Source organism: Kribbella sp. NPDC048915 (genome assembly GCF_040649595.1).
GTDB lineage: Bacteria > Actinomycetota > Actinomycetes > Propionibacteriales > Kribbellaceae > Kribbella.
In genome coordinates this window covers 1-51,851 of sequence record NZ_JBEZFT010000030.1, presented here as the reverse complement: position 1 = coordinate 51,851, position 51,851 = coordinate 1, and the positions used below count along the sequence as shown (strand labels likewise).

Annotated in this window: 48 protein-coding genes and 2 pseudogenes; 30 read left to right on the top strand and 20 right to left on the bottom strand. The window is 68.9% G+C overall.

Annotation, left to right across the window (positions count from 1 at the left end; translation table 11 throughout):
- The first annotated feature begins 219 nt into the window (after nt 1–219).
- From AB0B82_RS17700 to AB0B82_RS17690, 3 genes are all read left to right on the top strand, one after another.
- Complete coding sequence (locus tag AB0B82_RS17700; protein ID WP_360168901.1) at nt 220–849, top strand: TetR/AcrR family transcriptional regulator; 630 nt, start codon at nt 220–222, stop codon at nt 847–849.
- A 131-nt stretch (nt 850–980) separates the two neighbouring features.
- Nucleotides 981–1,208 carry a DUF3107 domain-containing protein gene (locus AB0B82_RS17695; RefSeq protein ID WP_360168898.1) on the top strand — a complete coding sequence of 76 codons (228 nt, stop codon included), beginning with the start codon at nt 981–983 and terminating at the stop codon, nt 1,206–1,208.
- A 203-nt stretch (nt 1,209–1,411) separates the two neighbouring features.
- On the top strand, nt 1,412–1,687 hold the full coding sequence (locus tag AB0B82_RS17690; RefSeq protein ID WP_360168895.1) for a GlsB/YeaQ/YmgE family stress response membrane protein: 276 nt from the start codon (nt 1,412–1,414) through the stop codon (nt 1,685–1,687).
- Nucleotides 1,688–1,774: 87 nt separating this feature from the next.
- Here the strand turns inward: AB0B82_RS17690 and AB0B82_RS17685 are convergent, their stop codons facing one another.
- Entirely contained in the window at nt 1,775–2,455 is a 681-nt protein-coding gene (locus AB0B82_RS17685; protein ID WP_360168892.1) for a ferritin-like fold-containing protein, read from the bottom strand.
- Nucleotides 2,456–2,708: 253 nt separating this feature from the next.
- On the opposite strand from AB0B82_RS17685, the gene AB0B82_RS17680 reads away from it, so the two are divergent.
- Nucleotides 2,709–5,171 carry a DEAD/DEAH box helicase gene (locus AB0B82_RS17680; RefSeq protein ID WP_360168889.1) on the top strand — a complete coding sequence of 821 codons (2,463 nt, stop codon included), beginning with the start codon at nt 2,709–2,711 and terminating at the stop codon, nt 5,169–5,171.
- Nucleotides 5,172–6,189: 1,018 nt separating this feature from the next.
- Complete coding sequence (locus AB0B82_RS17675) at nt 6,190–7,104, top strand: DUF4349 domain-containing protein (protein WP_360168886.1); 915 nt, start codon at nt 6,190–6,192, stop codon at nt 7,102–7,104.
- Here AB0B82_RS17675 and AB0B82_RS17670 read toward each other — a convergent pair.
- Nucleotides 7,098–7,850 carry an AAA family ATPase gene (locus tag AB0B82_RS17670; RefSeq protein ID WP_360168883.1) on the bottom strand — a complete coding sequence of 251 codons (753 nt, stop codon included), beginning with the start codon at nt 7,848–7,850 and terminating at the stop codon, nt 7,098–7,100. The two genes, AB0B82_RS17675 and AB0B82_RS17670, sit on opposite strands and share 7 nt — an antisense overlap.
- Before the next feature lie 83 nt (nt 7,851–7,933).
- Between AB0B82_RS17670 and AB0B82_RS17665 the strand changes: the two genes are divergently transcribed.
- Entirely contained in the window at nt 7,934–8,812 is an 879-nt protein-coding gene (locus AB0B82_RS17665; RefSeq protein WP_360168880.1) for an alpha/beta hydrolase, read from the top strand.
- 12 nt (nt 8,813–8,824) lie between these two features.
- Here AB0B82_RS17665 and AB0B82_RS17660 read toward each other — a convergent pair whose 3' ends face one another.
- Nucleotides 8,825–9,898: a hypothetical protein gene (locus tag AB0B82_RS17660; protein WP_360168877.1), complete on the bottom strand. Its 1,074-nt coding sequence runs from the start codon at nt 9,896–9,898 to the stop codon at nt 8,825–8,827.
- Nucleotides 9,895–10,416, bottom strand: coding sequence for a sigma-70 family RNA polymerase sigma factor (locus tag AB0B82_RS17655; protein WP_360168874.1), 522 nt, complete (start codon nt 10,414–10,416; stop codon nt 9,895–9,897). The genes AB0B82_RS17660 and AB0B82_RS17655 overlap by 4 nt, the downstream gene beginning before the upstream one ends.
- A 296-nt stretch (nt 10,417–10,712) precedes the next feature.
- Here AB0B82_RS17655 and AB0B82_RS17650 point away from each other — a divergent pair, with 296 nt between their 5' ends.
- The 5 genes from AB0B82_RS17650 to AB0B82_RS17630 are packed head-to-tail and all read left to right on the top strand — an operon-like array spanning nt 10,713 to nt 12,696.
- Nucleotides 10,713–11,426 (top strand): hypothetical protein, encoded by a 714-nt coding sequence (locus AB0B82_RS17650; protein WP_360168871.1) that lies wholly within the window; start codon nt 10,713–10,715, stop codon nt 11,424–11,426.
- Entirely contained in the window at nt 11,423–11,737 is a 315-nt protein-coding gene (locus tag AB0B82_RS17645; RefSeq protein ID WP_360168869.1) for a hypothetical protein, read from the top strand. Before AB0B82_RS17650 ends, AB0B82_RS17645 begins: the two co-directional genes overlap by 4 nt.
- Nucleotides 11,738–11,745: 8 nt before the next feature.
- Nucleotides 11,746–12,060 carry a hypothetical protein gene (locus tag AB0B82_RS17640; protein WP_360168866.1) on the top strand — a complete coding sequence of 105 codons (315 nt, stop codon included), beginning with the start codon at nt 11,746–11,748 and terminating at the stop codon, nt 12,058–12,060.
- Nucleotides 12,061–12,112: 52 nt separating this feature from the next.
- A complete protein-coding gene (locus tag AB0B82_RS17635; RefSeq protein ID WP_360168863.1) occupies nt 12,113–12,382 on the top strand; it encodes a hypothetical protein in 270 nt (89 codons plus the stop codon).
- A gap of 14 nt (nt 12,383–12,396) precedes the next feature.
- Nucleotides 12,397–12,696 carry a hypothetical protein gene (locus tag AB0B82_RS17630; RefSeq protein ID WP_360168860.1) on the top strand — a complete coding sequence of 100 codons (300 nt, stop codon included), beginning with the start codon at nt 12,397–12,399 and terminating at the stop codon, nt 12,694–12,696.
- Nucleotides 12,697–12,976: 280 nt separating this feature from the next.
- On the opposite strand, the gene AB0B82_RS17625 is transcribed toward AB0B82_RS17630, so the two are convergent.
- The 7 genes from AB0B82_RS17625 to AB0B82_RS17595 all read right to left on the bottom strand — a co-directional run bounded on the left by AB0B82_RS17625 (nt 12,977) and on the right by AB0B82_RS17595 (nt 19,185).
- Nucleotides 12,977–13,933, bottom strand: coding sequence for an ATP-binding cassette domain-containing protein (locus tag AB0B82_RS17625; protein WP_360168857.1), 957 nt, complete (start codon nt 13,931–13,933; stop codon nt 12,977–12,979).
- 1 nt (nt 13,934) lies between these two features.
- Nucleotides 13,935–14,762 (bottom strand): ABC transporter permease, encoded by an 828-nt coding sequence (locus AB0B82_RS17620; RefSeq protein ID WP_360168854.1) that lies wholly within the window; start codon nt 14,760–14,762, stop codon nt 13,935–13,937.
- The gene (locus AB0B82_RS17615) at nt 14,755–15,552 is read right to left on the bottom strand and encodes an ABC-2 family transporter protein (protein ID WP_360168851.1); all 798 of its coding nucleotides are present in this window, start codon (nt 15,550–15,552) and stop codon (nt 14,755–14,757) included. Before AB0B82_RS17615 ends, AB0B82_RS17620 begins: the two co-directional genes overlap by 8 nt.
- Nucleotides 15,553–15,790: 238 nt before the next feature.
- The gene (locus AB0B82_RS17610; RefSeq protein WP_360168848.1) at nt 15,791–16,720 is read right to left on the bottom strand and encodes an alpha/beta hydrolase; all 930 of its coding nucleotides are present in this window, start codon (nt 16,718–16,720) and stop codon (nt 15,791–15,793) included.
- 76 nt (nt 16,721–16,796) lie between these two features.
- Complete coding sequence (locus AB0B82_RS17605; protein WP_360168845.1) at nt 16,797–17,690, bottom strand: PD-(D/E)XK nuclease family protein; 894 nt, start codon at nt 17,688–17,690, stop codon at nt 16,797–16,799.
- Nucleotides 17,690–18,307 (bottom strand): MarC family protein, encoded by a 618-nt coding sequence (locus AB0B82_RS17600; RefSeq protein WP_360168842.1) that lies wholly within the window; start codon nt 18,305–18,307, stop codon nt 17,690–17,692. The genes AB0B82_RS17605 and AB0B82_RS17600 overlap by 1 nt, the downstream gene beginning before the upstream one ends.
- Nucleotides 18,304–19,185 (bottom strand): PHP domain-containing protein, encoded by an 882-nt coding sequence (locus tag AB0B82_RS17595; RefSeq protein WP_360168963.1) that lies wholly within the window; start codon nt 19,183–19,185, stop codon nt 18,304–18,306. The genes AB0B82_RS17600 and AB0B82_RS17595 overlap by 4 nt, the downstream gene beginning before the upstream one ends.
- A gap of 132 nt (nt 19,186–19,317) precedes the next feature.
- On the opposite strand from AB0B82_RS17595, the gene AB0B82_RS17590 reads away from it, so the two are divergent.
- On the top strand, nt 19,318–19,764 hold the full coding sequence (locus AB0B82_RS17590; RefSeq protein WP_360168839.1) for an NUDIX hydrolase: 447 nt from the start codon (nt 19,318–19,320) through the stop codon (nt 19,762–19,764).
- 798 nt (nt 19,765–20,562) lie between these two features.
- Nucleotides 20,563–21,306: a GNAT family N-acetyltransferase gene (locus AB0B82_RS17585; protein ID WP_360168836.1), complete on the top strand. Its 744-nt coding sequence runs from the start codon at nt 20,563–20,565 to the stop codon at nt 21,304–21,306.
- Here AB0B82_RS17585 and AB0B82_RS17580 read toward each other — a convergent pair.
- Nucleotides 21,288–21,695, bottom strand: a complete 408-nt coding sequence (locus AB0B82_RS17580) for a DUF4267 domain-containing protein (protein ID WP_360168833.1) — start codon at nt 21,693–21,695, stop codon at nt 21,288–21,290. The two genes, AB0B82_RS17585 and AB0B82_RS17580, sit on opposite strands and share 19 nt — an antisense overlap.
- Before the next feature lie 92 nt (nt 21,696–21,787).
- On the opposite strand from AB0B82_RS17580, the gene AB0B82_RS17575 reads away from it, so the two are divergent.
- A complete protein-coding gene (locus AB0B82_RS17575; RefSeq protein WP_360168830.1) occupies nt 21,788–22,408 on the top strand; it encodes a TetR/AcrR family transcriptional regulator in 621 nt (206 codons plus the stop codon).
- 286 nt (nt 22,409–22,694) lie between these two features.
- Here AB0B82_RS17575 and AB0B82_RS17570 read toward each other — a convergent pair whose 3' ends face one another.
- Nucleotides 22,695–23,270, bottom strand: a complete 576-nt coding sequence (locus AB0B82_RS17570) for a histidine phosphatase family protein (protein ID WP_360168827.1) — start codon at nt 23,268–23,270, stop codon at nt 22,695–22,697.
- A 106-nt stretch (nt 23,271–23,376) separates the two neighbouring features.
- On the opposite strand from AB0B82_RS17570, the gene AB0B82_RS17565 reads away from it, so the two are divergent.
- The 8 genes and pseudogenes from AB0B82_RS17565 (at nt 23,377) to AB0B82_RS17530 (ending at nt 32,410) form a co-directional block, all read left to right on the top strand.
- Nucleotides 23,377–24,459, top strand: a complete 1,083-nt coding sequence (locus AB0B82_RS17565) for a LacI family DNA-binding transcriptional regulator (protein WP_360168824.1) — start codon at nt 23,377–23,379, stop codon at nt 24,457–24,459.
- An 18-nt stretch (nt 24,460–24,477) separates the two neighbouring features.
- Nucleotides 24,478–25,773: a sugar ABC transporter substrate-binding protein gene (locus AB0B82_RS17560; RefSeq protein WP_360168821.1), complete on the top strand. Its 1,296-nt coding sequence runs from the start codon at nt 24,478–24,480 to the stop codon at nt 25,771–25,773.
- 5 nt (nt 25,774–25,778) lie between these two features.
- Nucleotides 25,779–26,720, top strand: a complete 942-nt coding sequence (locus AB0B82_RS17555; protein ID WP_360168818.1) for a sugar ABC transporter permease — start codon at nt 25,779–25,781, stop codon at nt 26,718–26,720.
- The gene (locus tag AB0B82_RS17550; RefSeq protein WP_360168815.1) at nt 26,720–27,532 is read left to right on the top strand and encodes a carbohydrate ABC transporter permease; all 813 of its coding nucleotides are present in this window, start codon (nt 26,720–26,722) and stop codon (nt 27,530–27,532) included. Before AB0B82_RS17555 ends, AB0B82_RS17550 begins: the two co-directional genes overlap by 1 nt.
- Nucleotides 27,533–27,555: 23 nt before the next feature.
- Complete coding sequence (locus AB0B82_RS17545) at nt 27,556–29,133, top strand: glucoamylase family protein (RefSeq protein WP_360168812.1); 1,578 nt, start codon at nt 27,556–27,558, stop codon at nt 29,131–29,133.
- Nucleotides 29,134–29,147: 14 nt separating this feature from the next.
- Nucleotides 29,148–30,176: pseudogene (locus AB0B82_RS17540) on the top strand (xylan 1,4-beta-xylosidase); the annotation flags it as partial.
- A gap of 232 nt (nt 30,177–30,408) precedes the next feature.
- Nucleotides 30,409–30,651 (top strand): annotated as a pseudogene (locus AB0B82_RS17535) (xylan 1,4-beta-xylosidase); the annotation flags it as partial.
- Between the two features lie 451 nt (nt 30,652–31,102).
- On the top strand, nt 31,103–32,410 hold the full coding sequence (locus AB0B82_RS17530) for an alpha-L-fucosidase (protein ID WP_360168809.1): 1,308 nt from the start codon (nt 31,103–31,105) through the stop codon (nt 32,408–32,410).
- A 1,336-nt stretch (nt 32,411–33,746) separates the two neighbouring features.
- Here AB0B82_RS17530 and AB0B82_RS17525 read toward each other — a convergent pair.
- Together AB0B82_RS17525 and AB0B82_RS17520 are read right to left on the bottom strand one after the other, a co-directional pair.
- Nucleotides 33,747–34,256 (bottom strand): MaoC family dehydratase, encoded by a 510-nt coding sequence (locus AB0B82_RS17525; protein WP_360168806.1) that lies wholly within the window; start codon nt 34,254–34,256, stop codon nt 33,747–33,749.
- A 168-nt stretch (nt 34,257–34,424) separates the two neighbouring features.
- Nucleotides 34,425–34,988 (bottom strand): general stress protein, encoded by a 564-nt coding sequence (locus AB0B82_RS17520; protein ID WP_360168803.1) that lies wholly within the window; start codon nt 34,986–34,988, stop codon nt 34,425–34,427.
- A gap of 124 nt (nt 34,989–35,112) precedes the next feature.
- Between AB0B82_RS17520 and AB0B82_RS17515 the strand changes: the two genes are divergently transcribed.
- Both AB0B82_RS17515 and AB0B82_RS17510 read left to right on the top strand, forming a co-directional pair.
- A complete protein-coding gene (locus tag AB0B82_RS17515) occupies nt 35,113–36,171 on the top strand; it encodes a magnesium and cobalt transport protein CorA (protein ID WP_360168800.1) in 1,059 nt (352 codons plus the stop codon).
- Between the two features lie 186 nt (nt 36,172–36,357).
- Nucleotides 36,358–37,374: a winged helix-turn-helix domain-containing protein gene (locus AB0B82_RS17510; protein WP_360168797.1), complete on the top strand. Its 1,017-nt coding sequence runs from the start codon at nt 36,358–36,360 to the stop codon at nt 37,372–37,374.
- A gap of 140 nt (nt 37,375–37,514) precedes the next feature.
- Here the strand turns inward: AB0B82_RS17510 and AB0B82_RS17505 are convergent, their stop codons facing one another.
- Nucleotides 37,515–38,705: an acyl-CoA dehydrogenase family protein gene (locus tag AB0B82_RS17505; protein ID WP_360168794.1), complete on the bottom strand. Its 1,191-nt coding sequence runs from the start codon at nt 38,703–38,705 to the stop codon at nt 37,515–37,517.
- A gap of 107 nt (nt 38,706–38,812) precedes the next feature.
- Nucleotides 38,813–40,267 (bottom strand): serine/threonine-protein kinase, encoded by a 1,455-nt coding sequence (locus tag AB0B82_RS17500; protein ID WP_360168791.1) that lies wholly within the window; start codon nt 40,265–40,267, stop codon nt 38,813–38,815.
- 142 nt (nt 40,268–40,409) lie between these two features.
- On the opposite strand from AB0B82_RS17500, the gene AB0B82_RS17495 reads away from it, so the two are divergent.
- Nucleotides 40,410–41,081 carry a peptidylprolyl isomerase gene (locus AB0B82_RS17495; protein ID WP_360168788.1) on the top strand — a complete coding sequence of 224 codons (672 nt, stop codon included), beginning with the start codon at nt 40,410–40,412 and terminating at the stop codon, nt 41,079–41,081.
- A 25-nt stretch (nt 41,082–41,106) separates the two neighbouring features.
- On the opposite strand, the gene AB0B82_RS17490 is transcribed toward AB0B82_RS17495, so the two are convergent.
- A complete protein-coding gene (locus tag AB0B82_RS17490) occupies nt 41,107–42,069 on the bottom strand; it encodes a CoA ester lyase (protein WP_360168786.1) in 963 nt (320 codons plus the stop codon).
- Nucleotides 42,070–42,196: 127 nt separating this feature from the next.
- Between AB0B82_RS17490 and AB0B82_RS17485 the strand changes: the two genes are divergently transcribed.
- Nucleotides 42,197–42,724 (top strand): hypothetical protein, encoded by a 528-nt coding sequence (locus AB0B82_RS17485; RefSeq protein WP_360168783.1) that lies wholly within the window; start codon nt 42,197–42,199, stop codon nt 42,722–42,724.
- On the opposite strand, the gene AB0B82_RS17480 is transcribed toward AB0B82_RS17485, so the two are convergent.
- Both AB0B82_RS17480 and AB0B82_RS17475 read right to left on the bottom strand, forming a co-directional pair.
- The gene (locus AB0B82_RS17480) at nt 42,721–46,431 is read right to left on the bottom strand and encodes a S8 family serine peptidase (protein WP_360168780.1); all 3,711 of its coding nucleotides are present in this window, start codon (nt 46,429–46,431) and stop codon (nt 42,721–42,723) included. The genes AB0B82_RS17485 and AB0B82_RS17480 overlap by 4 nt on opposite strands.
- Before the next feature lie 162 nt (nt 46,432–46,593).
- Nucleotides 46,594–47,562: a helix-turn-helix domain-containing protein gene (locus AB0B82_RS17475; protein ID WP_360168777.1), complete on the bottom strand. Its 969-nt coding sequence runs from the start codon at nt 47,560–47,562 to the stop codon at nt 46,594–46,596.
- Nucleotides 47,563–47,653: 91 nt separating this feature from the next.
- On the opposite strand from AB0B82_RS17475, the gene AB0B82_RS17470 reads away from it, so the two are divergent.
- The 4 genes from AB0B82_RS17470 to AB0B82_RS17455 are packed head-to-tail and all read left to right on the top strand — an operon-like array spanning nt 47,654 to nt 51,015.
- Nucleotides 47,654–48,922, top strand: a complete 1,269-nt coding sequence (locus AB0B82_RS17470) for a CBS domain-containing protein (protein ID WP_360168774.1) — start codon at nt 47,654–47,656, stop codon at nt 48,920–48,922.
- Complete coding sequence (locus AB0B82_RS17465; RefSeq protein WP_360168771.1) at nt 48,912–49,511, top strand: DUF1003 domain-containing protein; 600 nt, start codon at nt 48,912–48,914, stop codon at nt 49,509–49,511. Before AB0B82_RS17470 ends, AB0B82_RS17465 begins: the two co-directional genes overlap by 11 nt.
- A gap of 42 nt (nt 49,512–49,553) precedes the next feature.
- Entirely contained in the window at nt 49,554–50,447 is an 894-nt protein-coding gene (gene htpX, locus AB0B82_RS17460; RefSeq protein WP_360168768.1) for a zinc metalloprotease HtpX, read from the top strand.
- 4 nt (nt 50,448–50,451) lie between these two features.
- Entirely contained in the window at nt 50,452–51,015 is a 564-nt protein-coding gene (locus AB0B82_RS17455) for a hypothetical protein (protein WP_360168765.1), read from the top strand.
- Nucleotides 51,016–51,851: the final 836 nt, after the last annotated feature.

The following is a 51,851-nucleotide window of genomic DNA, read 5'->3' as shown; positions in this document are numbered from 1 at the left end:
TCGGTCGGCGGTTCGGTCGGCGGTTCGGTCGGCGGTTCGGTCGGCGGTTCGGTCGGCGGTTCGGTCGGCGGTTCGGTCGGCGGTTCGGTCGGCGGTTCGGTCGGCGGGGAAGCTACTGGCCGGAAGGACCGATGGGTAGGATTCGGGGAACGACCTGCCCGACGTGCCCGGCGCACCGGTGGCGGACGAAGCCGCTGGAGCACCACGAAGGAGCCCGACGTGTCGACGACACCGGAGACCGCACCCAAGCGGGGCAGCCGCCTGCCCCGGCTGGCTCGGCGCGCGCAACTGCTCGAGGCGGCACAGGAGGTCTTCGTCGCGAACGGGTACCACGCCGCCGCGATGGACGACATCGCCGATCGGGCCGGTGTCTCCAAGCCGGTCCTGTACCAGCACTTCCCCGGCAAGCTGGAGCTGTACCTGGCGCTGCTGGACACCTCCTGCGACGCCATCGTCGCCTCGGTGCAGGACGCGCTGAAGTCGACCGACGACAACAAGCTCCGGGTCGCGGCGACGATGCACGCCTTCTACGACTACGTGGCGAACGCGCAGGGCGCCTTCCGGCTGGTGTTCGAGTCGGACCTGACCAACGAGCCGGCCGTCCGCGAGCGCGTCGACCGGGTCACCCACGCCTGCGCCGAGGCCGTCTCCGAGGTGATCAGCGCCGACGCCGGCCTCAGCCGTGAGCAGTCGATGGTGCTGGCCGTCAGCCTCGTTGGCATGGCCCAGGTGAGCGCCCGGTACTGGCTCGGCGCGGGCGACCCGTCGTTCCCGCAGGAGCAGGCCGCCGACCTGGTCGCCTCGCTGGCCTGGCGCGGCATCCGCGGCTTCCCGCGGACGGACGGCTGACGCTCACGCCGTACGGCCCGTCGCCCGGGGTTCTGCTTTCGGCGGACGGGTGAGAGTCGGCCGGTCGCACCGGATAGGCTCGAAGAATCACCGGCGAGAGTCGCCGGTTCGGAACGTGCCCGGAGGGTTTCGTGGAGGTCAAGATCGGCGTGCAGCACGCCAATCGCGAGTTGGTTCTGGAGAGCGAGCAGACTCCGGATGAGGTCCAGGCACTGGTGGCGGAGGCGCTCAGCGGCAAGACCGGCCTGCTGCAGCTGATCGACGAGAAGGGCCGCCGGGTGCTGATTCCGGCCGACCGGCTCGCCTACGTCGAGATCGGCGAGGTCCAGGTCCGCAAGGTCGGCTTCGGCGCGATCTGAGCGTCCCACCGGCGCGATCTCAGCGTCCGACCGGCGCGATCCGGCGGACCGCCGTACATCGCGTTCCGGACACAGTCGCGCGTGTCCAGGTTGCACAGCGCCACCGAGAGGGCACGATGACGGTGATACCTGCGTCGTGATTGGTCTGGTCTGTCACGGGGCACCGGACCGACGCAGGTCACCATCCCTCACAAGGAGGAACCGTGTACTGGGTCTGGATGATCATCGTCAGCCTCATCGCGGGCATCATTTTCGGGCCGCTGGCCCGGCTGGTGCTCCCCGGCAAGCAGAACATCAGCCTCGGTTGGACCATCCTGGGCGGCGGCATCGGCGCCTTCCTCGGTGGTCTGATTGCCTACTTCCTCGGTGTCAAGGACACTTCCGGCCCGGACTGGATCCAGTACCTGATCCAGGTCATCTGCGCCGCGATCGTGATCGCGATCATCTCCGCCCGGAACAGCAAACCCAGAGCCGCCTGAACCTGGCACCACCAAACGGCCGCCACTCCCGGCCTTCCGGGAGAAAGGCGGCCGTTGCCCTGTCCGGGTCAGGCCGGGTCAGCCGGGTCAGGCCTGGAGACCGAGGGCGGTCATCCGGGCGGTGTGCGCCTCGGTCAGGCGGGTGAACATCCGGCCGATCGCGGCCAGGTCGAGGCCGGGGCGATCCACACTGCCGGCGAGCAGCGCGGCCAGTGAGTCACGGTCCGCGGCGATCCGCTGCGCCTGGCTGAGCGCCTCGCCGACCAGTCGGCGGCCCCACAGCGCCAGCCGGCCGCCCAGCTTCGGATCCTCGGCGATCGCGGCGCGTACCCGGTCGACCACGAATTCGGCCTGACCGGAATCGGCGAACACCTCGAGCACCAGCGCCCGGGTCTCCGCGTCCACGAACGACGCGATCTCCCGGTAGAAGTCGTTGGCCAGCCCGTCCCCGACGTACGCCTTGACCAGCCCCTCGAGCCAGTCCGACGGCGCGGTGTGGTCGTGGAACGCGTCCAGCGGCTCGACGAACGGCCGCATCGCTTCCATCGGGTCCACGCCCAGCTGGACGAGCCGATCCCGGAGCCGCTGGAAGTGCCCGAACTCGGTCGTCGCGAGCGCTGCCAGCTCCGCCTTGTCGTCCAGGGTCGGGGCCAGTTTGGCGTCCTCGGCCATCCGCTCGAACGCGGTCAGCTCGCCGTACGCCAGCACTCCCAGCAGGTCCACCGCCGCGGCCCGGTAGGCGGGGTCATCAAAGGCCGTCTGCTCCATGCCCGGAACCTTATCTGTCCGTGCCCGGGAGTGGCGCATGCCACACGAAGCGGCGTTGACAGCCGCTGCGGTTACACTGGTGGACGATTCGCCGGTGACGCGCCCACATGGGCAAGCTGGTGCGAGGTGCTTGCACAGTGTCCCCGCGCCTCACGATCGGGGCTTCACAGCCCCAGGCGCCCGGCCACCTGAGCATCTGTCCGCACCAAGCATGTGAGAGGCGATCAGCCTGACCACCTTCCGAGAGCTCGGCGTGCTGTCCGAGATCTGCGACGCGCTCGACCGCGTCGGCATCGTCGAACCCTTCCCGATTCAGGAAATGACCCTCCCGGTGGCCCTGATGGGCACCGATCTGATCGGGCAGGCCCGTACCGGCACCGGCAAGACGCTCGGCTTCGGCATCCCGCTGCTGCAGCGCACCATCTCCCCCGGCGAAGCCGACTACGAGGAGCTCGCCGCCCCGGGCAAGCCGCAGGCGCTGGTCGTCACCCCGACCCGCGAGCTGACCATCCAGGTCGCCCGCGACCTCGAGACCGCCTCCACCGTCCGCACCGTGCGCATCCTGACCGTGTACGGCGGTGTCGCCTACGAACCGCAACTCGACGCGCTGAAGAGCGGCGTCGACGTCGTCGTCGGTACGCCGGGACGCCTGCTCGACCTGGCGAACCGCGGCGTCCTCGACCTCGGCCACATCAAGGTCCTGGTGCTGGACGAGGCCGACGAGATGCTCGACCTGGGCTTCCTGCCCGACGTCGAGCGGATCCTGCGCAAGACCCCCGAGCTGCGCCAGACCATGTTGTTCTCGGCAACCATGCCGTCGGCCGTGATCGCGCTGGCCCGCACCCACATGCGGCACCCGCTGAACATCCGGGCCGAGTCGCACGAGGACACCCAGATGGTGCCGACCACGGCACAGTTCGTCTACCGGGCACACGATCTGGACAAGCCCGAGGTGGTGGCCCGCATCCTGCAGGCCGAGGACCGCGGCCGGGTGATGATCTTCTGCCGGACCAAGCGCGAGGCGTCCCGGCTCACCGACGACCTGCAGGACCGCGGGTTCAAGGCGGCCGCGATCCACGGTGACCTGAATCAGCAGGCGCGTGAGCGGGCGCTGACCCGGTTCCGTGGTGACAAGATCGACGTCCTGGTGTGCACCGACGTCGCCGCCCGCGGCATCGATGTCGAGGGTGTCACCCACGTCATCAACAACACCTGCCCCGAGGACGAGAAGACCTACATCCACCGGATCGGCCGGACCGGGCGCGCGGGGGCGAGCGGTATCGCCGTCACGTTCGTCGACTGGCCGGACGTGACCCGGTGGAAGGTCATCAACAAGGCCCTCGACCTGCCGTACGACGAGCCGCAGGAGATCTACTCCACCTCACCGGAGCTGTACCACGACCTCGGCATCCCGTCCGACGCGAAGGGTCGGATCCGCCCGGCGCGCGCGCCGGAGGACGTCCGCGAGGCACGCGAGAGCCGCCCGCGCGGCCGTCGCGACGAAGGCCGCGCCGACGGCGAGCGCCCCGGACGCCGGCGCAACCGCACCCGCAAGCGCACCCGCGCCGGTCAGCCGCTCGAGGACCGCGCCGACGTCACCACGAAGACCGACGTACCGCCGTCGACCGAGGCTGTTGCTTCCGGCCCGGCGTCCGGTGCAGCGTCCGGTGCAGCGTCCGGTGCAGCGTCCGGTGGCGCGACTGTCACCGAGGACGCGCCGCGCAAGGCCCGCAAGCGGACCCGGACCCGGAAGTCCGGCGAAGCCCGGGCCACCGAGGCGAGCCCGGAGGTTTCGGCGCCGACTGCCGACACGGCTGCTGACACTGTGGTTGAGGCAGTGACTGAGGCAGTGGCTGAGGGAGTGGCTGAGGGAGTGGCTGAGGGAGTGACCGAGGTGGCTGCCGCACCGGTCGTGGAAGCGCCGGCGGAGAAGCCGACCAAGCGCACCCGCACCCGGAAGACCGCGGCTGCCAAGGCGAGCGCCCCCGAGGCTGACACTGCCAAGGCGGACGGTGCTAAGGGTGACGCTGCTAAGGCTGGCGCTGCTGGGGCCGGCGCTCCTGAGGTCGAGGCAACAGTCGACGCGTCGACGACGGCCGAGGACAAGCCGGCCAAGCGGACACGGACCCGCAAGACCGCCGCGAAGGCCACGGCTCCGGAGGCCGCCACGGCAACCTCCGAGGCACCCGAGGCCACTGCGACGGTGGCAGCAGATGCCCCGGCCGCCGAGGCGAAGCCAGCCAAGCGGACGCGGACTCGCAAGGCCGCTGCTCCCGAGGCCGAGGTGCCGTCGGCAACCGCCGACGCACCGACCACCGCCGAGGACAAGCCCGCCAAGCGCACCCGGACCCGCAAGACCGCTGCCAAGGCAACAGCCGCCGCGGCGCCCGAGGCGACTGCGACGGTGGCAACAGATGCCCCGGCCGCCGAGGCCACTGCGACGCTGGCAACAGATGCCCCGGCCGCCGAGGCGAAGCCGGCCAAGCGGACCCGCACTCGGAAGGCTGCCGAGCCGGCCGCCGACGACGCTCCTGCCGAGAAGCCGGTGAAGCGGACGCGCAGCCGGAAGGCTGCCGAGCCGGCCGCGGATGCGTCCGCAGCGGATGCGTCGGCCGAGCAGGCTGACAAGCCGGCGAAGAAGCCGGTCAAGCGGGCGCGGAAGGCGGCGGCGAGCAGTGCGCCGGCGACCACGCCGATCTTCAGCGCCCCGGAGTAACCGGCTCTTGCGATTGATCCGTGGGTGGGGTCTTGAGTGACCGAGCCGGCGCCCGCGCCGTGCCACCGCGCTGTCCGACCGCGCGCGTCCCCGCGACCGAGGCCCCTTGAGCCCCGGCCGGGGACTGCGAACCCATCCGGAACCGCGCACCCCATCCTGGGACCTCGCACACCCACCCGCGACCTCGCACACCCACCCGCGACCTCGCACACCCAGCCGCGACCTCGCACACCCAGCCGCGACCTCGCACACCCAGCCGGGACCTTGCACACCCAGCCGGGACCTTGCACGAGCAATAACCAGTCCACACCCACCACAACCTGTGCAAGCTTCCGTCTTCGGCCAGTACGACGCCCGGCGCAGCCGAGCTCGTGCCCCCTGGATCAGCCGGCCGTGATTTGGTCGGCGGTGGCTGGTCGGCGGTGATGTGGTCCGCGGTGATCTGGTCCGCGGTGATCTGGTCGGCGATGTTCGGCACGCGGTGATGGTGCGGCATGGTGCCGCGTGACGGCGTGGCGTGGAGGCATGGCGTGGAGGCGTCGCGTGGTGTGGCGTGGAGGCGGCGCGTGGTGTGGCGTGGAGGCGGCGCGTGGTGTGGCGTGGAGGCGGCGCGTGGTGTGGCGTGGAGGCGGCGCGTGGTGTGGCGTGGTGGCGCGGTGTGGTCGTAGGAGTTCGCGGGTTTCCCGCCCCACGGTGGGTTCACCCACGGTGTTGTGGGTTCCGCACCCTTCACACGGGTCAGGAACCCACAACACGATGGGTAAACCCACCGCGCGGGAACGCGCGCGGTCGTACAGCGCGGCCGTACAGCCGGCCGTACAGCGCGGCCGTACAGCGCGGGCGCCGACTCGGGCACCCGGATCCAACTACGGATCGGCCACACGAGCCGAGTAACTGTTTCCGAATGGTGATCTGAGGCCGCAACGCCCAGCCCCCTGTGGCCCGTCCAAGGACGTATCCACGAGAGAGGGGCTGGGTGATGAGGCGGATCAGAGCGGTAACAGCCGTGGCGGTTGCGGTGGGGGTCGTGGCCCTGGCGGGTTGTAGTGCCGATGGCAACGAAAGCGCATCCCGCGACGGCGGCTCGGCGCAGTCCTCCGGCGAGGCGGCGGGCGTCGCGAAACCACAACAACCAGGCGCCGCCAAGTCGGACTCCGCAAGCAGTGCGGGCGGTTCCGGCGGAGACAGCAAGGAGCAGCCGACGGTCGCTCGCGCGATCGTCAAGACGGGTTCGCTGACCGTCGAAGGCGAGAACGTCTCCGACCTGCGGCAAAAGGCGGTCAGCACGGTCACCGGTCTCGGCGGTCAGGTGGCGGCCGAGGACACCGTCAGCGACGCTGACGGCACCATCGACCGCTCGAACCTGACACTCAAGGTGCCGACGAAGTCGTTCGAGACCGCGATCCAGCGACTGTCGGAGCTCGGCAAACGCCTGCAGATCCACCAGGAATCGACCGACGTCACCGAACAGGTTGTCGATGTCGGCAGCCGGATCCAGTCCCAGCGCGCCAGCCTGGAGCGGACCCGCGCGCTGATGACCAAGGCGAACACGATCGCCGAGATCGTCTCGGTCGAGAGCGAACTCACCCGCCGCGAGTCCGACCTGGAATCGCTGCTCGCGAAGCAGAAGAACCTCTCGCTCCAAACCGAGCTCGCGACGCTCAACCTGACGATCACCCAGAAGGGCAAGCCCGCACCGCCCGCCGACGAACCGGACAAGGGATTCGTCGCCGGCCTGAAGAACGGCTGGAACGCGTTCACCGCGACCTTCACCGTGATTGCGACCGTGGCCGGCGCGCTGCTGCCGTTCCTGATCCTGCTCGGCATCATCGCCGTACCGCTGTGGATCTTCCGCGGCAAACTGCGCCGGCAGCCGGCGATCGCGACCACCGGTCCGACCGGACCGCCAGCTCCGCCGAACAGCGGTCAGTGAAGCAACGCGCCGGCCAGCGCCCGGTACGCCTTGGCGCCGGGCGAGGCCGGCGCCGTGCTGAGCACGGTCGCACCGATCGCGGGCGCTTCGGCGAACCGGATCGACTTCGGGATCGGCGGCTGCAGTACGTCGAGCGAGTACGTGTCCGCGATCGTCTCCAGCACGGTACGGGCGTGCGTCGTCCGGCCGTCGTACAAGGTCGGGAGCACACCGAGCACCTGCAGACTCGGGTTCGTGAGCCGTTGGACGTCGTCGACCGTGTCAAGTAGTTGCCCTACGCCACGATGCGCCAACGTCTCACACTGCAAGGGAATCAGCAGCTCCGAGGCGGCGGTCAGTCCGTTGACCGTGAGCAGTCCGAGCGTCGGCGGGCAGTCGATGACGATCCAGTCGTACGACGTTCGCAGCGGGCGCAATGCGGTCCGCAGTACCTGCTCCGGACCGCTGTCCCGCGCCAGTTGTACGTCGGCGCTCGCCAGCGCGATCGTCGCGGGGAGGAGATCGGGCGCGTCGTCGAACTCGATCACCACGTCGCGGGAACGCACTCCGCCGAGCAGGACGTGGTGGATCGACTTGTCCAGGTCCTCGGGGTCGATGCCGACCGAGAACGTCAGGCAGGCCTGCGGATCGAGGTCGACCAGCAGCACCCGCTGGCCGAGCTCGACCAAGGCTGCGCCGAGGGTGGCGACAGTGGTCGTCTTGGCCACGCCGCCCTTCTGATTGGCGACCGCGAGAGTGCGAGGCACCCGGCCATTGTGCCGCACCGAGGAAGCCGCCCTGACCACGGCGGACGTGGCTCGGCCGAGGTGAGCCGTTACGCTGTCTACTTGTGAGTACGCCGCGTACGCTGACGCTGCCCGACGGGGTGCACCCCGATACGCTCGAGACCGAGCGTGGCTCGTTCGCCACGCTCACCGCCGTACCGGACATCGGTACGCCGCTCGGCACGGTGCTGCTCGTTCCGGGGTGGACCGGCAGCAAGGAGGATTTCACTCCGCTCGTCGACCACCTGTGCCGGTACGGCTGGCGTACCGTGGCCGTCGACCTGCGTGGTCAGTACGAGACGCCGGGGCCGGACGACGCATCGGCGTACACGCTGGCCGAGCTGGGCGCGGACGTGGTCGCGATCAGTAAGGCCCTCGGCGGGTACAGCCAGCTGGTCGGGCACTCGTTCGGCGGGCTGGTGGCGCGCGAGGCCGTACTGATCGACCCGTCGGTGTTCTCGACGATCACACTGCTCTGCTCGGGGCCGGGCGCATTCACAGACGAGGAGACGCTGCAGAGCCTGCAGATGCTCGCGTTCGGGCTGGAGAACCTGCCGATCGAGCAGGTTTACGAGCTGAAACTCCAGCACGACCGTCAGGCCCCGGGGTACGTACTGCCGCCGGACGACATTGTGGAGTTCCTGCGGAAGCGGTTCACGGGCAACGTGCCGACCAGCCTCGCCCAGATCACCCGCCGGCTGACCGACGCCGAGGACAAGACCGACCAGCTCGCCAAGACCGGCGTGCGCACCCAGGTGCTGTACGGCGAGACGGACGACGGCTGGCCGATCCCGGTCCAGCAGGAGATGGCCGGACGCCTCGGGGTCGAGGCGACGGTCATCCCCGGCGCCGGTCATTCACCGGCCATCGAGCAGCCGGCCGCGACCGCCCGCCTGCTCGTCGACTTCTTCCACGACTACCCGAACCTGACGACGACCAGCTGACCTGTCTGACGTCTAGCTGACCGGCCTGACTGCGGGCTCGACCCTCAGCAGGTCGAGGCCGATCGGGGTCAGCGCTTCCTTCACCTGCGGCGTGTACGCCACGAGGCCGACGTACGGCGTACCGGCGGAGATCCCGGGACCGCCGCCCAGATAGATGCCAAGCGACTTGTTCTGGCTCATCAGGTTGCCGATCGCGGCTGTGATCCGCTCCTCGTCCGACCTGCTGACCGCGACCGGAACCAGGCAGTAGTTGCCCTGGTACACCTTTTCGAACGCCGTCCGGAACGCGGTCCGGTCGCCGCGAGCGATACCGATCAGGATCACGACCGGCGCGTTGCGACCGGTGCCGTTCGGGTAGCGGAAGATCGGGCCGCGGACCTGATCCGCGTGCGCGTCGAGGAACTTGGTCACCACGGGCGAGGTGATGTTGCTCGGCTTGGGCTTCCAGCCGCCCGGTGGGACAGGGCACTGCAACTCGGGCTGATCGAAGTCGGTGACCGGTTTCGGCGCCGACTGCTGCTGCACGTCGATCGCGCCGCCGCGCCAGATCCCGGTGACAGCGGCCCGGCCGGTGCGGACGCCCTTGATCGTGGTCAGCCCCGTGATCCGGTCGACGTCCAGACCGTCGAGCCGGACCGCAAAGTTCGCGTCACAGCTCGGCGCCGGCTCCTTGCCCGGCGGGTAGCCGATGGCGTTCCTCGGCACCGGCGCGCAGAACACGGGCGGTTTCCCCGGGGCGGCAATGATCTCGCCACTCACCTCGACCTTGTCGCCCGGCTTCAGCAACCACTTGTCGTTGCTCTGAGCAAACGTTTTGGGTGCGCCGGCCGTGGCTGTGCCTGTAGTGGCGGGTCCGGTCGCGGGTGCTGCGTCGGGAGCGGGCTTGGGGTCCGGGAGGACGGTGAGGAGGCCGGCTCCGATCACCGCGACGCTGGCGGCCGCCAGAGCGGGGACCCAGCGGCGGCGGGGTTTGCGGCCGCCGCTCAGGATGTACTCCAGATCGGGCTCCGGCGGCGCCGCTTGATCGGCCCGCCACCGCGCGCCGGCACGGGTCAACAGGTCGTCGACTTCGTCGGTTTGCTTCATTCGGTCACCTCCAGGAGGATGCGGAGCCGATTGCGTGCGTCGGAGAGCGTGGACTTGACGGTGCCCTCGGAGCAGCCCATGACTGCCGCGGTGTCCGCTACCGACAGGTCCGCGAAGTAGAAACAGTCGACCGCGAGCCGCTGCCGCTCCGACAGCGACATGATCGCCTGGTCGACATCCATCCGCGCGTCCAGATCGGGCCGCGACACTGGCGTGACCGCTTCGTCGACCAGCGCCAAGGACGCTCCGCCGGCGCGCATCCGCCGTACCGCCTTCCGCGCCTGATCCGCGGTGATCGCGAGCAGCCAGGCCGAGGCAGTACCGCGCGTCGCGTCGTACTGCGACCGCTTGGCCCACGCCCGCGCCAGCGCCTCCTGCACCACGTCGTCCCGATCCGCCCCCACTGCCAACCGCCCCGCCAACCGAGCCATCGCCGGCAGATGCGGCCGCACCCACTCCACGAACCCCGCCCCGTCCCCCGGCAGCCCCACCACCGCTGCCACGGGCTCCCCTGTCATCGTCGGCATACCTTCTCTACCCCCGATCAGCCCGTCCGGTTGGCTCCCCACCCGCATTTCAACGAACCCGCCACCCCAACGTCACCATCCCATCCCATTCCGTAACCCACCCGACTTATCCACAGATCCCCGAAACCACCCCACAGCCCCTCCCAACTTCCCTACGGTCGAAGTACAGACCAACCGACCAGGGGGATCAGATGCCACCCTCCCCGGGCCACCTACCAGACCTCGCGGCCCTCCATCGAACGTTCGAGACGACCTACCCGCTCAACTGGAGTGATACCTACCTGTCCGTGCCTGAGATCAGTCAGCAGTACGGCGAGGCCGCTGCCCGGCGGAGCCTGGAACTGCTGGAGCAGGCGTCGGCGGCGGAAGCGGCTGTCACCGGCCAGTTTCTCGACTCGCTGCCGCCAGGCACCAGGGCGTACCAACTTGAGCATCGGGTGAAGTCGCCGGAGTCCCTGGCTCGAAAGCTGGTCGACTGGCAGGACACCAACGACCGCTTCCCGATCGACGACATCTTGCGGTACACGGTGCTGACCGACACCTCCGACGACCTCGTCGCCACGACCCGCCGTACCGCGGATTCGTTGTGTGAGCGCGGCTGGCAGGTCCGGCATGCGATGCACTCGTACTCCGACGGATCGCGGTACAAGGGCATCCACGCGCACTTCGTCGTCTCGGGCGCCCCGCGCATCGAGGTTCAGATCCATTCGGTGGCGTCTGCGCAGGTCAAGGACCTGACCACACCGTGGTACCGGATCGAACGCAGCGCCGACGCCACACCGGACGAACGCGGGGCGGCACGGCAACGGTGCGTGGAGGCATCAGCGACGCTCAGGACACCCCAGGGGATCGACGAACTGACGACGTTGGGTGGCAAGCGCGTCGCCGTCACGAACTACAGTGACTCTCGCAAAATGGTCGAAGAGCGTGCACAACGGAACGCAGCACAGGCGTCGCCACACATCACATCACTCGAGAAGAACGGCGGGATCGCGCGATGAAGCTGTATCTGGTGAAGGATGAAGAGGGTCAGCCTCTTTGGGTGGCCGCACTGGCGCACGAGACGATGTACGCGTACGTGGCGAACACCGGGAAGTTTCACGACAACAATGCCCTGCGCAACGACTACTACATGGTCCGCCGCTTCACGTACGAGCCCATCGGACCGGCCGACGCACGACGGTGGATCTCCGAAGGCCTCGGCACCCTGAACGACGACGACAACCCCGCCGCCCTCGACAAATGGCGCTCCGATCCCAATCCCCTCAACCCGGCCGACGTACTCTCCATGGCCGCCGGCTCGAACGGGTAGGCCGACGGATGACGCGGTTGTTTCTGGTGAGTCAGGGTGAGCGGCGGATCTGGGTGGCGGCGTTGGTGGACGAGGATGTGTGGACGTACGTCGCCAACACCGGGAAGTTCCATCGCAACGAGGGGGTGCGCGAGGACTACTTCTCCACCAACGACGCGACGTACACCGATATCGGGATCGCCGAGGCGAAGCGTCTGATCGCCGACGGCGTCGGCCAGATCGACCCCGAGAAGAATCCGGACGCCCTGCGCGACTGGCAGGCTGACGGCAAGGCGATGGACCCCGAGATCGTCTTCGCCTCCATGGCCGCAGACCTCGCCTGAGGCCACGATGACACGGTTGTTCTTGGTCAAGGACGGGGACAGGCAGTTGTGGGTGGCTACATTGATCGAGGAGGACATCTGGACGTACGTCGGGAACACCGGGAAGTTCCACTACAACGACGGCGCCCGGCACGACTACTACTTCCGCAATGAGCTCCAGTACGACGAGATTGGCATCGCCGAGGCGCAGCGGCTGATCCATGCCGGCGTCGGAACTGTTGACGAGGAAGAGTTCCCCGACTCCGTACGCCGCTGGCGTGAGGACGACAAGGGCATGGCCCCGGAGATCGTCTTCGCTTCCCTCGCCGCGGATCGCTCATGATGAGGTTGTATCTGGTGAAGGATGAAGCGGGTCGGCCTCTGTGGGTGGCAGCGCTCGCGCACGAGACGGTGTACTCCTACGTTGCCAACACGGGGAACTTTCACGACAACAATGCCCTGCGCAACGACTACTACATGGTCCGCCGTTTCACGTACGAACCCATCGGCCCGGCCGACGCACGACGATGGATCTCGGAAGGTCTCGGCACCCTGAACGACGACGACAGCCCCTCCGCGCTCGCCAGGTGGCGCTCCGACCCCAACTCCCTCATCCCGGCCGACGTACTCTCCATGGCCGCCGGTTCCAACGAGTAGGCCGACCGGTGTCGCGGGGGCAGCTCTGGTGTCGGCGAAACATGGAGGGGTTCTGGTGGATATCGAGGGAAAAGCCCTCCACTGTCGCTCGGAAACTCTCCAGGAGAGCTTTCCGCGCCACGCCACGCGACCTCGGGCCGCACCTCCGTACCTCGCGCCGCACCGCACCACCTCGGGCCCGCACCCCACCACCTCGGGCCCGCGCCACACCACCCCGCGCCGCACCACCTGACTCGGGCCGCGGGCGACGAGGTTGGCGCTGGTGGGCTGTGCTGAGCGGTCAGTGCACGGGATTGTGGGTGTAGAGCTGGGTGATGACGGATTCGATGGTGGGTTCGGAGACGGAGAGGTCCACCAGGGGGTAGTTGGCGGCGATTTGGGCGAGTAACGGCGCCGCGCTGGTGGTGGTGGGGAAGGTGAGGTGCTGGCGGGGGCCGTTGACCTTCACCACGGTGGCGCCGGGGACCTCGATCGGCGGGAGGGTGGCGGCGAGGTCCACGACCAGGGTTCGGGGCGCGGATTGGCTGGATTTGAGGCGTTCGAGGGTGCCGTCGAAGATTTGGTGGCCGTGGTCGATGACCATGACGCGGGTGCAGAGGGCTTCGATGTCGTCGAGGTCGTGGGTGGTAAGGATGATCGTGGTACGGCGTTCCGCGTTGATCTGGGCGAGGAACTCGCGCAGTCGCGCCTTGCTGATCACGTCGAGGCCGATGGTCGGCTCGTCGAGGTAGACGATCTCGGGGTCGTGCAACAGCGCCGCGGCGATGTCGCCGCGCATCCGCTGGCCGAGCGACAGTTGCCGCACCGGTACGTCGAGCAGGTCGCCCAGGTCGAGCAGTTCGACGAAGGTGGCCAGGTTCTCACGGTGCCGGGCGAGCGGTACGCCGTACATTTTCTGCAGGACAGCGAACGAGTCCTTCAACGGCAGGTCCCACCACAGCGTCGTACGCTGCCCGAAGACCACGCCGATCCGGCGCGCCAGTTTCAGCCGATGCCGGGACGGGTCGACGCCCGCGACGCGGATCGAGCCGCCGGACGGCACCAGGATCCCGGTCAGCATCTTGATCGTGGTGGATTTGCCGGCACCGTTCGGCCCGATGTACCCCATCACCTCCCCCGGCTCGACGCTGAACGTCATCCCGTCCACCGCCCGCACTTCCCGCTTGGTACGGCGTAACCCCGATCGCGACCATACGGTGAAGGCGCGCGACACGTCCTGCAATTCGATGACAGCCATTTCAGCTCCCTGTACTGCGATAACGACGAAGGCCGGCCCGCCACGCGAGCGACGCCAGCCCGACCATCACCACCGCGACCAGCGGTGACAGCAACCCGATCCAGGACGGCAACCCCAACGGCGCGGGCTTTCCGAGCACGAACAGCACCGGGTAATAGTTGACGAAAGCAAGCGGTACGACGAAGGTGACGGCGCGGACGATCTGCTTGCCGAAGACCGTCAACGGGTACTGCGTCATCGTCTGGCCGCCGTACGTGAACGAGTTCGCCAGTTCGGCGGAGTCGACCGCGATGAACTGGAACGCCGCGCCGAGCACGAAGATCGCCGCGAAGATGACCGACCCGGCGATCATCGACACCACGAGCATGATGCCGCGGGCAACGGTCCAGTCGACGTCGAGCCGGCCGAGCGCGAACACCAGCACGATCGATGCCTGCAGCGGCCGCCCGATCCGGCGCAGCGCGAACCCGTCCGCCGCGGCTTGCACGAACGCGGGTACCGGCCGGATCAGATACGCGTCGAACACCCCGGTCCGGACCCGCTCACCGACCCGCTCGATCGACCCGGTGAACAGATCGGCGATGCCCAGCGTCATCGAAGCCGTTGCGTACAGCAACGCCATCTCCGCGAGCGAGAACCCGCCGAACGACGAGATATGGCTGAACATCAGCACCACCGCGACGAAGTCCATCACGGTCACGAGCATCGAGCCGCACACCATCAGCGCGAACGACGCCGGGTACGCCATCGACGACCGCACCCACATCATGATCAGCATCCAGTACTGCGCCGGCGCCCGGAGCACCCGTTCCACCCGGAAATCAGCCACCCTGGATCACCACCTTCCGCGTCGCGACCGACGTGACCAGTTGACCGGCGAGCAGCAGCACCACGACCCAGCCCAGCTGAAACATCAGCGCCGACGCGATCCCGCCGGGATTCCGGCCGAGCCAGATGTCGATCGGTACCTGCATCGTCGCGGCCCACGGCGTCGCGCGGGCGAACTCGCCGATCCAGCCCGGGAACACCACCAGCGGCAGGATCGTCCCGGAGAAGAAGCACGACAGCACCAGCGCGATCTGCTCGGTGCCGCGGGTGTCCGTGATCCAGAACCCGGACAGCGCAACCAGATACCGGATCCCGAAGCTCACCACGATCGCCAGCACGAGACCGCACGCGACGGCGACCCAGACCAGCGGATCCGATGGGAACCTGAGGTCGAACACCAGCGCCCCGACCAGCAACGGCGCCCCGCCGCGCACCAGCAGCTGGAACATCGCGCGCCCGAGATCCATCGAGAGCCACCAGAGCAGCAGTCGCGTCGGCCGGTAGAGGTCGACCGCGATCTCACCGCTGCGGACCCGCGCCCCGAGCTCGATCGTCGTGGTCGCGCCGAAGATCCCGATCGGCATCAGCAGCCCCTGCTGCAGCCACACGAACGTGAGCGCATCCTCGACGTCGTACCCGCCGAGGCCCGGGCGTTCATGCCACAGCGTCAGGTAGATGCCGCAGAGAATGAACCCGAAGACCGTGTTGGTGAACGCGCCGGACGCGGTGGCGATGCGGTACGTCGAGAAACGCCGGAAGGACCGTACGGCGATCGCCCAGTACACGCCCACTGCACCCTCCTGTCAGAATTCCAGGTGGTGTCCGAGAGCACAGCGGCACGCAGAACCGCCCCGAATCCTGAAAGACCCGGGGGTTCGGACACCACTGTGACGGCATGGCCGGACCACGCCGATTGTCAAAGGCAGAAGACGGACGGTACGCCGGTGCGCGGCGAGACGTCAACAGAAATAACCGGTCCGGGCGCGGGACCCCTCAGACCCGCGCCCGGACCGGTGCCGGGGAAGCGCCCTACAGCGTGTCGGTTTTCAGCAGGTGCGCGAGATGCGTCGCGAACGCCGCCGGATGGCTCGCGTACCCACCGTGCCCGCCCGGGAACATCACCACCGGCCAGCCGATGTGCTCGGCGATGACCTCGACCGGCCGGCCGGGCAGGTGTCCGTACGACTCCAGTCCGGCCGCCGGTACGACCCGATCGCTGAAGCGCTTCAATGCGTCGAGATCCGGCACGTAGCGGGTGTACGGCAACAGCTTGTACTCGTAGAAGACGGCCGCGTTCGCCTGCATCCGCTCCGCGAGCTCGCGGTACTCGGGCAGCAGGTCCTCCATCGGCGGCATCGCCTCGTCGTCCAGGCCGGTGCCCATCGTGTACACCACGTCGGCCGCGGTCAGCCCGTCGGTGCGGTACGTCTCGTACACGTCGGCGAAGAACGCGCGGACGTCCTCCGCGTCCGGCAGCACCTCGGTGCACGGCGGCTCGTGCGCCACCAGCATCCGCACCCGGTCCGGATGCCGCCTGATCAGCTCGAGCCCGGTGATCGCCCCCGTACCGGTCCCGAAAACGTACGCCGGCTCCACCTCGGCGGCCACCACCTCGGAACCAAGCGCATCGGCCCCGGTCACAGCGTCGGGCCGAGTCACAGCGTCGGGCCCGGTCACAGCGTCGAGCCGAGTCGCCGCGTCGAGCACGGCCAGCGCGTCGGCGGCCGCCTGCGCGACCGCGTCGTCGGTGGCGTCACCGTCGTACCGGCTACGCGAGTTGCCGCGCGGGTCGTACGTCGCCACCGTGTACTCCGCGGCCAGCTGACCGACCATCCCGGAGAACACCCCGGCGTCGGCCGCCCCGCCCGCGATGAGCAACAGCACCGGCCCCGCCCCGGCCACCTCGTAGTGCAACGTCGCCCCTGGCACCACGAGCTTGTTCACAGTCTTCGCACCCATCAAGCGAACCCCTTTCGTTCACCGTCAGAGTCCGCCAGCCCGCTGGCACGCCACGCACACGCCACTGGCACGAAGCTCAGCCGGCGTCCTCCAGGGCGGGTGAGGAGAGTTCTTCGAGGCCGGACCAGGGGTCGCGTGGGGGTGCTTCGCGGCGGCCTTGAGGGCAGATCTTGGCGAAGTCGCACCAGCCGCACAGGGGTGACGGTTCGGGTGGGAAGACGGCGTCGGCTTCGGCGGGGGTGAGGCCTTCGGCCCAGCGCGCCTCCGCGGCCGCGGCGTCGTCGGCCATCGCCTCGGCGCGTTTCTGGTGGCGCTGGAGCGAGTCCTCGTCGTGGTCGGCCGCGGCGACCGAGTTCGTCGGGAGGTGGTGCAACTCGACGCGGGTGCACGGTTTGCGCAGCACCCGCCGCGCACCGAGCACGTAGAGCGCCATCGCCAGCGACGAGCGCGCGTCGACCGAGGTCAGTTGCCGGCGGCCGGTCTTGTAGTCGACGATCGCCAACTCGGTCCCACCGCTGCCGTCGCGGGCCGGGCGCTCGTCGATCCGGTCGACACGTCCGCGCAACGAGGCCCGCGCGGTGGTGAACGCGACGGTACGTTCGACTCCGCGCGGCTCGTAGTACGGGTCGGTGTCGCGCAGGTACCCGATCACCATCTCGGTCGAGCGATCCCGCCAGTCGAGCGACTGCCGCTCGTCGCGGAACCCTTCGCTGCGCCAGCTCGAGCGCATCTTCGCGACCACTTCGTCCGGCGTACGGCGGGACGCGGGCCAGCGGCCGAAGAAGTCGGCGAGCACCTCGTGCACGATCGCACCGACCGTGTTGTGCGCCCACGGCGGACCCTTCGGCGGGCGCGGCGTCTCGAGGTAGGTGTAGCGGTACTTTCGCTTGCAGTCCGCGAACGTCAGCAGCTTGGTCGGCGTGGCCACGAACAGCCGCGTCGGCATCCCGGGCAGCAGGTCCTCGGCCATCAGCCCGCCTTGATGAAGTCGGTGACGGCGTCCGCGACCAGCTGGACGGCGATCGCGCTCAGCAGCAGACCGGCGATCCGGGTGACGAGGAGGACCCCGTTCTCCCCCAGGATCCGCATGATGATGCCGGAGAAGCGCAGCGTCAGCCACATCACCAGGTGGATCAGCACGATGCCGACCGAGATCGCCACCACATCCGGCAACGAGCCCTCGGCGCGCTGCACGAACACCATCGTCGCGACGATCGCACCCGGGCCGGCGAGCAACGGCGTACCGAGCGGAACGAACGCGATGTTGACGTTCTTGGTCTGCACAGGATCCTCGGCGGTGTCGGTCAGCAGCTGCAGCGCGATCAGCAAAAGCAGCAGACCGCCGGCCGCCTGCAGCGCGGGCAGCGTGATGCCGAGGTGGTGCAGGATCTGCTGGCCGAACGCCGCGAACACGACGATCACGCCGAACGCGACCAGCACCGCCTGCCACGCCGCCTTCTTCCGGACGGCGCGGGACTGGCCGGCGGTCAGCGAGATGAAGACCGGCACCGTCCCCGGCGGATCCATGATCACGAACAACGTCACCACAACCTCACTGAGCAGCCCGAAGTTGATGATGCTGCTCACGGCAGGTACGCCTCGGGGACCTGCGCGCCGGACGCGGCGGCGTTGCCCTTGGCGATCTCCAGCAGCCGCTCGAGCTGCTCGGGCTCGGTGGAGTTCACCCCCAGCTCGTGGTCGATCTTGCCGGCGCCGTGATGGTCGCTGGAGCCGGTGTAGACGATGCCGAGGTTGCGGGCGATCGCCCGCAGTGCCTCCCGCGCCTCCGGCGGATGGTCCTGGTGATCGACCTCGATCCCGGCCAGTCCGTGGTCCGTGACCAGGCGGGCGATCGTCTCCGCCGTCATCACCCGCGCGCTGGACCGGCCCCACGGGTGTGCGATCACCGGCACGCCGCCGGCCTCGCGGACCAGGTCGATCGCCCGCCCCGGCTCCATCGCGTAATGCGGCACGTGCCCGGCGCGGCCGTCGGCGAGGAACCGATCGAACGCCTCGCTCCGGTTCGCGACCGTACCGTTCGCCACGAGGGCGTCCGCGACGTGCGGGCGGCCGACCGACGGCGTACCGGTCGCCTGGGCCAGCACCTCGTCGACGGTGAGCGGTACGCCGATACTGTTCAGCCGGGCCACGATCGCGGGGATCCGGTCGGTGCGGCCCTCGCGGATCACCTGCAACTCCGCGGCGAGCGCCGGATACGCGGGGTCGGGCAGGTACCCGAGCAGGTGCACACTGATCCCGTTCAGCTTGCAGGAGATCTCCAGCCCGGGGACGAACCCGATCCGGAGCTCCTCCGCGGCGCGGCGTCCGTCCACCCACCCGTCGGCGGTGTCGTGGTCGGTGAGGGCGATCACATCGAGCCCGGCCTGTTGCGCATGCCTCATCAGGACGTCCACCGTGTCGGTGCCGTCCGAGCGGTTCGAGTGGGTGTGCAGGTCGATGCGCACGATGCGGTCCGCGTCCTTCCGGTCAGCTGTCACCGCTGATGCTATCCGCGTTCGCCGACGAGACCCGGCACTTGTACACAAGCGGGACGGTGGCGCTCCCGGCACCTATCCTTGCGGTGCATGGAGCGGGGCATGAAGCGGGGCATGAAGCGGGGCATGAAGCGGGGTCTGGAGAGGGGCATGGAGCGGATCGACTGTGTGGGCGCCCTCGTGTACGACGAGCAGCACCGGCTCCTCGTCGTCCGCCGGGCCAACGAACCGGGCCGCGGCCTCTGGTCGATCCCGGGCGGCCGGGTCGAACCCGGCGAGGACGATCCCACCGCCGTGGCGCGTGAGGTCGCCGAGGAAACCGGTCTGGTCGTCGAGGTCGGCCCACTGGTCGGCGAGGTCGAGCGCCCCGCTGCCGAGGGCCGGCCGTACGTGATCCGCGACTACGAGGCCACACCGGTCGGCGGCACGCTGACACCCGGCGACGACGCCACCGACGCCCGGTTCGTCACCCGCTCCGACCTCGCCGCCCTCCCCACCACGACCCTGCTGGTCTCCACCCTCGACCAATGGAACGCCCTCCCCGGCTGACGAAACCCGTCGTCCCACGCTCAACCAGCCAAACACCCTGCCGCTGGCGCACACCCTCATCCCCACACTCACCAGCCGAACACCCTCCCCGGCCAACGAATACCCTCGTCCGTCTCCACGCTCGACCCCGTGGAACCCCTGCTCGACTGGCGAAAACTCTCCTGGCTGATTGATGCACGGCCTGGTCTGGATTCGGTGGTCGTGGTGATGGAGCCGGGGACGCTCGGGCGTGTGGCGTGGGTGGCGTGGGTGGCGTGTGTCAGGTCGACAGGACGTGTCCCGTGCCAGGGGCCACAGCTGAGCGTGAACCAGACACCGAACACACCCGCCCCGCACCACACGACCTGTCGAGCGTGCACACCTTCGGGCCGCGCATCAATCATCTAGGAGAGTTTTCCCAGGTTCTGTGGAGGGTTTTACGCCATATCCGGGGGCAGAACCCTCCTAAAATCCGAATGCACCAGCCCGGAGCAGTGCGGCGCGAGGCATCTCGGGTAGGCCTGCGGCGACGCGCTCTGTACGGCGCAGTGGCGCGGTGGTGTGCGACGGCGCCGCCTCACGACGTACAGGCGGTGCCGCGGTCTGCAGCGACGCGAACACAACGCCGCGACACGACCCACAGGCAGTGCGGTGATCTGCGGCGCAGTGGTCTGCGAGGGCGGCGCCAAGTCGCGGCGTGCGAGCGCGGTGGGTGCGGCGGGGTGGGTTGTGGTTGTCCGTAGGCGGTCGGGTGTCGCGGGGTTTCGGCGGGGCCAAAACGGTTCGCCGAGGTAGGCGGCGTACGGCGAGACTGGGGTGATGGACGTCGTACGGGCAATCGAGGACAACGCGGCCGGGCTGTTGATGGCGATGGGGGCCGCGGGTGGTGGATCGCAGCGCGACGACGAGCGTGCGACGTGGACGATCGGTGGGTCGCCCATCGATTATCACAACGCGATCGTCCGCGCGACGGACGTCACGGTCGTCGCGGAATCCCTTGCAGAGTTGAAGAAACACGGCGTACCGGGCACTTGGCACGTCGGCCCGTCGATGCCGGTTCGCGGCCCGGACCTCACCGCGGCGGGCTTCGTCGCTGCCGGTGCCGAGCCGGGGATGGCGGCCCGCATCGCCGACCTGCAAGTGCCACAGCCTGTCCCCGGATTGTCCTTGACGCGCATCGGCAACGACAAGGATCTCGCGGCCTGGGAGGCGACCCTCGGCCAGGGCTTCGGCGAGGGCCCACGCGAGGCGCGCTGGGTCGCGTCCGTCTATCAGCAACTCGGGTACGGCGACCCGTGGCAGCACTACATCGGATGGCTCGAAGGGACGCCCGTGGCCACGGCAACCGTGTTCCTCGGCGCGGGTGTAGCGGGGTTGTACTTCGTGATGACAGTGCCCGAAGTACGCCGGCGTGGGGTCGGCGCGGCCATCACGTACGCCGCCTTGCAGCACGCCGATGTGGAGTACGCCGTCCTCGGATCGTCCGCGGCCGGACAGCCGGTGTACGAGGGGCTCGGGTTCCGCGAGCACTGCCAGATCGAGATCTACGAGTGGGCGGGCTGAAGCGCTTCAACCACACGGGGTTCGCGCAGCAGCAGGACCGCATTGACCAGAATCACCAGCGCCGTCATCCCGTGGATGCCGAGCGCGACAGCGGCTGATCCGCTGTGGGTGAGGACAACGATCATGTCCGTGGTGGGAATGATCGCGAGAATCGCCAGCACGACACCGGTCGCCCGGCGCTGACCGAGCGCGAACAGGGCGAGAACGACGAGCCCGAGCGCGATGTCGCGGATCCCCTTCACCGGGAAGTACGCCGCAGCGGCACCGATCGGACCGGGATCGACGCCGAACCCGGCCGCGGCGGCGGCACCGTCGATCAGGAAACGGGTGCCGAACGTGAGCGGAAAGATCCCGATCAGAACGGTCAGGACGGAGGTGAATCGGCGCATGGCGGGGACTCCTCGAATCTAGCATTGCTAAGTTTTCTAGCAATGCTAGACCTGTCATCGCTAGATTGCCTAGCGGTGCTAGGATCCAAGGCATGCCGACGCCGCAGTCACGCCGCGAACGGGCCCGCGAGGAGCGCCGCGAACTGATCCTGCGCACCGCCCGCGAGCTCGCCGAGTCCGACGGCTGGCAGGCCGTCACCACTCGCCGGCTCGCCGATTCCGTCGACTACAGCCAGCCCGTCCTGTACGGCCATTTCAAGAACATGGACGCCATCGCCGACGCCGTCGCCCTGCAAGGCGTCGAGGAACTGGTGACCGTCCTGCGCGACGCCCGCACGAGCACCCCCGATCCCGCGGGCGGCCTGCACGCGCTCGCAACGGCGTACCTCGAATACGCGGCCGAGCATCCGGCGGTCTACGAGGCAATGTTCGTCCGGCCCACCGCGCTGACCTTCGCGAGTGCCGACACCCCCGCGCTACTGAAGACCGCGTTCGCCGAGATCCAGGCCGCGATCGAGCCGTTCGCCGCCGGCGACGACCCCGAAACCCTCACCGAGGTCCTCTGGAGCGCCCTCCACGGCCAAGCCACCCTCACCCAAGCCACCCGCCTCCGCCCGGCCAACCACACCGAGCGCGTCGCGCTCCTCATCACCCGCCTCTCCGGAAACAGTGATCACCAAGGCGGTCTGGGGCGGGGGCACACGAGGGGGTAACCCCGCAAGCCGGAGGTTCTCCGATGGCACCCGGACGAAACCCCCAACACGACGAGATACCCGGCTGTTCGTTGTGCAAGGTCCCTGGCGGATGTGCAAGGGTCGTCCTGACAGGCGGCTTCCCCCACAGATGGGCCACGGTACCCAAACGCGCGCGACCTCCCACAAGCACGCGGGACCTTCCACAGCCATGCGGGACCTTCCACAAGCTATTCCCTGTGCAAGGTCCCCGGTGAATGTGCAAGGTTCCTCGTGGCAGGCGCCATCTTCACAGGTGGAGGCGCGGTCAGGCGTTCCAGCGGAGGATTGCGGGTGAGCCGCGTTCCCAGCCGAGGGTGGAGACGGTGGCGGTGTTGAGGACGAAGTGGCGGCCTTCGGTGACGTCGAGTTCGAGCCAGCGAGCGGTCAGGCCACGGAGGGCGTGGGAGTGACCGAAGACGAGGACGTCGCCGGGGACCGCGGCCAGGCGGGCGTTGACGCGGTCGAGGCGGGCGGCGACCTCGGCGGGCGTTTCGCCGTTGGGTACCGGGAAGTCCCAGACCGTCCACCCAGGGACGGTCTCGCGGATCTGCGCGGTGGTGATGCCCTCGTAGTCGCCGTAGTTCCATTCGACCAGGTCGTCGTCGATCTCCGCATCCGGGAAGCCGGCCAGTTCGGCCGTTCGCCGGGCGCGTCGCCGGGGTGACGTCAGCACCAGGTCGAAGGACTCTGCCGCCAGCCGTTCCCGCAGACTCGCGGCGACTTTTTCGCCCTCGGGGGTCAGCGGGAGGTCGGTGACGGAGGTGTGCCGACCCGATTTGCTCCACTCGGTTTCGCCGTGCCGGACGAGGAAGACCCGGTCCTTGCGTTCCTGCGCTGTCATCCCCGCATCGTCTCAAACAAGTGCCGAGGGGTTGACCGTTCGAACGATCCACGGCAAGGTATCGAAACTGTAAGCGCTTCCACTCCCCTCCCCAGGAGCGATCCTCATGGCCCCCGGCCCCACCGGCAGGCCCGCGACCATCTACGACGTCGCGGCCCGCGCGAACCTGTCGATCGCGACGGTCTCGCGCGTCCTGCAAGGGACCGGGCCGGTGTCGGCGAAGGCCCGGGCGAAGGTGGACGAGGCGGCGCGCGAGCTCAACTACGTTCCGCTGCGTGCCGCGCGGAGTCTCGCGGTGCAGCGGCACGAGGCGCACGGACTGGTGCTGCCCGACCTCGCCGGTCCGTTCTACGGCGACCTACTGATGGGATACGAGCGCTGGGCCGGCGAACACGGCCAGAGCGTGGTCATCACGGTCACCCACAGCAACCCCGATCCGCGACGCACCGTGATGGACCTGGCCGGCCGCGTCGACGGAATCGTTGTCCACGGCAACGCCCTCGACCTGCCCACGGTGCAGAGCCTGCGCAAGGCCGGCGTACCGCTCGTGCTGATCGCGCATCCGCCGGTCCGCGGCTGCGACTCGATCCGCAGCGAGAGCGCCGCGAGCGCAGAGAAACTGACCACGCGACTGCTCGAGCACGGACGGACGAACCTGCACTTCATCGGTGACCCGGCCAGCTCGTACGACGTCTCCGAGCGGTACGCCGGATTCGGGGCGGCGCACGAGCGACGTGGACTGCTGGTACCGAAACCGGTGCGCGTGCCGCTCACCGAGGAAGCCGGCCGCGAGGTCGCCGAGAAGGTGCTCACGGCAACCAGTGGCCGCGCGAGCGTCGGGCGGAAACGCCCGGACGGACTGGTCTGCGCCAACGACGAGTTGGCGCTGGCGGCGTTGACCACCCTGACCGCGAACGGTGTCGAGGTTCCCGGCGACATCGTGGTCACCGGGTGGGACGACGTGATGGCGGCGCGGTACGTGTCGCCGGGACTGACGACCGTACGGCAGCCGATGGCCGATCTCGGCCGGGTGGCCGCGGAGCGGTTGCACGAACGCGTGACCGGGGCTCGGACCCGGGCCCGCAACGACGTACTGCCAACAGAACTGGTGCTGCGGAACAGCTGTGGCACCAGGCCGCCTGACGGGGCGGTGGGGTGGGCACGTGACGAGCAGATGCAGGAACTCTGAGGTAAGAGGAGAGAAACGATGTTCACCCACAGCATCCGCCGCCGGCTGGTGATCGGCAGCGCTGCACTGACCGCGACAGCGCTCGCGCTGGCCGGTTGCGGACGGTCCGAGGAGACGCCGAGCGGCGGCTCCGAACCGACCACCACCGTCAGCGAGGGGCCCGCGACCGGGAACCTCACGGTCTGGGCGATGGGCACCGAGGGCGAGAACCTGCCCAAGCTGCTCGAGCAGTTCAAGCAGGCCAACCCCGACGTCAAGGTGACCGTGACGCCGATCCCGTGGGACGCGGCGCACGACAAGTTCACCACCGCGATCGCCGCGAACACCCCGCCGGACGCTGCCATGGTCGGCACCACCTGGATGGGTGAGTTCGCCGACCTCGGCGCGCTCGACCCGACCCCGGAGGGCATCGACAACGCCGGATTCTTCCCGGGCGCGCTCGACACCACCAAGGTGAAGGGCACGCAGTACGGCGTCCCGTGGTACGTCGAGACGCGGCTGGTGTACTACCGCAAGGACCTCGCCGCGAAGGCCGGTTTCAGCACTCCCCCGACCGACTGGGACGGGCTGAAGGCGATGGCCAAGGCGATGAAGGAGAAGGCCGGCGCGAAGTACGGCATCAACCTGCAGCCCGGCGGTGACGGATCCTGGCAGACCGTGATGCCGTTCGCCTGGTCGGCCGGAGCGAACATCACCGACGACGGTCAGCAGGAGTTCACCTTCGACACGCCGGAGATGCAGGAGGGGCTGAAGTACTACCAGAGCTTCTTCACCGAAAAGCTGGCCGGCACCGACCTGCCGCCGAACCAGACCGAGGCGCAGTTCGTCAACGGCCAGGTGCCGATGTTCATCTCCGGCCCGTGGATGGCGGGCTCGGTGGCCAAGGTGGGCGGCGACAAGATCAAGCCGAACATCGGCGTCTTCCAGATCCCGAAGAACAAGACCTCGACGTCGTTCGTCGGCGGTTCGGACTTCGTCGTGTTCAAGTCGTCGAAGAACAAGGACAGCGCCTGGAAGCTGGTCAAGTTCCTGTCCGACCCGAAGACCCAGGCGGCCTGGTTCAAGCTGTCGTCCGACCTGCCCGCGGTGAAGAGCGCGTGGGAGGACCCGAGCATCGCCTCCGACCCGCTGCTGCCGGTGTTCGGCAAGCAGCTCGAGGACGCCAAGGCGCCGCCCGCGATCGTGAGCTGGGAGCAGGTCGCGAAGGCGTTCGACACCGAGGTCGAGAAGATGGCGAAGGCGGGCCAGTCGCCCGCCGACACGGCCAAGGCCATCCAGACCAAGGCGGCCCAGATCGGCACCGGCGGTAGCTGATTCCGATGACGGTCGTCACCGAGACGAAGCCCCGGGCGGCGGAACCCACGCCGCCGCCCGGGCGACCCCGACGTACGATCAGCCGCGAGGCAGTGGCCGCGTGGGTGCTCGCGCTGCCGTTCGTGGTGCTGTTCCTGGCGTTTACGGCCGGGCCGGTGCTCGGCTCGCTGGGGATGAGTTTCACCGACATCAAGCAGCGCGACCTGCGGACGCCGTTCGCGGTCGACGGGGTCGGATTCGCGAACTACGCCAAGGCCCTGAGCGACGAGACGTTCCGCAAGGCCGCCTTCAACACGGCGTACTTCGTCGTGGTCGGCGTACCGCTGACGCTGCTCGTGGCGCTCGCCGCGGCCGTCCTGCTCGACCGGGGCATCAAGCGGTTCCAGGCTCTGTTCAAGGTCGGGTACTACCTCCCGGTCGTGACGTCGATCGTCGCGATCGCGGTGATCTGGCGGTTCGTACTGTCGCCGGACAACGGCCTGGTCAACACCGTGCTCAGCTGGGTCGGCATCGACGGGCCGAACTGGCTGGCGTCGAAGACCTGGGCGATGCCGTCGCTGATCGCGATGGCGGTCTGGCGGAACTTCGGCTCCGCGATGATCATCTTCCTGGCCGGGCTGCAGGGCATCCCGCACTCGGTCGAGGAAGCCGGCCAGATCGACGGTGCGAGCGCGTGGCAGCGGTTCCGGTACCTGATCCTGCCGTTGCTGCGGCCGACGATCCTGTTCACCAGCGTCACCACCGGCATCGGCTACCTGCAGTTCTTCGAGGAGCCGTTCGTGATGACCCAAGGCGGTCCGCTGGACAGCACGCTGTCGGTCTCGATGTACACCTACAACCAGTTCGGCTTCGGCAACTACGGGCTGGCCACGTCGATGGCCTACATCCTGTTCGTCGTCATCGCGGTGGTCACGTTCATCCAGTTCCGGCTGCTGAGGGAGAAGTGATGCGCCGTACCTGGTGGATCTACCTGATCGGGGTGCTCGGCCTGGTCGCCGTCGCGGCGCCGTTCCTGTGGATGGTGCTCGGCAGCTTCAAGACCCAGGGCGAACTGCTCCGCGTGCCGCCGACCTGGTGGCCGAACGAGCCGACCACGGGCAACTACTCCGACCTGTTCAGCAAAGCGAACTTCCCGCGGTACTTCGTCAACTCGACACTGGTCGCACTGGTCGTCACGGCCGGCAACCTGACCTTCTGCTCGATGATCGGGTACGCGCTGGCGAAGTTGCGGTTCAAGGGCCGCAACGCGCTGTTCGTGCTGGTGATGGCCACGCTGATGATTCCCGGCATGGTCACGTTCGTCCCGCTGTTCGTGCTGGTCACCAACGCCGGGCTGGCGAACACCTACCCCGGCCTGATCCTGCCGTTCCTGGTCTCGCCGTTCGGCGTGTTCCTGATGCGGCAGTTCTTCCTCGGGCTGCCGGACGACCTGATGGACGCCGGCCGCGTCGACGGCACCAGCGAGCTGGGAATCTTCGGACGGATCATGCTGCCGCTGACCCGGCCCGCGCTGGCCACGCTGGGCATCCTCACGTTCCTCGGCTCCTGGAACAACTTCCTCTGGCCGCTGGTGATCGCCCAAACCGAAGACAAGTACACCCTTCCGGTCGCGCTGGCGCTCTACTCGACCGGGCAGAACGCGCAGAACTACGGCCTGCTGATGGCCGGCGCGGTCGTGGTCGTCGTCCCCGTCCTGGTCATCTTCCTGGCCTTCCAGCGCCACGTCACCAAGGGCATCGCCATTACCGGACTCAAATAGCAACGGACTCAAGGAGACTTCAGATGACCGCCTTCATCAGTCGCCGTACCGTCCTCGCCGCCGGCGGCGCACTCGCCGTCGCCGGCGCCGCCTCCAGCCCCGCATACGGCGGGACGCCGTCCCCCGCCGACCTGCTCAAGGGCAAGTGGAAGCCCAGCCCGGCCGACCGCGCGCTGGTCGGCCGCTGGGCCCGCGACACCTGGCGCAGCCTGGTCGCGATGACCGACGAGAACACCGGTCTGCCCGCCGACAACATCGGCGAATCCGTGACCGACCCGGTGCGCAGCAAGTACACCTCCCCCACCAACATCGGCGGCTACCTGTGGAGCACGGTGGTCGCGAAGCAGCTCGGCATCATCTCGCCGCAGGAGTCGCTGCGGCGGATCACGCAGACGCTGACGACGATGCGGAACGTCGAGCATCACCAGCCCAGCGGCATGTACTTCAACTGGTACGACGAGGCGACAGGTGAGGTACTGCGCGTCGACCCGGACGGTACCCGCGAGATCACGCCGTTCGTGTCGAGTGTCGACAACGGCTGGTTCGCCTGCGCGCTGATGGTGGTGCGCAACGCCGAGCCACGGGCCCGCGCGCTCGCGGACTCCCTGCTGACCAAGATGAACTTCGCGTTCTACTACAACCCCGCGGTGCGGCCGGGCGGCCTGATGCGAGGCGGGTTCTTCGAAACCCAGCCGCCGGACGAGGAGACCGACAAGGGCAACCACGCCGGCGTCGGCCCGGACGTGTACTACCGCAAGTTCCACTACGACACCCTGAACACCGAGGCCCGGATCGCCGGGTACGTCGGGTTCGCGCTCGGCCAGGTGCCGCACACGCAGTACTTCGCGACGTACCGGACGTTCCCGGACGGTTGCGACTGGTCGTGGCCGGAGCAGCGACCGAAGGGCGTGCACCGCACGTACCTCGGGCTGGACGTCTTCGAGGGCACGTACACGTACCGCGGGATGCGGATCGTGCCGTCCTGGGGCGGCGACATGTTCGAGTCGCTGATGCCGGACCTGTTCGTGCCCGAGGCGACCTGGGGACCGCACAGCTGGGCCATCAACCATCCGCTGACCGTGCGCGCGCAGATCGAGCACGGCCTGGCGGAAGCGAAGTACGGCTACTGGGGCTTCTCCCCCGCCTCGAACCCGAAGGGCGGGTACTCGGTCTACGGTGTCGAGCCGCTCGGCATGGACCCGACCGGCTACCCGTCCGACCTCGAGGGCACCAACCACGACGGCGGTTTCGAGGGCTGCCGCGAGGGCACCAACCCGAACCCGGCGTACGGCGACGGCGTGGTGACCCCGCACGCCGCGTTCCTGGCGATGGCGTACGCGCCGCGGCAGGCGATCGACAACCTGCGCAAGATCGAGAACGAGCTGCACGCCTACGGCGGCGGCGGGTTCTACGACTCGGTTGCGGTGAAGTCGGGAACCATCGCGAAGCGGTACCTGTCGCTCGATCAGGCGATGGTGATGGGTGCCATTGGCAACGTGTTCGGCAACGACGTGATCCGGCGGAACTTCGCCAGCCGGACCGTGGAGCAGCGGATCCGGCCGGTGATCGCGATGGAGCGGTTCTCCTCCGGCCTCGAGTGACAGGAGACGTATCGATGGAGTTCGCTTCGGACGCGCGGTCCGACTGGGACGAGCGGATCGCGCTCCGCAGCGACGAGGAGCGCACGTTCACCTTCCCCGACCTCGACCCGCCGAAACAGGTGCGGGCGGTCGGTGGCGTCGGCCAGGTCACGATCGACTGGTCGCCGGTGGACGGCGCGGTCGGCTACCTGATCCTCCGCGGCGACGGCGAGGACGGCCCGCTGGAGCCGGTCGACCATCACAGCGGCGACGTCCTCTCGGTCCCGGCCCCGCCGTACGTCGACACCACGTGCACGCCGGGGCAGCCGTACCGCTACGCGGTGGCGAGCGTGCCCGAGGTAACCGCTTCCGGACGGCCGAGTGCCGCCGTCGGCGCCGTACCGTTGGTTGCCGATGGCAGCGTTCCGCGGGTCTCCGTGACCGTCGATGTCCTTGCCGAGGGCACCGAATTGCCGAAGCCGTGGCAACTGATGGTCGGCAGCGAGCGCCTCAGCCAACTGCTCTGCACGGACCGCACCGGCGGGCACGAGATCGGCCGCGAGCTCGAGGACGCGCTGCGCCGGATGCACGACGAGCTCGGCGTCCGGGCGGTGCGCGCGCACGCGATCTTCCACGACGACACCCACGTGATCGACGGGACGTCGTACGACTTCTCCGTGGTCGACGCGATCTACGACAAGCTGCTCGCGATCGGGTTGCGGCCGGTGGTCGAGCTCGGGTTCATGCCGCGGGAGCTCGCCCAGGGCGCATCGAAGACGGTCTTCGAGTACGGCGCGATCATCTCGCCGCCGGCGTCGTACCAGGCCTGGCACGACCTCGTCCGCGCACTGGTGCAGCACCTCATCGCGCGGTACGGCCGCGACGAGGTGCTGACCTGGGATTTCGAGGTGTGGAACGAGGCCAACCTCGAGGTCTTCTGGGCCGGCACCAAGGCCGAATGGCTGCAACTGTACGACGTGTCCGCTGCCGCCGTGAAGTCCGTGGACCCGCGGCTCGCGGTCGGCGGTCCGTCGTCCGCGGCAGCGGGATGGGTCGACGACCTGCTCGCGCACGCCAAGGCGCACGGCACACCGGTCGACTTCGTGTCGACGCACACCTACGGTTCGCCGCCGCTCGACGTCCGGGCGTCGCTCGAAAGGCACGGCTTTCCCCACGCGCGGGTGCTGTGGACCGAGTGGGGCGTGACGCCGCGACACTTCAACCCGATCAACGACTCGGTGTTCTCGGGCGTCTTCCTGCTCCGCGGCGGGCCGGATCGACGCACTCTCGTACTGGGTGGCCTCCGACCACTTCGAGGAGCTCGGCCGGCCGCCGCGGCTGTTGCACGGCGGCTTCGGGCTGCAGACCGTCGGCGGTCTGGCGAAACCGCGGTACCACGCGCTGACGCTGCTCAGCCGACTCGGGCCGGTCGAGCTGCCGGTGACGTACGCCGGGGACGGCGGCGGGAGCCTGGTGGAGGCGTGGGCCGCGCGGGATCGCGAGCGCATCTGCGTGCTGCTGTGGAATCTCACCCTCGACCAGACGAAGGCGTCGGGGGTACCAGAACTGTCCAGGACGGTCCAGGTCCAGCTGCCCGGTCTGGATCCGTCCTGGCAGGCCACCACGACGACGCTGGCGATCGGCGTCGGCGACCTGATGGCCGCGACCGAAGGGCCCGACGACTGGCCGACGACCGACGAGTTGGCTGCATTGGCGGAGCGGAGCCGGATGGCGGTGACACCGGTCGAGTGGGACGGCTCCGCGATTGAGCTGACGCTGCCGATGCGCTCCGCCGTACTGCTCGAGGTGCAGCCCGGCTGACACACCTCCGATGTCTGACCGCGCCGTCGCTCAGGACACGCGCCGTTGGCGGAGGACAGATGTGGTCAATTCTTGATGGAATATGAGGGCTGGGCGGTTGACCGCTGCCTACTGGGTCGCGTAGAGATCGGACGTCTCGCCGCCTTCCTCGGTCCAAAGGAGAAATGACATGACTGACGCGCCTCCCGCGGCTTCGGTGCAGAAGTTCCGCGACTGGCGGTTCGGCCTGTTCGTCCACTGGGGTCTGTACTCGCTCCCGGCCCGCCACGAGTGGGTGAAGAACTACGAGCGGCTGACCGACGAGGACTACCAGCCGTACTTCGACCACTTCGAACCGGATCTCTACGACCCGCGCGCGTGGGCCCGCGCCGCACGCGACGCCGGCATGCGGTACGCCGTACTCACGACCAAGCACCACGAAGGCTTCTGCCTGTGGGACTCGGCCGTCTCCGACTACACGGTCGCGAAGACGCCGTGGGGACGCGAGAGCGGCACCACGGACCTGGTCGGCCAGTTCGTCGAGGCGTGCCGCGCGGAGGGCCTCGGCGTCGGGTTCTACCACTCGCTGATCGACTGGCACCACCCCGAGTTCCCGATCGACGCCGTACACCCGCAGCGCGACGACGCGGAAGCCAAGGCGAAGGCGGCCGGGCGGGACATCCAGGTGTACGCCGAGTACCTGCACGCCCAGACCCGTGAGCTGCTGACGAACTACGGGCCGATCGACATCATGTGGTTCGACTTCTCGTACCCGGACTTCAAGTACGCCGACGGCTCGCCCGGCAACGGCAAGGGCCGCGACGACTGGCGCTCCGAGGAACTGATGGCGATGGTCCGCGAACTGCAGCCGGACATCTTGATCAACGACCGGCTGGACATCCCCGGCGACTTCGTCACGCCGGAGCAGTACCAGCCGGACGCGCCGATGCAGCGCGACGGCGTACCCGTGCTGTGGGAGGCCTGCCAGACGCTCAACGGGAGCTGGGGCTACGACCGCGACAACCTCGACTGGAAGTCACCCGAACTCCTGGTCAAGATGCTCATCGACTCCGTCTCCAAGGACGGCAACCTGCTGCTGAACGTCGGCCCGACCGGCCGCGGCGAGTTCGACCCCCGCGCACTCGCCACGCTCGCGTCCATCGGCGAGTGGATGCGTCTGCACGAGCGCTCGATCCGCGGCGCCCGTCCGGCCGAGTACGCCGCTCCGCCCGACTGCCGGTTCACGCAGAAGGGGAACCGGCTCTACCTGCACCTCTTCTCCTGGCCGATGGGCCACATCCACCTGCCCGGACTGGCCGGCAAGGTCAAGTACGCCCAACTCCTGAACGACGCCTCCGAGATCAAGCGCACGGTCCGCAAACCCGACCAGCAAGCCCAGAACACCACCCCCGGCGGAGCCGCCGCCGACACGCTGACTCTCAAACTCCCCATCCAAAAACCCAACACCCTGGTCCCAGTCATCGAACTCTTCCTCTGACCCCACTCCCCCTCGCCCATCCACCCCTCGCCCTCTCCACCCCTCGCCCTCTCCACCCCTCCACCCCTCGCCCCCTCCACCCCTCGCCCTCTCCACCCCTCCACCCCTCGCCCCCTCCACCCCTCGCCCCCTCCACCCCTCGACACCTCGACCGCCAGCCCGAACACCCCATCCCACTCCCCACCCCGACCACGACCGCCGCCGAGCTGCCCAAGCCGCCCACCCGGACCGACCTCGTGACCGACCCCGCGGGGTGGGTTCACCCACGCCGTTGCGGGTTCCCAACCCTTCTGACGGGTCGGGAACCCACAACACGATGGGTGAACCCACGGTCGGTGGACCCGTCGACGCGCGGCGCCGCCCGAAGCCTGCCGCCTGCCCCGCCGCCCGCCGCCGCCCGCCGGCCGCCTGCCGCCTGCCGCCTGCCGCCTGCCGCACGCTCCCGCCGAGTCGTGGATTTTGGTCGGCGCGAACCGCCAAAACTCACGACTCGGCGAACACCCTCACGACCATTCGCCACGACTCGACGCCCAACGCCGAACAATGACGCCCCCTGCTCATGTGAGTCACCGCCTTCCAGCGCCCGGGGACGGCCGCCCAACTTCGCGCGGTGGGGCCGGCGCCCGTCGAGACCGGTCGGGCGAGTGGACCAGGTAGACGGAGATCCGGGCGCGGCAGAACGCCGCACGAGGCGGTGAAGATGCCGCGGAAGATGCGGGGAAGATGCGGGGAAGATGCGCCGACGGTGGGGCCACCGACCGTGGGTTCACCCACGCCGTTGTGGGTTCCCGACCCGTCAGGAGGGTCAGGAACCCACCACACGGTGGGTGAACCCACCGTGTGGGGATCGGTCAGGCGAGTTGGACAACGGAGGTCAGGCGACCGACCAGGAAGGGACCGGAGAGGCAGAAGGGAACCCCAGAGGGGCACGAGGGGAGCCCGGGGAGATGGAGCCGGCCGGGGTGGGGCTTGAATCAGGGTGGGGCCGGCCGAGCTGGGGCGGGGAGGTCAGGTGGGGTCGGGCGGGGAGATCAGACGGGACCGACCGCGGTGGAGCGCGGAGGACCAGGCGGAGCCGGCCGCGGTGAAGGGCGGAGGACCAGGCGGAGCCGGCCGCGGTGAAGGGCGGAGGACCAGGCGGAGCCGGCCGCGGTGAAGGGCGGAGGACCAGACGGAGCCGGCCGCGGTGAAGCGCGAAAGACCAGACGGAGCCGACCGCGGTGAAGCGCGAAAGACCAGACGGAGCCGACCGCGGTGAAGCGCGGAAGACCAGACGGAGCCGACCGCGGTGAAGCGCGGAAGACCAGACGGGGCCGGCCGAGGTGGAGCTTGGAGGTCAGGTGGGGTTGAGGGGGGTGGGGCGAGCGGGTTGGTCGCCGCCGCGGGCTTCCAGGTAGGTGTCCTTCGGGACCATGACTTTGCGGCGGAAGAGGCAGACGACGGTGCCGTCTTGTTTGTAGCCCTTGGTTTCGACGTGGACGACGCCGCGGTCGTCCTTGGACTTGGATTCCCATTTGTCGAGGACGACAGTCTCGCCGTAGATGGTGTCGCCGTGGAACGTGGGGGCGATGTGGCGCAGCGACTCGATCTCCAGGTTGGCGATCGCCTTGCCGCTCACGTCGGGGACGGACATGCCGAGCAGGATCGAGTAGATGTAATTGCCGACCACAACGTTCTTGCCGAACTGGGTGGTTTCTTCGGCGTAGTGCGCGTCGAGGTGCAGCGGATGGTGGTTCATGGTGAGCAGGCAGAACAGGTGGTCGTCGGCCTCGGTCACCGTCTTGCCGGGCCAGTGCTTGTAGACCGCACCGACCTCGAACTCCTCGTAGCTGCGCCCGAACTGCATCTCGGTTCCTCCTCGGTTCTGGATTCCCCATGCTGCCGGGTCCGGGCGCATCCGGTCCGTGGTCTGGCTCTCACCCACGGGAGAGATAGGTCACCACCCAAGCCGGCCACAGCACGCCACAGCGTGACACTGCGTGCCACTACCTGCCGCTGCACGTCTCAGCGCGGCTCAGCTCAGGTCGGTGGGCCGCTGCGTCGTCCCCGGCACCGGCTGGTCGGGCACCACCGGCTGGTTCGGCACCAGCGGGTGTACCTCGCCCTTGAGCGCCAGCTTGGCCAGGTGGTTGCGGGCCTCCTCGGCGTACTTGTAGTCGCAGAGCACGTCGTACGTCGTCGCGACGACCGCTGTCCGCGAGGTGAAGTCGCGCCGGCCGGCCGACTGCGCATAGCCGAGACCGCCGAACACCATCCCGAAGAAGGCGCCCAGCACGACGCCGGTGAGCACGGCGGCGAGCCAGTTGCCGGTGGTGAACAGTCCCAGCAGCAGGCCGACGAACAGACCGAACCAGGCGCCGCTGGCGAGGCCGGCGGTCAGCGCCCGTCCCCAGGTCAGGCGGCCGGTGATCTTCTCGACCTGACGGAGGTTGTTACCGACGATGGTCGTGTGCTCGACCGGGAACTTCTCGTCCGAGAGGTAGTCGACGGCTCGCTGCGCCTCCCGGTAGGTGTCGTACGTCCCGATCGTGAGGCCGGTCGGCCTCGGGTCCATCGAGGGCATGCCCTGCGTGGTCATGGTCGTTCCTCTCCACGTGCTTCCACCCCCATCATTGCCGACAGCTGGTGACGGCGTCTTGATAGCCTCGCCGGTGATGGCCGGCCGAGGATGGGACAGGGGCGCGACACGCCGGGTCGGACGCGTGTTCGCCCGCCGTGGCGGCGGTTCCGGCCGTCCCCCGGACGATGTCGTCACCGGCAAGCTCGAGGGCGCCCTGGTCGACTGGGGGCTGTACCGCAACGGCGTCCGCGACGACCGCGTCAGCTCTTACACCGAGGCGCTGGACCGGGCGCAGCGCGGGGAGGGCTTCGTGTGGATCGGCCTGTTCCAGCCGAGCGAGCAGCAGCTCGCGATCGTCGGAGCGGAATTCGGTCTGCACCCGTTGGCGCTCGAGGACGCGCGCAAGGCGCATCAGCGCCCCAAGCTGGAGCGGTACGGCGAGACGCTGTTCGCAGTGTTCAAAACGGTCACCTACGTCCCGCACGACGATCTGACCGCGAGCAGTGAGGTGGTCGGGACCGGCGAGGTGATGGTGTTCTGCGGCCCCGGCTTCGTGGTGACGGTCCGGCATGGTGAGCACAACGAGCTGACCGGGCTGCGACACGTTCTGGACCAGGAGCCGGAGCGGCTGGCGACCGGTCCGGGCGCAGTCCTGCACGCCATCGCGGACCAGACCGTCGACCGGTACCTCGAAGTGGCGGACGCCGTCCAGGCCGACATCGACCAGATCGAGACGTTGATGTTCACGCCGCGCGGCTGGCGCAACCTCGACCACGTGTACCAGTTGAAGCGCGAGGTGCTGGAGCTCAAGCGGGCGGTGGCACCGCTGACCGGTCCGATGCGCGCCTTGGCCACGTTGCGGCATCCGTTGATCGCGGACGAGACCAAGAACTACTTCCGCGACGTCGACGACCATCTGCAGCGGGTGAAGGAACAGGTCATCTCGTTCGACGAGCTGCTGAGCTCGATCCTGCAGGCCGGCCTCGCCCAGGTGCAGGTCGCCGAGAACGACGACATGCGGCGGATCTCGGCCTGGGTGGCGATTCTCGCGGTGCCGACGGTGATCGCCGGAATCTACGGGATGAACTTCGACTACATGCCCGAGCTCGGGCTGCGGTACGCGTACTTTGTCGTGCTCGGCGTGATGTTCACGATCTGTTTCGTGCTGTACCGGCTGTTCAAGCGCAACCACTGGCTCTGACCCGGCAAACGGCTTCCGGAACGGGGTGACCTGGCAACCTTTTGCCATGGCCGGGAATACTCCCGGATTGGAATGTTCAAACGGTTGTCCGCCCTCACCTCCCTTGATTGAATTCCGGAATCGCATTCGGTCAGGAAATGATTACTTTCCGCGACCAGGAGCGACCGTCAGGACGGGAGGGATCGCGTGCTCCGTATTCACTTCACACCACGCGACCTGACCCGGATCACGGTGGCCACCACCCCGGCACCGTTGTGGGAGGTCCTGCTCAGCCTGCACATGCTGCAGCACTCGGAGGGCCGGCTGATCTTCGACGACTGGCGGCGGCACGTCCGCGCCACCGTCGCGCCCGACCAGATGCGGCTGTTGCTCGAGCTGACACCGTCCAAGGGCTACTCCCCCGATTTCCTGACGCCGGCGGAGGCCGCGCCGGACTTCGACAGTGCGCTGGAGCAGACGCTGGCGACACCGCAGCAGCAGCTCCGCAGTCAGCTCGCGCTGCTCGCGCAGTACCGTCCACCCTCACCGTGGACGCGTGAACTGGCCCAGGGCGGCCGGGCGTCGCTGCACAAGCTCGGCCACGCCATCCGGACGTACCACGACGCGGCGATCGCGCCGTACTGGAAATCGATCGGGACGCACGTGTCCGCCGACCACGCCCATCGCGGGGAGGCGCTGGCCCGGCACGGTGTGGACCGATTGCTGTCGTCGTTGCATCCGCGGGTCCGGTGGGTTCCCCCGGTCCTGCAGGTGCTGGACATGAACGACCGAGATCTGTATCTCGATGGCAGGGGAATCGAGCTACAGCCGTCGGCGTTCTGCTGGCAGGTCCCGACCAAGCTGCGAGACCCGGATCTCAAACCGATCCTGGTTTACCCGATCCAGCATGCGCCCGGGATCCTGCGGCAGACGCCGCCGGAGCACCTGCCGCCGAGTGACCCGCTGGCCAAGTTGCTGGGCTCGACCCGGTACGCCGCCCTCGAGGCGACGGTCAGCGGCTGCACGACCACCGAACTGGCGCAGCGCTGCCGGATCTCCCCGGCCGCCGCCAGCCACCAGGCCACCGTCCTGCGGGAGGCCGGATTGATCAGCACCCGCCGGGTGGGCGCATCGGTGCGCCACGAGATCACCCAGCTGGGCATCTGGCTGCTCTCCGGCCACGGGTCCGGCCGTCCCCGGCCCGAATCCCGCACGCCTGCCTAGCCCCTTCGACCCTGCCCCGTCGCGCGCTGGGCCGACCGGCTCCGCCCCGCCTGTCGACCCAGCGCGCAAGGCGGGCAGCGCACGGCCGCGGCCCGGCCCGAGCCGGACCAGCGCGCGGCCGGAGCTTGCCTAGCGCACGGCTAGAGCTTGTAGTCCTCGAGCAGCCGGCGGCCGATGATCATCCGCTGGATGTCGGCGGTGCCTTCGCCGATCAGCAGCATCGGCGCCTCGCGGTACAGCCGCTCGATCTCGTACTCCTTGGAGAACCCGTACCCGCCGTGGATGCGGAAGGAGTCCTCGACGACCTGGGCGCAGTACTCGCTGGCCAGGTACTTCGCGACGCCGGCCTCGAAGTCGTTGCGCGAACCGCTGTCCTTCTTGCGGGCGGCCTTCACCATCAACTCGTGCGCGGCCTCGACCTTGACCGCCATGTCGGCCAGCCGGAACAGCACCGCCTGGTGGTCGGCGATCTTCTTGCCGAACGTCTCGCGCTGCTGCGCGTACGAGATCCCGAGCTCGAACGCGCGCCGCGCGACGCCGCAACCGCGGGCGGCGACGTTCACGCGGCCGACCTCGACGCCGTCCATCATCTGGTAGAAGCCCTTGCCGGGCACGCCGCCGAGGATCTGCTCCGCGCCGATCCGGTAGCCGTCGAAGACCAGCTCGGTGGTGTCGACACCCTTGTAGCCCATCTTCTCGATCTTGCCGGGCACCGTCAGCCCCGGCTCGACCTCACCGAAGCCGGGCTGCTTCTCGACCAGGAACGTGGTCATGTTCTTGTAGACCGAGTCCTGCCCTTCGTCGGTCTTGACCAGGACGGCGACCAGGTTCGCCGAGCCGCCGTTGGTCAGCCACATCTTCTGGCCGTTGATGGTGTAGCTGTCACCGTCGCGGGCGGCCTTGGTCGTGATCGCGGACACGTCCGAACCGCAGCCCGGCTCCGACATCGAGAAGGCGCCACGGACCTCGCCGGTCGCCATCCGCGGCAGGTACTTCTGTTTCTGCTCGTCGGTGCCGTGCTGGAGCAGCATGTACGCGACGATGAAGTGGGTGTTGATGATGCCGGACACGCTCATCCAGCCGCGGGCGATCTCCTCGACGCACAGCGCGTAGGTGAGCAGCGATTCGCCGAGGCCGCCGTACTCCTCGGGGATCATCAGCCCGAACAGGCCGAGTTCCTTGAGGCCCTCGACGATCTCGGTCGGGTACTCGTCGCGATGCTCGAGCTCGGTGGCGACCGGGAGGATCTCCGCCTCGACGAAGGCCCGGACCGTCTTCAGGATCTCTTCCTGGATGTCGGTCAGCCCGTCGGTCTGCTGCAACCTGCTCATCGTGCGTCTCCTTCGGCCGGCTTACCCGCGAGTATCGCGGTTACCAGCATCGGGGCGCGACAGTGACGCTCGCTGTGACACCGACCACCTGGCGGAGGTCGCGTGGCTCACTCGCCCCGGTCGTCGGGGCGTGGGAGCGTTTGCCCGAGGCTCGAGAACAGCGCGGCGATCTCCGGCGTCGCCTGCCAGCGATGCCGCTGCTGCGCCTGGAACAGCGTGCGCCGTGCGTCGTAGAAGTGCTTCGACGCGGACTCCAGGTCACCGTGGTCGATCGCCTGGGCAGCCTGGTCCAGGTCGCGCGCCGCCTCGCGTGGCGCCCTGCTGCGGCTGTTGTCCTGGGTCGCGCGGACCTTGGCGGCCAGCGTGCGCAGTTGGTTGACCAGAATCGCCTGCGGGTTCTGCGTCTGCTTCGGCTTGGGTTTCGGCGTCTTTTTCGGCGGCGTCGTCTTGGTGGGCGTCGGAGTCGGCTTGGGCGTCGCCGTGGTCTTCGGGGCGGTCGTGGCCTTCTGCACCGGCGCCGACGGCGTACCACCGGCCTGTGCGGCCGGCGGGTCGTTGGTCACACCCTCGCGCAGCAGCAGGAGACCGCTGATCGCGGCGAGCGTCACCGCGGCGCCGATACCGACCTTGGCGAGCGGGAACGGCCGCTTGGGCGCACGGTGCGAGCTGGCCTGCTCGTCGTCCTCCTCCCAATGGCCGATGCCCAGCGGCTCCGTAGCGAGCACCTGTGTGCTGGCAGCGCTGCTGCGACCGCCCGGGAGTGTGGGGTTGTTCAGCAGCGCGTCCACGTCAGCCGCGGACGATGGACGGTCAGCCGGGTTTTTCGCCAGCAGCTGCGTCACAAGACCAGCCAGCTCGGCCGGTACGTCGGTACGCGTCACCAGCGGCGGCGGTACGTCGAGGTGCTGCCGCATGACCGCGTCCGCGGTCGGCCCGGTGAAGGGCGGCGTACCGGTCAGAAGCTCGTGCAGCACGCAGCCGAACGCGTACCAGTCGCTCGCCGGGGTCGCCTGACCGCCGCGGATCTGCTCCGGCGACACGTACGACGCCGTACCGAGCAGGACGCCCAGACCGGTCGTCTCGCTGCCGGTGCGCTTCGCGATGCCGAAGTCGGTCATCTTGAGCGTGCCGTCCGGCGCCATCAGCAGGTTGGCGGGTTTCACGTCGCGGTGCACGATGCCGGCGCCGTGCGCGGCGTCCAGGGCACGAGCGCCCTGTCGCGCGATGTTCTCGACCATCGATGCGGTCGGCAGCCCCGACGTCCGCATCAGCTTCGCCAGATCGGGTCCCTCGACGAGCTCCATCACCAGGAACACGTGATCGCCCTCGGTGCCGACGTCGTACGTCGCGACCACGTTCGGATGCATCAATCGAGCGGCTGATTGAGCCTCGGCCCGGAACCGCTCGACCGCGTCCATCGGATCACCGTCGAGGCTGCGCAGCAGTTTCACCGCCACGTGGCGCGCGAGGACCGTGTCCTCCGCCTGCCACACCTCACCCGCACCGCCCCTGCCCAGCAGGGTCAGCAACCGGTACCGACCTGCCAGTACCTCGCCGTTCAACACATACACCTTCCGCAGCGGACCGGATCACCTTAGGCGGGATGGGCGCGCGGATCGAGTCCGGGACGTAAAGCTTGGGAAAGGCTCCGGAATGTGAGCAAAGAGCTCTGCGGAGCGCTACCGGAGTACTACCGTGTGTCGCATGAAGCGATCGATTACCGCCCTGATCGCGGCCGCGCTGGTCGCGACGACGCTGACCACGACCGCATCCACCACCGCTTGGGCCGCACCCGCCGCACCGTCGAAGCCGCGCCCGGTGGTGAAGTGCGAGTTCACCCCTACCCCGGAGAACCCGGCCGCCAAGCCGGTCCGGATCCCGTCGCCGGTCGGCCGGGCGAAGGGCACGGTCGACGTGTACTTCGTGACGAACTACGGACCGTTCGTGGTCCGGATGGACCGCGCGAACGCACCGTGCGGCGTGCACAACTTCGTGCACCTGGTGCGTAGCCGGTTCTACGACGCGACGCAGTGCTTCCGGCTGACGAACTCCGCCCGGCTCGGTGTCCTGCAGTGCGGCGACATCTACCGCCAGGAGGAGGGCGGTCCCGGGTACAAGTTCCCCGACGAGGTGACCGGTCAGGAGACCTATCCGCGCGGCACCGTTGCCTACGGCAACCAGGGCCCGGGGACCAACGGGTCGGAGTTCTTCGTCGTGCACTCGTTCGCGAACATCGCCCCGAACTACACCGTCCTCGGCCACGTGATCGCCGGCATGTCCGCCTTCGACCGGATGGTCGCGGCCGGCATCGCCGACCCCGACCAGGACGGCCCGCCGGTCAAGCCGATCCGCATTTACAAGGTCTGGGCAATCTGACCTGCCAGGCCGTTCGGCTCCGGAGTCAGTCGGCAGGCGGGACCCAGACGTCGGTGCGGGTGAGGCCGGCGGCGCGGCCCTTGGCGGAGATGACGAGCGCCATCTTGCGGCTCGCCTCGTCGATCATCTCGTCGCCGAGCATCACCGCGCCGCGGGCGCCGCCGGCGGCCGACGTGTAGTGGTCGTAGGCATCGAGGATGTTCTCGGCGTGGTCGTAGTCCTCCTGCCGCGGCGAGTAGACCTCGTTCGCGGCGGCGATCTGGTCCGGGTGCAGCACCCACTTGCCGTCGAACCCGAGCGCGGCCGAGCGGCCCGCGACGCGGCGGAAGCCGTCGACGTCCTTGATTTGCAGGTACGGCCCGTCGATCGCCTGCTTGCCGTGCGCGCGGGCGGCCATCAGGATCTGCATCAGGATGTAGTGGTAGGCGTCGCCGACGTCGTACCCGGGCGGCTGCTCGCCGACCACCAGCGACTTCATGTTGATCGACGCCATGAAATCGGCCGGGCCGAAGATGATCGTCTCGACCCGTGGTGATGCGGTCGCGATCGCATGGACGTTGGTCAGGCCGAGGGCGTTCTCGATCTGCGCCTCGATCCCGATCCGGCCCGGTTCGTACCCGTGCACCTTCTCCAACTGGGTGAGCAGCAGATCGAGCGCGACCACCTGCTCGGCGGTCTGCACCTTCGGCAGCATGATGCAGTCCAGGTTCGCGCCGGCGCCGCCGACGACCTCGATCACGTCGGCGTAGGTCCACTCGGTGGTCCAGTCGTTCACGCGGACGACGCGGAGCTTGCTGCCCCAGCCGCCCTCGTTCAGCGCGGCGACGATGTTCTTGCGGGCGTCCGGCTTGGCGATCGGTGCCACCGAGTCCTCGAGGTCCAGGAACACCTGGTCGGCGTCCAGCCCCTTTGCCTTGGTCAGGAACCGCGGGTTCGATCCCGGGGTGGCCAGGCAGGACCGCCTGCTGCGTAGCACCTGTTCCGTCATCGCTCGGACCTCCAGTCGGGTTACCCACCGGTCACCGGCAGCGTACGGCGTCCCGCGCCGCGGCTCCGGTGACCCGGCTCACTTCCCTTCCGAGTGTGTCCCGATTCACCGTGTGAGACTTGGACCTGTGAGCATCGACGAGGCTGTCGCGGAAATCGCCGGCGTGATGAAGAAGGCCGGGCTGGTCTGGCTGGCCTGGGACGGGCGCCGTCCGGTACCGGCGTGGTTCGCCACCGTCGACGGGCAGTACGTCGTCCTCGCGGACGCCGACGATGGCGCGGAGCAGCCCCTGCCCGGCCTCGCCACGGCCGGTTCGGTGGAGGTCGTCGTACCGGCCAAACCGGCGACCAACCGCCTGGCGAGCTGGAAGGCGACCGTACGGCGTCTCGAGCCCGGGTCGGACGAGTGGACGGCAGCGGCCCAGGTACTGCGGACCGAGCGACTCAACGCCTCCGACCTGGCCACGCAGCTCGACCGTTGGCGCACACAGGCGGACATTCTCGTCCTGGAGCCGACCGGCGAGATCACCGAGTCGGCCGGACGGTACGACGCCACGCCGCGGGCCGAGGCCCCGGTACCGACCGGAGCCACGACCCGCGGGAAGGCGCCGAGGACACTGCACCGTCCAGTGCGCCGACGCCCCAAGCTGAGCTAGCGGATCCCGAACGCGCGCTGGACCGTCTGCGTGACGCTGTTCCCGGCCGTGTCGCGCGCCGTCGCGCGGATGGTCGCGTACTGCGCCGACGCCGGAGCATCCAGCTTCGTGGTCCAGCCGGCACCGGACCGCTTCAGCTGGGCTTTCCGCCAGGTGACGCCGTCGTCGTACGAGACCTCCAGCGTCGCCGTACTGACCTTGCCGGTGTCGATCGCGCCTGGCAGGTGCGACGCCGTCACCGTGAGGTCAGCGTGGCGCTTCGCCCGACCGGGCAGGTCCGTCTGGATGCCGTAGTCCAACTGAAGCAGCGGAAGCGTCAGCAGCTTCGTCGGCTCCACCTGACCCGAGCTGAAGCTCCACTCGGTGTGCGTGCTCGGTGAGTACGGCCGGTTGGGCAGGGTGCGCTTCGTGTCGACGACGAGGCGGTACGGCAGCCGTTCCGGCGCGACCTCGACCGACAGCGAGTCGGTGCCCTCGCTGAGCAGCGTGGAGCCTTGGTAGAACGCCGCGGTGACAGGTGCGTTCGCCACGTCGTACACAACGCCCTGATGCGGTCCCCCGTCGCCGAAGCCGGGGAGACCGAAGACGCTGATGAGGTCGCCGACACGCGACGGCGGCGTCGACCCCGCACTGTCACTCAGCAGCCGGGGACGCTGGACCCCGCTGAACCAGGTCTCCTTGGTCGTACTGCCCGCGCGATACGACTGCGACGAGCCCTGCAGCGCCAGGTCCGGTACTGCGGCCAGGCTGATCCACTGCACCTTGGGCGACGCGGTCACGTAGACGGTGTGCTCGCCCTGCGCGGGCACCGTCGTCGACGTGCCACCTACCGCCCAGGACAGATCGGCAGACAGATCGAAGCGGATGTCCAGCGCGTCGCCCGGCTTGGTGTCGCGGAACGACTCGTCGATCCGCGCCAACTCGCGGGTGGTCGGCCGGTACGCCGGATCCTTCGGGATCGCGCCGTCGTGGTGCTGGACGAGGTCGTACAGGTAGTCCGGGTACGGGTGCGAGACGAGCTTCAGGGACTTCGGCTTCTGCGCCAGCAACTGCCGGCCCTGGTCCGTGGTGAGCGACGCCACCGGGAGGGTCGGCGCCTCCTCCTGTGGCAGGTCGGCCCACGCGTCCAGTACGCCGTACCCGTCGTTCAGGATCAGCAGCAGCTTCGCCCCGCCCTTCGCCGCGGCCGCTGCCTGTGTCGTCGGCGGTACGGCGTCGTTGCGTTGGGCAACGGCGATCTTGCCGCGCACGTTGTACTTCGCCGGGTCGGACCCGACGTACACGACCGGGAGGTTCGCCACGCCGGCGGGCAGCCTCGGCGAGAGGCTCTGGACGTCGCTGTGGAACGAACCGACCGTCAGCGCGGGCTGCTCCTGCCGCCAGCGGGTGGCGAACGTGTAGGACCCCTGCGTCACCTTGGGCGTCGGCGAGGCCCACACCGAGTCGTAGATCCACCACTCGAGCTGATACGTGTCGAAGAACCGCATCAGGTCGCCGTAGCTGCGGTACTGGTCCACCCGAAGCAGCGTGTTGTCCGAGGGCATTGGTGTGACCGCGGCGACCTTGCGGAGGCCCTTGGCGTCGAAGCTGACCGTGGTGTCCTGGGCGGCCTCGATCTCGGGCCGGCTGATCACGGCACGCCCCAACGAGTGCGTACCGTCCAGGCCGCGTACGTCGGCGTACATCCAAGCGGCGTACGTGCTCGGTCGGACGTTGATGTCCAGGCTGCCGTCGACGAGGTACACCTCGGGTACCAGGTCCCGCTTGATGTCCTTGACGACGACCACCCCGGACAACGGCGCACCGTGCTGGTCCTGCGCGCGCAGCGACAGCTTGATCCGCTGGCTCTGCTTGCTGACGCCCACTGACGTGTGAGCACGGACCACGCCGTCAGCATCCGTTGCGGTCAGCATCGAACTGTAACCGCCGTCATCGGCCGCCAGATCGAGGTGACTCACCACGCCGACGGTTGCGGTGCCCTGGGCCGGGACGGTGACCTGCGGAGTCGTCAGCGTGAACAGTCCGTCCGGAATGCCTTGGTTCTTCAGTGTCAGGTCGAGTGTCACCGGCTGAGCGCCGTTGTTGGTGTACGTGACGTCCTTCTGCACCACTCCGCTCGCCGGGTAGGGCCACTTCACCGCAGTGAAGGCAGACCCGGAGGCGTAGAGCGTGTTGCCGACAGCGGCGGCCACGTCGAGCCGGCCGGTACCTGCGGCGAACGGGCTGTACTGCACGGTGGCTTTGGTCGAGCTGACGAGCGCATCCTTCAGCTGCTGACCGGTCCAGTCCGGGTGCGCAGCAGCCAGCAGTGCAGCCGCCCCAGCCACGTGCGGCGTCGCCATCGACGTACCGTCCATCGCGACGTACGACCCCTCACCCTCCGGCGCGTACTGCGACCGCGCGGCGAGAATGCCGACGCCCGGCGCGGTCAGGTCGGGCTTGAGGCCGCTGTCCTCGATCCGCGGGCCGCGGCTGGAAAACGGGGCGAGCCGGTCGGATGCGTCCACCGCGCCGACAGTCAGCGCCGCGTCCGCCGTACCGGGCGCCGAGACGCTGAACGGCCCGGGACCGGAGTTGCCCGCGGCGATCACGAACAGCGCACCCGTCTCGGCGCTCAACGCGTTGACGGCCTGGCTGAGCGGGTCCGTCCCGTCGGTCGGGCCGGAGCCGAGGCTCATGCTGATCACCTTGGCGTGCTGGTCACGGGCGGCCCACTCCATACCGGCGAGAATCCACGAGTCCTGGCCGCTGCCGTCGTCGTTCAGCACCTTACCGATGTGCAGACCGGCTCCCGGAGCGACGCCCCGCTCCTTGCCGCCGGACGCGGCGCCAGTGCCGGCGATCGTCGACGCGACGTGCGTCCCGTGACCGTTGCGGTCGGTGACCTCCTGGCCGGGGACGAAGCTCTGCGACGCGACAATGCGGCCGCCGAAGTCCGGGTGCGCTGCGTCGATGCCGGTGTCGAGGACGGCGACGTCGACGCCTTGGCCGGTGTTGCCGCCCTGCCAGACCTGCGGCGCACCGATCTGGGATGTGGAGTCCGCCAGGGTCGCCTTGGCCTTGCCGTCCAGCCAGATCTTCACGATCCCGCTGTGCGTGGCGGTGGTGCGGCCGGTGGTGCTGCCGGTGAACGACGACCAGAACGAGGCTGCCTGGTCATGATCCGCGGCCATCGCGGCGCCCTTGACGCTGGTCAGGGCCCGCGTCTGGCGAGCACCCGCGGGCGGGACCTGCTTGCGTCCCGGGGCGTAAGACACGATCAGGGGCGTGCTGTCGCTGTGCTCGTCGTCGTACCCGTCGGCGATCAGCCCGGTGACGTTGAACAGACGCTTGTCGAGGACGCCGGACGCGATGTAGGGCAGGGCGGCGTCCGGGTACACGTACAGGTCGTTGCCGACCGCCATGATGTGCGCACCGGCCGGGCGACCGTTGGGCTTGCGCACGGTGGCGGCCGGGCGGCCGGCGACTGCGGTCACGCTGACCTTGTCGCCGGTGATCAGCGTGACAGTGCGCGGCGCCGTACCGGGCCGGACCGCCGGCGCAGACACACCAAGCTGGGCGGACGCACCAAGCTGGGCGGACGCACCAAGCGGGCCGGACGCGCCGGGCTGCGCGGACGCACCGGCCTGCGGTGCTGTCGCCGCGGCCAGCGCCAGCGCGGCCGCTCCGAGAGCGGTCAGCCCACGGCGAAGGAAGGGGAAGGACACGGAAGCTCCAAGTTCAGGGGAGGTCCAACGATGTCCGCATTACATGCGGCTCCCCTGCCCCGCTGCCACGGATCTGCCTGGCGCAAAGCGGTCACGGCCAATCCGGCCATGTCAACCGGCCAGTCAACCAAAGGACCGCGCCAGGGACCCGACACGCAGCCGTCAGAGCCAGCCGCGGTCGCGGGCGTGCCAGCCGAGCTGGAGGCGGGATCGGGAGTGGGTCTGTTCCATCAGCTGCTGCACACGCCGCGCCACCGTGCGGCGACTGATGCCGAGGCGGGCGCCGGCCGCGTCATCGGTCAGTCCGGCGACCAGCAGCGACAGGAGGTGCCGGTCCTCGGCCGACATCGCCTCGTCCGGCTGTAGTTCGTCCGACTCGGTGACCGACAGCGGACTGGCCCGGTTCCACACCGTCTCGAACAGCGCGACGAGTGCGTCCAGGAGGCTGCACGGATGCACCAGCAGCGCGGCGTCCTGTGCGGGCGTCGCCCAATCGAGCGGTAGTAGTGCCAGCTCGCGATCCGCAATCGCCAGCTTCGTCGGGAGCTCGTCTGCGATCCGGGCCTGCTCCCCCGCCCGTACATGGCTGACCGCGCTGGCCGCCAGCACCGCATCGCCCAGTGCGGAGCTGTCGTACACGACGCGGTAGGTCACACCGTCCCCCTGCCGCGCCAGCTGCGTACTGTTCACTTCGGCCGAGGCGACGTACGGCGGGGCGACCAGCTCACGCATCTCGCTCCGGGCCGTCCGCTGGACCAGGTCGAACGCCATGGCCACCGCTGTCTGACCGGTGACGATCTCGACGAGCTCCTCGGTCCGCCGCGCACCACTCTGCCTGGTTGCCTCGGCCGCGAGCCGGTACGCCGCTTTGCGGATCCGGTCGACCTCCTGCTCGTGCCGGTGGATCAGCTGCTCGACCGCGAGCTCCGGTGGCACCGGGACGATCAGGTCGGCCGGCGGCGGCGTACGGTGCACGAAACCCTCACCGAGGAGCACGTCCACCGAACGCTGGACCTCCGGCAGCGGACGGCCCAGACGGGCGGCCAGATCCGCCGCCGATCCGGCGCCCCGGCGGATCAGCTCCAGGTACGTCGCCTCCTCGTCGGCCCCGAGCCCGGCTGATCCCAGCATGCCCACCCCCACGTCGAATGTCGCCCCGCGCGGAAGCAGTCTACGAAGCGTCCTCAGCCGGGACGCCTGCTCGGCGGGTTAGCCTTCGACCATGAGCGGATCACCGTCGCGGGTCTACGTCGCTCGTTTGGCGGGCCTGCCGGTGTACGACCCCAACGGGGACCAGGTCGGCAAGGTCCGGGACGTGGTGGCCATGATGCGTCCTGGCGACCAGCCGCCGCGCGTGCTCGGGCTGGTCGTCGAGGTGTTCACCCGGCGCCGGATCTTCCTGCCGATGACCCGGGTGACCTCGGTCGACGTCGGCCACGTCACCACCACCGGACTGCTCAACATGCGCCGGTTCGAACAGCGGCCGACCGAGGTCCTGGTGCTGGGCGAGCTGCTCGACCGGACCGTCACGATCGCGGACACCGGCGCCACCGCCGTGGTGTTCGACATGGCGATGGAGAAGTGGCGGACCCGGGACTGGCTGCTGACCAAGGTGGCGGTCCGTGAGGGGTCGAAACGCTTCCGGCGGCGCGGACAGACCCATGTACTCGACTGGGGCGACGTCAGCGGCTTCACGCAGGTCGAAGAGGGACAGGGCGCCACCCACATCCTGGCCGCGTTCGAGTCGATGCGGGCCGCGGACCTGGCCGGCGTACTGCACGACCTGTCGGCCAAGCGACGCAAGGAGATCGCGACCGCGCTGGACGACGAGCGGCTGGCCGACGTGCTGGAGGAGCTGCCCGAGGACATCCAGGTCGAGATCCTCGACGGCCTGGGCACCGAGCGCGCCGCCGACGTCCTGGAGGAGATGTCCCCGGACGACGCGGCCGACCTGATTGCCGAGCTGCCGACCGAGACCGCCGAGCACCTGCTGACGCTGATGGAGCCGGAAGAGGCCGAGGACGTACGGCGCCTGCTCACCTACGAGGAGCGCACCGCGGGCGGTCTGATGACGTCGGAGCCGGTCATCCTGCCGGTGGACGCCACAGTGGCCGATGCGCTCGCCCAGGTCCGGCAGGCCGAGCTGAGCCCTGCCCTGGCGGCGATGGTGTACGTGTGCCGGCCACCGCTCGAGACGCCGACCGGGCGGTTCATCGGCATCGCCCACATCCAGCGGCTGCTGCGCGAGCCGCCGTCCGAGCTGGTGTCAGCCGCGCTGGACACCGACCTGGACGGACTGCGTCCGGACGACAGCCTGCACACCGTCAGCAAGTACCTGGCCACCTACAACCTGGTGGCCGCGCCTGTCCTCGACGACGAGGGCCGGCTGCTCGGCGCGGTGACGGTGGACGACGTGCTCGACCACCTGCTGCCGGACGACTGGCGTGAACAGGATTCCGATCGGCAGGAGGTGGACCACGATGCCCCGTGACGACCGCACCATCGACGACCGTCGCCCGCGCGGAAGTATCACCGAGGAACGCCGGCGGACCACCGAGGAACGCCGCCGGACGTCGGACGAGCGCCGGGTGTACCGCGGCAGCGCGCGGCTCGACGTACCGCGGGACTGGCGGCGGACGTTCGTGCCGCGGCCGGTGTACGACGCGGACGCGTTCGGGCGGCTGTCCGAGCGGATCGCGCGGTTCCTCGGCACCGGGCAGTTCCTGGTCTACATGACCGCGACGATTCTGTTCTGGGTCGGCTGGAACATCTTCGCGCCGCAGCAGCTGCGCTTCGACGAGTACCCGTTCATCTTCCTCACGCTGGCGCTCAGCCTGCAGGCGTCGTACGCCGCACCGCTCATCCTGCTCGCCCAGAACCGCCAGGAGGCCCGCGACCGGGTGCAGTACGAGCGCGACCGCGACGTGGATGCCCGGACCCGCGCGGACATGGAGTTCCTGGCCCGCGAGATGGCGTCGCTGCGGATGGCCGTCGGCGAGGTCGCTACCCGGGACTTCCTGCGCTCCGAGCTCCGCTCCCTGCTCGCCGACCTGGACACACGCACCGACGACCGGGTTTGACCGCGAGCTACGCTCAAAGTCAGGTGAGAGAAGGACGTGGGGATGAAGACTCGATTCGCTCCTGACCGCGGGCTGTCCAGCCGGATGCTGATCACCAGCTTCCTGCTCGGGCTGCTGTACGTCGGATTCGTGGCGTTGCTGATCGCGTTGACCAAGAGCGCCGTGCTGGCCGTGGTGATCGCGGGCGGTGCGCTCTTCGTGCAGTACTGGTTCTCCGACCGGATCGCTCTGTACGCGATGCACGGCCGGATCGTCACACCCGAAGAGGCGCCGCAACTGCACGGCGCGATCGACCGGCTGTGTGCGCTCGCTGACATGCCGAAGCCGCGGGTGGCGATCGCCGACGTCGACATGCCGAACGCGTTCGCCACCGGCCGCAACCCGAAGAACGCGGTCGTCTGCGTGACCACCGGCATCATGCGGCGCCTGGACGACGACGAGCTCGAGGGCGTGCTGTCGCACGAGCTGTCGCACGTCGCGCACCGGGACGTCGCGGTGATGACGATCGCGTCGTTCCTCGGCGTACTGGCCGGTCTGATCACCCGCTTCGGGCTGTACGGCGGCCTCAGCCGCAACCGCGACCAGAACGCCGCCCTCGTCGTCCTGACCGTTGTCGCGGTGTCGATCATCGTTTACGCGATCTCGTTCCTGCTGACCCGCGCGCTGTCGCGCTACCGCGAACTGGCCGCCGACCGGGCCGGGGCGATGCTCACCGGCAGACCGTCCACCCTGGCGTCGGCGTTGACCAAGATCAGCGGGGACATCGCGCGGATCCCGTCGCGCGACCTGCGCGAGGCGCAGGCGTTCAACGCCTTCTTCTTCGCACCGGCGCTGTCCGGCCAGAGCGTGGCGTCGCTGTTCTCGACCCACCCCTCGCTCGAGACACGCCTGGACCGCCTCGGCGCGCTGTCCCGCCAGCTGGGCGAGCAAGCTTAGACCTATGGGCCTTCTCGACATCCTGCTCGGGCGCAGCAAGGCTGTGCCGCCGAACCTCGACCAGCTGTTCTCCCTTCCGTCGGCCGCGATCACCTTGGAGACCGCGGCCGGCTTCCGCCCGACGGGCAGCGGGTCGGTCTGCTTCAAGACGGCCGAGGGCGGCGGCTTCACCGCGCTGCGCGAGGAGGTCGACAAGCTGCTCGCGCTGGACAACGGCAAGTTCACCAGTACGACGGACTCGTACGGCTTCACCTGGCTGGTCCGGGAAACCGCACCGGACGACCTGGAGACCCTGGTCACCGACCTGCACGCTGTCAACACCTCGCTGGTCGACGCCGGCTTCGGCGGCGCGCTGCTGTGCACGCTGGTCGCCTTCACCAACGGCAGCCAGTCCTTGGGGCTGGTGTACCTGTACAAGCGCGGCTCCTGGTACCCGTTCGTCCCCGCCGGCCCGAACCGCCGCGACAACGCCCGCGAACTCCAGATCAAGTCGATCGTCGGCGCCGACCTGAACTTCGAGTCCGACCTCTCCCGCTGGTTCCCGATCTACGGCGCCCCCGGCCTGTAACCACAGAGCGGCCCGCCAGCCCCGCGCCCACGCCAACCCAGCACCCGGTCCCGCGGATGCCCACCCCAAAACGAGGCATCGTCGGGTCTTCTGGCTGACGCGCGGGTTGGGCCCTGCCGGAGCTGCGGTGATCGGTAGCCGGGGTGAGGCATAGCCGGGTCGATGTCGCATGGCCGGGTCGATGTGGTTTGGCCGGGGTGATGAGGCGCGCGGGCAATGAGGGCGCACGGGCGATGGGGCGAAGGTGGTGCGCGGGTGACGGTGGCGCGGCAACGACGGGTCGCGGGGTTGTTGGAGCGGCATCTGTGGAGGGTTTTCTCCGCATCGCGGGCAGAAATCCTCCATCGTCGCGCGGAAAACTCTCCTAGATGATTGATGCACGGCCCGAAGGTGTGCACGCTCGACAGTTCGTGTGGTGCGGGGCGGGTGTGTACGGTGCCTGGTTCACGCTCGGCTGTGGCCTCTGGCACGGGAGACGTCCTGTCGACCTGACACGCGCCACACGCCACACGCCCGAGCCTCCCGAGTCGCGGTGGGTCGGCTGCATGACTTCTACGCAAGGGGGGGACATCCCCTCGCGTTGAGGGTTGTCTGCCGGTATACGAGCCGACAACCCCCAACACGAGAGGTCATCCGGCTCTTGTGACCGATCCGTGGGTGGGTCTGGGTGACCGAGTCAGCGCCCGGACTGGCCGACCGCGCGCGTCCCCGCACGCCCGCGTCCCCGCACGCCCGCTCCCCGCACGGTGGGTTCACCCACGGTGTTGTGGGTTCCTGACCCGTGTGAAGGGTACGGAACCCACAACACGATGGGTGAACCCACCGTGTTGTGGAAA

What these genes read in the sequence shown, in the direction of transcription:
- AB0B82_RS17640 (WP_360168866.1), top strand. Translation starts at nt 11,746, where the DNA reads ATGACGCGGTTGTTTCTGGTGAGTCAGGGTGAGCGGCGGATCTGGGTG.
- AB0B82_RS17555 (WP_360168818.1), top strand. Translation starts at nt 25,779, where the DNA reads ATGACGGTCGTCACCGAGACGAAGCCCCGGGCGGCGGAACCCACGCCG.
- AB0B82_RS17465 (WP_360168771.1), top strand. Translation starts at nt 48,912, where the DNA reads ATGCCCCGTGACGACCGCACCATCGACGACCGTCGCCCGCGCGGAAGT.
- AB0B82_RS17570 (WP_360168827.1), bottom strand. Translation starts at nt 23,270, where the DNA reads ATGACAGCGCAGGAACGCAAGGACCGGGTCTTCCTCGTCCGGCACGGC.
- AB0B82_RS17490 (WP_360168786.1), bottom strand. Translation starts at nt 42,069, where the DNA reads ATGACGGAACAGGTGCTACGCAGCAGGCGGTCCTGCCTGGCCACCCCG.
- AB0B82_RS17655 (WP_360168874.1), bottom strand. Translation starts at nt 10,416, where the DNA reads ATGACAGGGGAGCCCGTGGCAGCGGTGGTGGGGCTGCCGGGGGACGGG.
- AB0B82_RS17585 (WP_360168836.1), top strand. Translation starts at nt 20,563, where the DNA reads ATGGACGTCGTACGGGCAATCGAGGACAACGCGGCCGGGCTGTTGATG.
- AB0B82_RS17685 (WP_360168892.1), bottom strand. Translation starts at nt 2,455, where the DNA reads ATGGAGCAGACGGCCTTTGATGACCCCGCCTACCGGGCCGCGGCGGTG.
- AB0B82_RS17580 (WP_360168833.1), bottom strand. Translation starts at nt 21,695, where the DNA reads ATGCGCCGATTCACCTCCGTCCTGACCGTTCTGATCGGGATCTTTCCG.
- htpX (WP_360168768.1), top strand. Translation starts at nt 49,554, where the DNA reads ATGAAGACTCGATTCGCTCCTGACCGCGGGCTGTCCAGCCGGATGCTG.
- AB0B82_RS17610 (WP_360168848.1), bottom strand. Translation starts at nt 16,720, where the DNA reads ATGGGTGCGAAGACTGTGAACAAGCTCGTGGTGCCAGGGGCGACGTTG.
- AB0B82_RS17470 (WP_360168774.1), top strand. Translation starts at nt 47,654, where the DNA reads ATGAGCGGATCACCGTCGCGGGTCTACGTCGCTCGTTTGGCGGGCCTG.
- AB0B82_RS17520 (WP_360168803.1), bottom strand. Translation starts at nt 34,988, where the DNA reads ATGACCACGCAGGGCATGCCCTCGATGGACCCGAGGCCGACCGGCCTC.
- AB0B82_RS17590 (WP_360168839.1), top strand. Translation starts at nt 19,318, where the DNA reads ATGAAGCGGGGCATGAAGCGGGGCATGAAGCGGGGTCTGGAGAGGGGC.
- AB0B82_RS17605 (WP_360168845.1), bottom strand. Translation starts at nt 17,690, where the DNA reads ATGGCCGAGGACCTGCTGCCCGGGATGCCGACGCGGCTGTTCGTGGCC.
- AB0B82_RS17575 (WP_360168830.1), top strand. Translation starts at nt 21,788, where the DNA reads ATGCCGACGCCGCAGTCACGCCGCGAACGGGCCCGCGAGGAGCGCCGC.
- AB0B82_RS17660 (WP_360168877.1), bottom strand. Translation starts at nt 9,898, where the DNA reads ATGAAGCAAACCGACGAAGTCGACGACCTGTTGACCCGTGCCGGCGCG.
- AB0B82_RS17495 (WP_360168788.1), top strand. Translation starts at nt 40,410, where the DNA reads ATGAAGCGATCGATTACCGCCCTGATCGCGGCCGCGCTGGTCGCGACG.
- AB0B82_RS17475 (WP_360168777.1), bottom strand. Translation starts at nt 47,562, where the DNA reads ATGCTGGGATCAGCCGGGCTCGGGGCCGACGAGGAGGCGACGTACCTG.
- AB0B82_RS17565 (WP_360168824.1), top strand. Translation starts at nt 23,377, where the DNA reads ATGGCCCCCGGCCCCACCGGCAGGCCCGCGACCATCTACGACGTCGCG.
- AB0B82_RS17560 (WP_360168821.1), top strand. Translation starts at nt 24,478, where the DNA reads ATGTTCACCCACAGCATCCGCCGCCGGCTGGTGATCGGCAGCGCTGCA.
- AB0B82_RS17505 (WP_360168794.1), bottom strand. Translation starts at nt 38,705, where the DNA reads ATGAGCAGGTTGCAGCAGACCGACGGGCTGACCGACATCCAGGAAGAG.
- AB0B82_RS17625 (WP_360168857.1), bottom strand. Translation starts at nt 13,933, where the DNA reads ATGGCTGTCATCGAATTGCAGGACGTGTCGCGCGCCTTCACCGTATGG.
- AB0B82_RS17530 (WP_360168809.1), top strand. Translation starts at nt 31,103, where the DNA reads ATGACTGACGCGCCTCCCGCGGCTTCGGTGCAGAAGTTCCGCGACTGG.
- AB0B82_RS17545 (WP_360168812.1), top strand. Translation starts at nt 27,556, where the DNA reads ATGACCGCCTTCATCAGTCGCCGTACCGTCCTCGCCGCCGGCGGCGCA.
- AB0B82_RS17455 (WP_360168765.1), top strand. Translation starts at nt 50,452, where the DNA reads ATGGGCCTTCTCGACATCCTGCTCGGGCGCAGCAAGGCTGTGCCGCCG.
- AB0B82_RS17550 (WP_360168815.1), top strand. Translation starts at nt 26,720, where the DNA reads ATGCGCCGTACCTGGTGGATCTACCTGATCGGGGTGCTCGGCCTGGTC.
- AB0B82_RS17645 (WP_360168869.1), top strand. Translation starts at nt 11,423, where the DNA reads ATGAAGCTGTATCTGGTGAAGGATGAAGAGGGTCAGCCTCTTTGGGTG.
- AB0B82_RS17525 (WP_360168806.1), bottom strand. Translation starts at nt 34,256, where the DNA reads ATGCAGTTCGGGCGCAGCTACGAGGAGTTCGAGGTCGGTGCGGTCTAC.